The organism is Enteractinococcus coprophilus, assembly GCF_006716305.1.
Taxonomy (GTDB): Bacteria; Actinomycetota; Actinomycetes; order Actinomycetales; family Micrococcaceae; genus Yaniella; species Yaniella coprophila.
The window spans coordinates 288358-346028 of the sequence record NZ_VFOU01000003.1; the positions used below are offsets into that span (position 1 = coordinate 288358).

At 57.3% G+C, this 57671-nt stretch carries 52 protein-coding genes and 5 tRNA genes (2 of these 57 only partly in view); 31 read left to right on the top strand and 26 right to left on the bottom strand.

Annotated features, from left to right (window positions below; translation table 11 throughout):
• Both FB556_RS09355 and FB556_RS09360 read left to right on the top strand, forming a co-directional pair.
• Positions 1-710 carry the 3' end of an alpha/beta hydrolase gene (locus FB556_RS09355; protein WP_141867055.1) on the top strand. The gene continues 823 nt to the left of window position 1, outside the view, so only the last 710 of its 1533 coding nucleotides appear in the window; its start codon lies beyond the left edge, outside the window; the stop codon is at positions 708-710.
• A 75-nt stretch (positions 711-785) separates the two neighbouring features.
• Positions 786-858: transfer RNA gene (locus FB556_RS09360), tRNA-Thr, on the top strand.
• A 75-nt stretch (positions 859-933) separates the two neighbouring features.
• On the opposite strand, the gene FB556_RS09365 is transcribed toward FB556_RS09360, so the two are convergent.
• The 5 genes from FB556_RS09365 to FB556_RS09385 form a co-directional block, all read right to left on the bottom strand.
• Complete coding sequence (locus FB556_RS09365; protein ID WP_281280487.1) at positions 934-2454, bottom strand: MDR family MFS transporter; 1521 nt, start codon at positions 2452-2454, stop codon at positions 934-936.
• A gap of 59 nt (positions 2455-2513) precedes the next feature.
• Positions 2514-3146, bottom strand: a complete 633-nt coding sequence (locus tag FB556_RS09370; protein ID WP_141867059.1) for a TetR/AcrR family transcriptional regulator — start codon at positions 3144-3146, stop codon at positions 2514-2516.
• Positions 3147-3234: 88 nt separating this feature from the next.
• Entirely contained in the window at positions 3235-3963 is a 729-nt protein-coding gene (locus FB556_RS09375; RefSeq protein WP_141867061.1) for a TVP38/TMEM64 family protein, read from the bottom strand.
• 51 nt (positions 3964-4014) lie between these two features.
• Positions 4015-4470 (bottom strand): hypothetical protein, encoded by a 456-nt coding sequence (locus tag FB556_RS09380; protein ID WP_246057347.1) that lies wholly within the window; start codon positions 4468-4470, stop codon positions 4015-4017.
• A gap of 11 nt (positions 4471-4481) precedes the next feature.
• The gene (locus tag FB556_RS09385; RefSeq protein ID WP_246057349.1) at positions 4482-5498 is read right to left on the bottom strand and encodes an NAD(P)H-quinone oxidoreductase; all 1017 of its coding nucleotides are present in this window, start codon (positions 5496-5498) and stop codon (positions 4482-4484) included.
• 111 nt (positions 5499-5609) lie between these two features.
• On the opposite strand from FB556_RS09385, the gene FB556_RS09390 reads away from it, so the two are divergent.
• The 13 genes from FB556_RS09390 (at position 5610) to FB556_RS09450 (ending at position 19671) form a co-directional block, all read left to right on the top strand.
• Positions 5610-5697, top strand: a tRNA-Ser gene (locus tag FB556_RS09390).
• A gap of 911 nt (positions 5698-6608) precedes the next feature.
• Entirely contained in the window at positions 6609-7910 is a 1302-nt protein-coding gene (locus tag FB556_RS09395) for an MFS transporter (protein ID WP_281280488.1), read from the top strand.
• Between the two features lie 276 nt (positions 7911-8186).
• On the top strand, positions 8187-9845 hold the full coding sequence (locus FB556_RS09400) for an SLC13 family permease (RefSeq protein ID WP_246057351.1): 1659 nt from the start codon (positions 8187-8189) through the stop codon (positions 9843-9845).
• A gap of 171 nt (positions 9846-10016) precedes the next feature.
• Complete coding sequence (locus tag FB556_RS09405; protein WP_141867065.1) at positions 10017-10787, top strand: IclR family transcriptional regulator; 771 nt, start codon at positions 10017-10019, stop codon at positions 10785-10787.
• Positions 10788-10885: 98 nt separating this feature from the next.
• On the top strand, positions 10886-12076 hold the full coding sequence (locus tag FB556_RS09410; protein ID WP_141867067.1) for a 4-hydroxybenzoate 3-monooxygenase: 1191 nt from the start codon (positions 10886-10888) through the stop codon (positions 12074-12076).
• Between the two features lie 26 nt (positions 12077-12102).
• Positions 12103-12915 (top strand): protocatechuate 3,4-dioxygenase subunit beta, encoded by an 813-nt coding sequence (gene pcaH / locus FB556_RS09415; protein ID WP_246057353.1) that lies wholly within the window; start codon positions 12103-12105, stop codon positions 12913-12915.
• Positions 12905-13498, top strand: a complete 594-nt coding sequence (gene pcaG / locus FB556_RS09420; RefSeq protein WP_141867071.1) for a protocatechuate 3,4-dioxygenase subunit alpha — start codon at positions 12905-12907, stop codon at positions 13496-13498. The genes pcaH and pcaG overlap by 11 nt, the downstream gene beginning before the upstream one ends.
• Before the next feature lie 96 nt (positions 13499-13594).
• Positions 13595-14986, top strand: coding sequence for a lyase family protein (locus FB556_RS09425; RefSeq protein ID WP_170200433.1), 1392 nt, complete (start codon positions 13595-13597; stop codon positions 14984-14986).
• Positions 14983-16182 (top strand): bifunctional 3-oxoadipate enol-lactonase/4-carboxymuconolactone decarboxylase PcaDC, encoded by a 1200-nt coding sequence (gene pcaDC / locus FB556_RS13920; protein ID WP_141867075.1) that lies wholly within the window; start codon positions 14983-14985, stop codon positions 16180-16182. Before FB556_RS09425 ends, pcaDC begins: the two co-directional genes overlap by 4 nt.
• A 181-nt stretch (positions 16183-16363) precedes the next feature.
• A complete protein-coding gene (locus tag FB556_RS09435; RefSeq protein WP_141867076.1) occupies positions 16364-17557 on the top strand; it encodes a thiolase family protein in 1194 nt (397 codons plus the stop codon).
• A 9-nt stretch (positions 17558-17566) separates the two neighbouring features.
• On the top strand, positions 17567-18271 hold the full coding sequence (locus FB556_RS09440; RefSeq protein ID WP_141867078.1) for a 3-oxoacid CoA-transferase subunit A: 705 nt from the start codon (positions 17567-17569) through the stop codon (positions 18269-18271).
• 1 nt (position 18272) lies between these two features.
• The gene (locus FB556_RS09445) at positions 18273-18929 is read left to right on the top strand and encodes a 3-oxoacid CoA-transferase subunit B (RefSeq protein ID WP_141867080.1); all 657 of its coding nucleotides are present in this window, start codon (positions 18273-18275) and stop codon (positions 18927-18929) included.
• The gene (locus FB556_RS09450) at positions 18913-19671 is read left to right on the top strand and encodes an IclR family transcriptional regulator domain-containing protein (RefSeq protein ID WP_141867082.1); all 759 of its coding nucleotides are present in this window, start codon (positions 18913-18915) and stop codon (positions 19669-19671) included. Before FB556_RS09445 ends, FB556_RS09450 begins: the two co-directional genes overlap by 17 nt.
• Here the strand turns inward: FB556_RS09450 and FB556_RS09455 are convergent.
• Complete coding sequence (locus FB556_RS09455; protein ID WP_141867084.1) at positions 19668-21581, bottom strand: AMP-binding protein; 1914 nt, start codon at positions 21579-21581, stop codon at positions 19668-19670. The genes FB556_RS09450 and FB556_RS09455 overlap by 4 nt on opposite strands.
• 196 nt (positions 21582-21777) lie before the next feature.
• Between FB556_RS09455 and FB556_RS09460 the strand changes: the two genes are divergently transcribed.
• Both FB556_RS09460 and FB556_RS09465 read left to right on the top strand, forming a co-directional pair.
• Positions 21778-21865, top strand: a tRNA-Ser gene (locus FB556_RS09460).
• A gap of 361 nt (positions 21866-22226) precedes the next feature.
• On the top strand, positions 22227-22541 hold the full coding sequence (locus FB556_RS09465; protein WP_211344019.1) for an XRE family transcriptional regulator: 315 nt from the start codon (positions 22227-22229) through the stop codon (positions 22539-22541).
• A 75-nt stretch (positions 22542-22616) separates the two neighbouring features.
• Here FB556_RS09465 and FB556_RS09470 read toward each other — a convergent pair whose 3' ends face one another.
• Complete coding sequence (locus FB556_RS09470) at positions 22617-23324, bottom strand: hypothetical protein (protein WP_141867086.1); 708 nt, start codon at positions 23322-23324, stop codon at positions 22617-22619.
• Between the two features lie 24 nt (positions 23325-23348).
• Entirely contained in the window at positions 23349-24686 is a 1338-nt protein-coding gene (locus FB556_RS09475; protein WP_246057355.1) for an MFS transporter, read from the bottom strand.
• Between the two features lie 34 nt (positions 24687-24720).
• Between FB556_RS09475 and FB556_RS09480 the strand changes: the two genes are divergently transcribed.
• Positions 24721-26133, top strand: a complete 1413-nt coding sequence (locus tag FB556_RS09480) for a phosphomannomutase/phosphoglucomutase (protein WP_246057425.1) — start codon at positions 24721-24723, stop codon at positions 26131-26133.
• Here FB556_RS09480 and FB556_RS09485 read toward each other — a convergent pair.
• Together FB556_RS09485 and FB556_RS09490 are read right to left on the bottom strand one after the other, a co-directional pair.
• Positions 26130-28202 (bottom strand): RecQ family ATP-dependent DNA helicase, encoded by a 2073-nt coding sequence (locus FB556_RS09485; protein WP_141867088.1) that lies wholly within the window; start codon positions 28200-28202, stop codon positions 26130-26132. The two genes, FB556_RS09480 and FB556_RS09485, sit on opposite strands and share 4 nt — an antisense overlap.
• 62 nt (positions 28203-28264) lie before the next feature.
• The gene (locus FB556_RS09490; RefSeq protein WP_141867090.1) at positions 28265-30112 is read right to left on the bottom strand and encodes a phosphoenolpyruvate carboxykinase (GTP); all 1848 of its coding nucleotides are present in this window, start codon (positions 30110-30112) and stop codon (positions 28265-28267) included.
• Positions 30113-30497: 385 nt separating this feature from the next.
• Here FB556_RS09490 and FB556_RS09495 point away from each other — a divergent pair.
• A tRNA-Arg gene (locus FB556_RS09495) sits at positions 30498-30571 on the top strand.
• Positions 30572-30741: 170 nt separating this feature from the next.
• A complete protein-coding gene (locus FB556_RS13430; protein WP_170200434.1) occupies positions 30742-30903 on the top strand; it encodes a hypothetical protein in 162 nt (53 codons plus the stop codon).
• Here the strand turns inward: FB556_RS13430 and FB556_RS09500 are convergent.
• The 7 genes from FB556_RS09500 to upp all read right to left on the bottom strand — a co-directional run bounded on the left by FB556_RS09500 (position 30900) and on the right by upp (position 35461).
• Positions 30900-31424, bottom strand: coding sequence for a SixA phosphatase family protein (locus FB556_RS09500; RefSeq protein WP_141867092.1), 525 nt, complete (start codon positions 31422-31424; stop codon positions 30900-30902). The genes FB556_RS13430 and FB556_RS09500 overlap by 4 nt on opposite strands.
• Positions 31414-31743, bottom strand: coding sequence for a GNAT family N-acetyltransferase (locus FB556_RS09505; RefSeq protein ID WP_141867094.1), 330 nt, complete (start codon positions 31741-31743; stop codon positions 31414-31416). The genes FB556_RS09500 and FB556_RS09505 overlap by 11 nt, the downstream gene beginning before the upstream one ends.
• The gene (locus tag FB556_RS09510) at positions 31736-32095 is read right to left on the bottom strand and encodes a GNAT family N-acetyltransferase (RefSeq protein WP_141867096.1); all 360 of its coding nucleotides are present in this window, start codon (positions 32093-32095) and stop codon (positions 31736-31738) included. The genes FB556_RS09505 and FB556_RS09510 overlap by 8 nt, the downstream gene beginning before the upstream one ends.
• Positions 32092-33246: a pirin family protein gene (locus tag FB556_RS09515; protein ID WP_246057356.1), complete on the bottom strand. Its 1155-nt coding sequence runs from the start codon at positions 33244-33246 to the stop codon at positions 32092-32094. Before FB556_RS09515 ends, FB556_RS09510 begins: the two co-directional genes overlap by 4 nt.
• Positions 33243-33746, bottom strand: coding sequence for a carboxymuconolactone decarboxylase family protein (locus FB556_RS09520; RefSeq protein WP_141867098.1), 504 nt, complete (start codon positions 33744-33746; stop codon positions 33243-33245). The genes FB556_RS09515 and FB556_RS09520 overlap by 4 nt, the downstream gene beginning before the upstream one ends.
• A 90-nt stretch (positions 33747-33836) precedes the next feature.
• Positions 33837-34595: a winged helix-turn-helix domain-containing protein gene (locus FB556_RS09525; RefSeq protein ID WP_141867100.1), complete on the bottom strand. Its 759-nt coding sequence runs from the start codon at positions 34593-34595 to the stop codon at positions 33837-33839.
• A gap of 230 nt (positions 34596-34825) precedes the next feature.
• Positions 34826-35461, bottom strand: coding sequence for a uracil phosphoribosyltransferase (gene upp, locus FB556_RS09530; RefSeq protein WP_141867102.1), 636 nt, complete (start codon positions 35459-35461; stop codon positions 34826-34828).
• Between the two features lie 89 nt (positions 35462-35550).
• Between upp and tadA the strand changes: the two genes are divergently transcribed.
• A complete protein-coding gene (tadA, locus tag FB556_RS09535; protein WP_141867738.1) occupies positions 35551-35988 on the top strand; it encodes a tRNA adenosine(34) deaminase TadA in 438 nt (145 codons plus the stop codon).
• Positions 35989-36039: 51 nt separating this feature from the next.
• Positions 36040-36127, top strand: a tRNA-Ser gene (locus FB556_RS09540).
• Between the two features lie 467 nt (positions 36128-36594).
• Here FB556_RS09540 and FB556_RS13925 read toward each other — a convergent pair.
• The 6 genes from FB556_RS13925 to FB556_RS09565 form a co-directional block, all read right to left on the bottom strand.
• Positions 36595-36807 (bottom strand): avidin-fold protein, encoded by a 213-nt coding sequence (locus FB556_RS13925; RefSeq protein ID WP_484068182.1) that lies wholly within the window; start codon positions 36805-36807, stop codon positions 36595-36597.
• Complete coding sequence (locus FB556_RS09545) at positions 36804-37400, bottom strand: metallophosphoesterase (protein WP_141867104.1); 597 nt, start codon at positions 37398-37400, stop codon at positions 36804-36806. Before FB556_RS09545 ends, FB556_RS13925 begins: the two co-directional genes overlap by 4 nt.
• Before the next feature lie 454 nt (positions 37401-37854).
• The gene (locus tag FB556_RS09550; RefSeq protein ID WP_141867106.1) at positions 37855-38994 is read right to left on the bottom strand and encodes a bifunctional 2-methylcitrate synthase/citrate synthase; all 1140 of its coding nucleotides are present in this window, start codon (positions 38992-38994) and stop codon (positions 37855-37857) included.
• A 14-nt stretch (positions 38995-39008) separates the two neighbouring features.
• The gene (gene prpB, locus FB556_RS09555; protein WP_141867108.1) at positions 39009-39938 is read right to left on the bottom strand and encodes a methylisocitrate lyase; all 930 of its coding nucleotides are present in this window, start codon (positions 39936-39938) and stop codon (positions 39009-39011) included.
• Position 39939: 1 nt separating this feature from the next.
• On the bottom strand, positions 39940-41457 hold the full coding sequence (locus FB556_RS09560) for an MmgE/PrpD family protein (protein ID WP_141867110.1): 1518 nt from the start codon (positions 41455-41457) through the stop codon (positions 39940-39942).
• On the bottom strand, positions 41450-42103 hold the full coding sequence (locus FB556_RS09565) for a GntR family transcriptional regulator (protein WP_141867112.1): 654 nt from the start codon (positions 42101-42103) through the stop codon (positions 41450-41452). The genes FB556_RS09560 and FB556_RS09565 overlap by 8 nt, the downstream gene beginning before the upstream one ends.
• A gap of 168 nt (positions 42104-42271) precedes the next feature.
• On the opposite strand from FB556_RS09565, the gene FB556_RS09570 reads away from it, so the two are divergent.
• Positions 42272-43216, top strand: a complete 945-nt coding sequence (locus tag FB556_RS09570; RefSeq protein ID WP_246057358.1) for an NADP-dependent oxidoreductase — start codon at positions 42272-42274, stop codon at positions 43214-43216.
• Positions 43217-43248: 32 nt separating this feature from the next.
• Here FB556_RS09570 and FB556_RS09575 read toward each other — a convergent pair whose 3' ends face one another.
• On the bottom strand, positions 43249-44595 hold the full coding sequence (locus FB556_RS09575; RefSeq protein ID WP_141867114.1) for a sodium/glutamate symporter: 1347 nt from the start codon (positions 44593-44595) through the stop codon (positions 43249-43251).
• 36 nt (positions 44596-44631) lie between these two features.
• On the opposite strand from FB556_RS09575, the gene FB556_RS09580 reads away from it, so the two are divergent.
• The 4 genes from FB556_RS09580 to FB556_RS09595 all read left to right on the top strand — a co-directional run bounded on the left by FB556_RS09580 (position 44632) and on the right by FB556_RS09595 (position 52349).
• On the top strand, positions 44632-45114 hold the full coding sequence (locus FB556_RS09580) for a 23S rRNA (pseudouridine(1915)-N(3))-methyltransferase RlmH (protein WP_141867741.1): 483 nt from the start codon (positions 44632-44634) through the stop codon (positions 45112-45114).
• A gap of 20 nt (positions 45115-45134) precedes the next feature.
• The gene (locus tag FB556_RS09585) at positions 45135-49607 is read left to right on the top strand and encodes an Lhr family helicase (protein ID WP_141867116.1); all 4473 of its coding nucleotides are present in this window, start codon (positions 45135-45137) and stop codon (positions 49605-49607) included.
• A 9-nt stretch (positions 49608-49616) separates the two neighbouring features.
• Positions 49617-50621, top strand: a complete 1005-nt coding sequence (locus tag FB556_RS09590; RefSeq protein ID WP_141867118.1) for a pseudouridine synthase — start codon at positions 49617-49619, stop codon at positions 50619-50621.
• 117 nt (positions 50622-50738) lie between these two features.
• Positions 50739-52349, top strand: a complete 1611-nt coding sequence (locus FB556_RS09595) for a hypothetical protein (protein ID WP_141867120.1) — start codon at positions 50739-50741, stop codon at positions 52347-52349.
• On the opposite strand, the gene FB556_RS09600 is transcribed toward FB556_RS09595, so the two are convergent.
• Both FB556_RS09600 and FB556_RS09605 read right to left on the bottom strand, forming a co-directional pair.
• Positions 52334-54382 carry an HNH endonuclease signature motif containing protein gene (locus tag FB556_RS09600; protein ID WP_141867122.1) on the bottom strand — a complete coding sequence of 683 codons (2049 nt, stop codon included), beginning with the start codon at positions 54380-54382 and terminating at the stop codon, positions 52334-52336. The two genes, FB556_RS09595 and FB556_RS09600, sit on opposite strands and share 16 nt — an antisense overlap.
• A 450-nt stretch (positions 54383-54832) precedes the next feature.
• On the bottom strand, positions 54833-55120 hold the full coding sequence (locus tag FB556_RS09605; protein WP_141867124.1) for a hypothetical protein: 288 nt from the start codon (positions 55118-55120) through the stop codon (positions 54833-54835).
• 30 nt (positions 55121-55150) lie between these two features.
• Between FB556_RS09605 and FB556_RS09610 the strand changes: the two genes are divergently transcribed.
• The 4 genes in view from FB556_RS09610 to tgt are tightly spaced (at most 31 nt apart) and all read left to right on the top strand, a layout consistent with a single transcriptional unit that may run on beyond the window.
• The gene (locus FB556_RS09610) at positions 55151-55690 is read left to right on the top strand and encodes an NUDIX hydrolase family protein (RefSeq protein ID WP_141867126.1); all 540 of its coding nucleotides are present in this window, start codon (positions 55151-55153) and stop codon (positions 55688-55690) included.
• A 19-nt stretch (positions 55691-55709) separates the two neighbouring features.
• Positions 55710-56030 (top strand): non-heme iron oxygenase ferredoxin subunit, encoded by a 321-nt coding sequence (locus tag FB556_RS09615; RefSeq protein WP_211344021.1) that lies wholly within the window; start codon positions 55710-55712, stop codon positions 56028-56030.
• Complete coding sequence (locus FB556_RS09620) at positions 56030-57133, top strand: NAD(P)/FAD-dependent oxidoreductase (protein ID WP_141867131.1); 1104 nt, start codon at positions 56030-56032, stop codon at positions 57131-57133. Before FB556_RS09615 ends, FB556_RS09620 begins: the two co-directional genes overlap by 1 nt.
• Positions 57134-57164: 31 nt before the next feature.
• Positions 57165-57671 carry the 5' portion of a tRNA guanosine(34) transglycosylase Tgt gene (gene tgt, locus FB556_RS09625; protein ID WP_141867133.1) on the top strand. Its footprint extends 762 nt past the window's final position, so the window shows 507 of its 1269 coding nt (coding positions 1-507); it begins with the start codon at positions 57165-57167; its stop codon lies off the right edge, out of view.

The window sequence follows — 57671 nt, forward strand, 5'->3', positions numbered from 1 at the left end:
ATAGCGAATGCAACGTTGGTCAGCCAGGCGATGCTGAATCTGTCCTCACGGCGGTCAAGGATTTCATCGCCCAGGTGGAAGAACAACCACTGCAATACCCCAACGGTCGTATTCAACCGGCTTCAGATTTGTTCTTCGGGATTGTCACCCCCCTGTACTCCCGAGAGGGCTGGGACATGTTGGCTATGGCGTTTGAACAGGGCATCGAAAACGATTTCGCGAACTCGGATTACCAGCCGCTATTCTTATTCCTGGCTGACGCCTACCACGGTCGTGAACCTAACGGTGAATACTCCAACAACATGGATGCGTTTAACGCGATCAACTGCTTGGATTACACGGCCACCGAAAAGACCCTGGAGCAGGCATCTGTCGAAGCCGAAGAACTGGCCGAAAACGCGCCGATCTTCGGTCCGGTTATGTCGTATTCAACCGGCTGCAATGGGTGGCCTGTGGAACCCGCAGAACCAATCGGTTCCATCGTGGCTGAAGGCTCCGATCCGATTATCGTGGCCAGTCTGACATCCGATCCGGCCACCCCGATCCACTTTTCTCGTCAGTTAGCCGAAGAACTCGACAACAGCATTCACATCACCGTAGAGGGTGAAGGACACGGTGCCTACTCTCCGGATAATGATTGCATTGTCGAAGCAATCGATAACTACATCTTGGACGATGAGCTACCGGAAGATGGTCTGGTGTGCCAGTAATGTTTGGCGTATTTTGACCAACCGACCCCGAACTAGCTATGATCGCTTATCGGACGTTGTACCAACAGCGACCATGCCGACTTAGCTCAGCTGGTAGAGCAGCTCCCTCGTAAAGAGCAGGTCACCGGTTCAAATCCGGTAGTCGGCTCTGGTCCCTTGAAGAGGTAACCACCCCGGAACCCCAACGATTTTGTGGGTTCCGGGGTATTTTTCTGACCAGAAATTATTTTGACTCGCCCGTGCTAGTGGCGTCTTCGGGTGTTTGCGGCGCTACGGGGCGAGAACCTCGAATAAAGAACGCGCCGATGAATCCGATCGCTGCGACAACACCCGCCACGATGAATGCAATGTTGACGCCGTGCACAAGCCCTTCATTGCCATGTACCACAGGATCGAGGGCAGTGCCGGTCATGACCGTGACTAATACGGCGGTCCCGACCGAGGCAGCCACCTGACGCATCGTGTTATTGAGTGCGGTACCGTGCGGAATCATCCGCTGTGGCAGCTGGTTTAGGGCGGCAGTCGTTACCGGCATAATGACCATGGCGGTGCCAAACATGCGAACCGCATTGAATATTGCCAGGTAGGCAAATGATGTTTCAGGTGTCAGCGCAGTGAACATCAGCGTCGAGGAAGCCAGCAGCCCGAAACCGACAACGGCTAACCATTTGGCGCCGAAACGGTCGAAGACTCTACCGGTCAACGGCGACATCAATCCCATGATCACCGCACCCGGTAGCAACATCAAGCCTGACTCGGTGGCCGTAAACCCGGCCATATTCTGCATGTAGAGCGGCAGGATGATCATCCCACCAATCATGGCGATAAACACCGCCATGCCCAACAGCGTGTTGAGCGTAAACATCGGATTCTTCAGAATCCGGAGTTCCAACATTGGCTCGGGCAGGACCAATTGACGCCAGATAAATAGTCCGAGGCTAACAAACCCGATAATCAACGGTGCCAACACTTCGACACTGTCCCACCCAGTATTTCCTGCGTTACCAAATCCCAAGAGCATCCCGCCAAAGGCGAAGGTGGACAGCACGATAGACAAAACATCGAGCCGAGGGTTCGTTGATTCAGTGACGTTATCGAGAATGAAATAGGCAATGATCATGTCGATGATCGCAATAGGCAGCATGATCGCAAAGAGCGTCTGCCATGGGAAATGCTCAACGATCCAACCCGACATGGTCGGTCCTATGGCCGGCGCAAAGGAGATGACCAGCCCGAACGTACCCATTGCTTGGCCGCGCTTATCCATCGGGAAGATGGCAAACAAAATGGTTTGCATCAGAGGCATGATAATGCCACCACCGGCTGCCTGAATGAATCTTCCAGCTAACAAGACCGGATAGGTCGGTGACAGCATGGCTAATAACGTGCCCAGGGTAAACAGTCCCATGGCGGCGAAGAACAGGCTTCGTGTGGTGAACTTCTGAATCAGAAATGCGGTCACCGGAATCATGATCCCGTTGACCAGCATGAACATCGTGGTGACCCACTGAGCTGAATTGGCGGTGATGCCGAAGTCTTCCATCAACGCGGGCAACGCCGTGTTCATTAACGTCTGATTGAGAATGACCACGAATGCTCCAGAAACCAACGTGGCCAGGACAACATTGCGGTTCACCGGTTTTCGGCGGCGTGACTTGTCAGCTTTGACGTTGGTGTGTTCGTGCTGCGCCGTGTTATACCGTGCTTCCACGGTCGGAATAGATCCGGTGATTTCACTAGCCAATAGAGGGTCCTTCTCCTGAGAATTCTGCGATGTCGTGTTGTTATTTACCTGTTCCACCATTAACCGGCTGGCTCGGGGTGTTGGGTCGCAAGTCCAAGGTGTTCTAATTGTTTAAACGCCGTCTCGAGCAAGTCATACAGCGGCAGGTCACCTTTGTGAACCCACTGGCGAACCGCCACTCGAATGGCGCTCATCGCCACGGCGGCCAGCAATTGCGGCGTCATATCGCCCTCAGCATCCACACCCATACGTTCTGCGAGCGCGTCAGCAAACGTGCGCTCGACCATGGCGATCTTGCCTAGGTGATGTGCCATCAGTGACGGATGGCACTGGGTGAGTCGCTGTCGGGCCAGCACCCGTTCACGGTTCACCGGATCTGCGCCGAAATAGTTGCTGTATATCACCGCATTGCGAAACGCTTCCAGAGGCGGTTCGTCGCTGGGGCGCTCCAACAGCAACTTGCAGACCTGGTCTGCGCCTTCGGCAGCTTGCGTGACCAAAGCGTCTTCTTTGGAGGAAAAGTAGTTGAAAAATGTCCTCGACGAAACGCCTGCGGTTTGCGCAATGGCCTCAACCGTGAGGTTTTCGAGGCCATTTTCTAGCGCGAGGTCGAGTGCAGCGTCCCGGATAGCGCGACGAGTTTCGCGTTTTTTCTGTTGTCGACGTCCTAATCCTGCTGCATGCTCTGTCATAGATTTCAACGCTAAACAAAATCTTGCACACTCTGCAAGTTTTTATTCTGGATCGTCTCTCAGCATAGGCGCGACGCTATTCCAGCACCTAGTCGTTCGCGGGTTTCGGTGACTGGTCTTTGACAATCGTCCACCGTCGGTACGCCCACCATGTCATCACCAGCACAACCGCCCAGCCGATACCAACGACCACACCATTTGCCACGTTGGGGTTGGAGATGAAACTGCCAATGGCCACTAGTGAGACCTGGCCGGGAATGATCGCGAGCGCGCTTGCCAGCAGAAAATCGCGTTGACTCACCCCAAACGCTCCACTGCCATAGTTCACCGGCCAATATGGAAAGCCTGGTAACAGGCGCAGCATCACCACGGCTTGAAAGCCGGCCTGGTTCAAATGTCGTTCCGCCGTGCGGTAATGCGATCCCAGTAGTCGGGCGGTGGCTTGTTTCCCTAACCCCCGGGCAATCCAATAAGCGCCCCAGCAGCCAATAAAGACACCGATCATCGACAGGATGCTTCCTTCGAGGGTGCCAAATAGCAGACCACCGGTGACCGCCATAACCGTCACAGGGATGGGGGTGAGAGCCACGAGAGCATATGTTCCAATAAACACCAACCAGGCAGCCCAGCCCCAGGACGCGATCATCTGCTGCAGCGAATCGGCAGAGGGTAGGCGAACATTGAACGCCAACCACAATAGAACCAGCAGCACGATAATCAATGCAGTGTTGCGGATGATTGAGTCCCAGTGGATTCCACTGTCTTCGGCGGTACTATCCGTCTCCGGCTGCGTTCGCCCTTCATGTTCAGAAGCCATGATTTTACTGTAGTCCTGTCAGACCCGTGCCGCACATGGTCTCGCTTGGCTTCAGTCCTCGGGGTGGGTCACCTGTGCGGCGGCTCGCACTGAATCGAGAACCTTCTCGGCGCGGCGCCCAACCGTGTCGATGCTGGCTTGATCGCGTTTATACATCGCAGCTGCCTGGGCAGTGGCAGCCAAATCGTTTGCGGCTCGAGACAACAAGCGATGGATGTCATCTGCCCCGGCAGGGATATCTAGGTCGTGTTCACCATAGCGACGACGGGCTAGCATGCAGATCGTACGCACCGTGACCAATGCTTCGGTCAAGATGTTGCCGGCGTTGATGAGCCCGTTGAGTTCTTCTTGCGTGAGGCCCCCGGGACGATCAGGATCGATGACTTGCCAATACCGGTCCAGGGACCGGGCGAAACGATCATGAGCCTGGCGCCATAACTGGGTGCCAAGCTCCTTATCCAAGGTTTTCGCCTCGCGACGGCGTGCAAACGGACGGGGTCTCATCATGTATTAGTGTCTCACATTGTCAACACAATTTTCCCAACCCGGTCCGACTCGCTAAACCGCTCATATGCTGCAGCGGTCTCGGCCAGCGGGAAGCTTTGGGCAATGAGTGGATCGATGCTCCCGTCAGCTAATAGTGGCCAGATATGTTCGACGACGCCGGCCAGAATCTCACCTTTTTCCGCAGCGGTGCGCGGCCGCAGCAGATTGCCTGTCAGCACGGCTTGCTTTGCCATCATGCGCAGGAAGTTCACCTCACCCTTGATGCCGCCTTGGGTACCGATCACTACCCAGCGACCACGATGAGCCAGCACCTTCATATTATCGTCGGCATAGTGGCCAGCGATGATGTCCAGAATAATGTCGACGCCGTGTCCGTCGGTGATCTCGTGGACGCGATCGACAAAATTCTCGGTCCGATAATTAATCCCGTGGGCACCCAGAAATTCGGTGTACTCAACTTTGGCATCTGAGCCGGCAGTCGCAATGGGTTTGCCACCCATGGCTTTGACCATTTGAATCGCTGTTGTGCCAATACCGCCGGCGCCACCGTGAATGAGCACCCAGTCTCCAGGCTGAAACTGCGCGGTCATAAACACGTTGAACCACACCGTGGCAGCAGTCTCGACGATGCCGGCGGCTTCTGTCACATCGAGTTGTTCCGGAACTGGGACAACCTGTCGAGCATCGACTGCTACGTATTCGGCATAGCCGCCACCTGCGAGCAAGGCGCACACCCGATCATCTACGTCCCAAGCGGTAACACCTTCACCGAGTGCGGCAATTTTTCCTGCCACTTCAAGCCCAGGGATGTCGCTGGCGCCCTCAGGGACGTTGTACCCTCCACTGCGTTGGAGCAGATCGGCGTTGTTGATGCCCGCTGCTTCGACTTTGATGAGAACTTCACCGGCCAGCGGGGTGGGCACTTCGTGCTCCATCATCTGAATATCGGCTGGAGCGTCCTTCGTGGCTTTTTCGGTCCCTGCCTGAGGAATGAATCGGATGGCTTGCATCTGTGAAGGTAATGACATGCCTTTCATCTTGGCTACTATCTGACGCCCAGGTCAACAGGTGGTATATTGCGGCGCTGCAGGCGCGATTATGCTTCAACTACCGCAACCAGGTACAATAAATCCTCGTCTGGATGGTTGTCCGAGCGGCCGAAGGAACTGGTCTTGAAAACCAGAGGGCGGCGATCCCGTCCCGGGGGTTCAAATCCCCCACCATCCGCGGAATTTGGCTCCGGAATCTCAAGGATTCCGGAGCCAAGCTTTTATCAGCTGCGATTTCACGCCACCGAGAGCAGAGGTCGCATAGACCGCGACACGATGTTTCGCTTAAGTCGCGAGCAGTGCATCAGGCGCCGGCTGCATTTCGTCAGCTGTGAGCCGTCCTGCATCTTTTCAAGCTGGAGTACAGATCGTCATATCCCAAGCGGACACCACCTAGCTTGAAGCTGCATCATGTCGCGGATGTCGAATTTGCCGAGGCTATTTGAGCCCACAACCGACTGCTGCTGAAAAGCATCTGGGTCACATGAAGGGTACGTTTTGGACTCTCTAGATGAACGTTTCGGCGAATGTTACGAGAATTCAGCCCGCAATGAACCAGCTGAAAGATCTTAGCCAGGATGGACTAGGAGCACACTTTTCGCTGCAATCTCCAGCATTCTCATCCGCAACTTTCAGCGAGCTCTGAGGAATGCTAATGCCTAGTGGGCACTACCTTTCAGCGCATTACCAGAACTAGTCATCATGCGCATACTTGTGCCGCTTAGTGACCTGAGAGAACTCTTCTCGCAAATTGCAAGTTCATACCTCAAAACCGCCGGAAGTATGACCACCGAGTTTACAAATCGGTCTGAATCGCTATGGTTGAAAAGTGGGTCAAGCCACCTCGCTCACCGACAAATCCGATGCGAGTGGCAGTAATAAGCAGGCTGGGATGACACGCGTCATGGCGGGGGAAGAAGCCGCTTTGTAAGTTTCAACAACGAGACTTCGACCGCGTCAAGAAGCGCAATCTTGATGCGGTTATTTGTAATGCGCTTTTCGGCCCAGGCCGATTGAGTACGAAGGGAAGTACGCCAGCGACGATTCTGATCTGCGCCGATATTCACCCGACTTCTGGAGGATTATTTTTTGAAGACTGAAACGATAGTAAACACGGTAAACAAGAAGCCGAGGCGACGCACAGGTGGCATAGTCATCACAATCTCGACGCTCTTAGCATTCTCGTACGGGCTTCAGATGTATGCAGTGGTTCCTGCCTACTCCACTCTGACCGCCGAGTTTGGTTTGAGTTACTCCCAGGTCGGGCTGATGGTATCGCTGTGGTTCCTCGGCTATGCCTTGGCCCATATCCCGGCTGGGTTCGCTGCCGCCGCATGGGGCTTGAAACGAGTCGCAGTTTGGGGCGGTATCGTCACTGCGCTGTCGAGTGGACTCATCGCATTGTCAGGCTCTTACGGCTTCATGCTCACCTCCCGATTCATCGGCGGCGTCGGCATGTCATTCGTCGTCGCAGCGATCTTCCCGCTCGGTAATTACTGGTCGAAACCAGAAAACGGCAAACTTGTCGCAGGCATCCTCAACGGCCTTGGTCTAACGGGCGGCTCTGCAATCGGTTTGTACGTATGGACCCTACTTTTGGAGAGCATGGGCTGGAGAAGCAGCTTGTGGGTCGCGACAGCTATCGGCTTGATCATCGCTATCGCAGCCGCTGCGCTCATCGAAGTTCCATCTCATATGGACGAACTCGAAGGGGACGAATTTAGCTGGCGCTCCACCATGCAGGTCCTCAAATCCAAGACCATGTGGGGTATCGGGATTGTTTCCGTAGCCGCCTACGGCGCATTCTTCACCGTCTCGCAATTGGGCCCTGGCTTTGCCGAGTCCGAACACGGTTTCAGCCCGGCCAACGCAAGCCTCCTGGGTCTCGTCATGCTGCTCATTGGTATCCCTGGTTCAATCCTGGGTGGTATCTTTGCTGACCGCGCTCAGCGATTCCTCTCCACCCTGTGGATTCCTGCCGTCATTATCGTTGCACTGCTAGCACTGATCCCGCTGGTCAACAGCGTGATGCTATGGATCGTATTGTCGCTCATCGGTGTGTTTGGCATGATGTATCTCTCCCCTGCTAGTGTGTCACCTTCTGAATACCCTGAAGAGGTTTCTCGTCAGGATTTTGCAACCGCACTGGGGCTGGTTCTCACCCTTGGCAACCTGGGTGCTGTGGTCTTCCCATATGTTTACACTCTGGGCACCCAGCTGGGCAGCTCCGCACTGGGCTGGTGGTTGATCGCTGGCCTATCTGCTCTGAGTATCCTCGGGATCTTCATGGCTAAAGAATCTCGCATCCCACTCAAGACGCTTGCTCGTGCAAGAGAAGATGTGCTCGCCCAACGCGCACACTCGAAGAGAGATATGGTCAGTATCTCCTAACCACTGTCTCCAGAGGCCAAGGGCATGAGGCAATTTTTGTATCTTGCCCTTGGCATTTACTAACTGACTCAACGAAACGGCACCACATGACGTACTGGACACCCCGGATGAACCACCGAAGTTCCGAGCGTTCCCATCAGCGATATCCCAGGCGGCCGATCAGTTTCGCGCCGTGGCTTTGAGCCGTATCCTAGGCTCCCATAGTCTGGCTACCATGGATGTAGACCCAGTCGGTTAAGTCACCCGACTGCCACACCCAGTCTTGGAGGGACCACCGTGACCGACGACGAGCATTCAGACCAAGCCGCCACACGTGCCAATCACCACAGCCCAACTGAGCAAACAGCGACGGAACAAGAAACCTCCGAGGGGATGCGTGCCGAAGCTGTAGAGCGGCGAGAACATCGGCGTCGCATTATTGGTTTGATCGGTGGCGTGGTCGCGGCGGCGTTAATCTTCTTGATTATGCCAACCGAGCTGGCGGTTTGGCCCAGGCTCACAGCCGCTACGGCAGTGCTCATGGCGGTATGGTGGATGACCGAGGCCATCCCGATTCCCGCAACGGCATTGTTACCGCTCATTATCTTCCCATTGGCGGTCCCGACCGATGAATCCGACGGCGGTGTCACGGTCTCAGAGATCGGTGCCAACTACGGCAACGACGTGATCTTCTTATTTATGGGAGGTTTCTTACTTGCCTTAGGTATGCAACGGTGGAATCTACACCGACGTATCGCACTGCTGGTTTTACGCTGGATGGGCTCCAACACGAAAGCATTGATCGCCGGGTTTATGATTGCCACCGGATTTCTATCGATGTGGGTATCGAATACAGCGACCGCAGTGATGATGCTGCCCATTGGCATTTCGGTGCTGCTCTTGGTCAAGCGCATGGCCGATGGCGAGGACACCCAACAAGTTATTACTGCAGGCGCAGAGACCCATGCCACCGTGGAAGAGACTCAGCAAGTTGCAAAAACAAACTTCGGCACCGGTTTGATGCTTGCCATCGCTTACGCTGCATCCATCGGATCTCTCGGCACCATTATTGGTACCCCGCCGAACGCCCTGCTGGCAGCGCACATGGCCGCCAACCATGATCTGGAACTAGGATTTGGGCGCTGGATGCTGGTAGGTGTACCTTTATCGATCGTGCTGATGTTCGGTGCGTGGTTTATTTTGACAAAGATCATGTTTAAACCGGAACTCGATGAAATCCCCGGCGGCGCTGAACTCATTCGCAATGAGTTCAGAAAACTGGGGCCGATGTCTCGAGGCGAATTAACGGTGTTAATTGTCTTCATCATCGCGGCCATTTCCTGGGTGCTGATTCCGTTAATCTCCGAATACATCTTAGGCCTCGACAGGCCTCTGATCTCCGACGCCGGTATTGCCATGGTTGTTGGACTGGCAATGTTCTTGCTACCGGGCGGTGCAGCCAAAGGTGTTCGGCTGTTAAATTGGGATACTGCACTGAGTCTGCCTTGGGGTGTGCTGTTGCTGTTTGGCGGCGGTTTAGCACTATCGTCGCAGTTTTCTGATTCCGGGTTATCCGAATGGTTAGGGACACAAGTAGAAGGACTAGCTGGAGTGCCGGTCTGGGTGTTGGTTGCTTTGTGTGCTGTCGGGATCCTCCTCCTGACAGAAATGACTTCAAATACCGCGACCGCAGCGACGTTCTTGCCAGTGGCCTCCGGTATTGCATTAGGTACCGGTGTCGAGCCGTTGATGCTCACCGCACCGGTTGCCTTGGCAGCCACGTGTGCGTTCATGCTGCCGGTGGCGACCCCACCGAATGCGATCGCTTTCGGTTCGGGCTATGTCACAATTGGCCAGATGGTCAAAGGTGGGGCGCTGATTAATGTGGTCGCAGCCATCTTGATCACCATCACGGCTATGACCTTGTTGGTCTGGGTCTTCGGCATTGCCTATTAGATCAGACCAGACTGGCGATCCAACGTGCGAATAGCCTATGAGCGATACCGTTTGCCCCGCCTATCTACCGTGAAAACCAGCGATCGTGTTGGCGAGCCTCGACTCAGGGCGCCAACGCTCCTGAGCTGTAGAGTTTCTTATTATTCACGAAACATTACACTCAATGGACGAATGACTACACCCGATAAAGATACTGTGCTGGATCGCGTCTTAAGAATCCTGTCGGCTTTCGATGCCCGCCGCCCACAATTATCTGTGGCCGAATTATCCCGGCTGACTACTATCCCGCTGGCTTCGGCGTATCGGTTGGTTGGCCAATTGGCGCAAGAAGATATCCTGGCGCGTTATCCAGATGGCAGCATAGGACTAGGAATGCGGCTGTGGGAATTGGCTGCACGATCCTCCCCTGCCGTGAGCCTGCGAACTGCGGCTATGCCTTTTCTCGACGACGTCCAATCGATCTTCCGACAACACACCCAGCTATCGGTCCTCGACGACCTTGAGGTCCTGGTAGTTGAACGGCTATCGTCCCGCAACTCCGTGGTGAACCAGGCAACCGTGGCCACTCGTATGCCCATTCACACCGTATCGATGGGGCTGGCACAACTTGCTTTCCAACCAGACCACGTCGTCGAGGAGTACTTCGCTATGTATCCCGCCGCACGAGACATGACCTACTCCACTACCGGTAGTATCACCAACACTTTGGCGAAGATCCGACGTGACGGTTTCGTGATGCTTGAGGGCATGCTTGACGACGGCACAACCGGCGCCGCGGTGCCGGTATTCGATAAACCCTCAGGACGGCATCGCATAGCAATCGCTGCGATTTCCGTGGTGATCCCTAACGAATTTGAGCAGCGCTCCGCAGTCATTCCGGTATTAATGGCAGCCTCACGCGGACTGACCCGGGCACTGCAGCCTGTCACCAAAACCGAGTAATTCTCACCTCGTGAGAATGCAGTGGCGCGCACCACCTGCGATGTCGGACACTTGGATCAATGAGAAAACACCTTGAGGTTGAATCAACAGGAGTTTGAATGACCACACCAAGCGAAACCACACAGGTTGGCATTGTAGGCGGCGGCCCGGCTGGACTGATGCTGTCGCACTTGCTGGCCAGAGCTGGTATTGACAACATTGTGCTGGAAACCCGTGACCATGAGACGATCAAAAACACCCACCGCGCCGGGATTTTAGAAACTGGTGCGGTTGAAATGCTCACCGATTACGGTGTGGACTCCCGCATTAAAGACATCGGCTATGAGCATCACGGTATTGATCTACGGTTTAACGGCGAATCACACCGTATTGACTTCAAAGCCCTCGTCGATGCTTCCGTGTGGCTGTATCCGCAAAACGAGGTTTTTGTTGACCTAGCCGCAGCTCGTGCTCGAGACGGCGGCGACGTGCGCTACGAGCACACTGTGACCGGTATCGAAGACGCCGAAACCGATCAGCCCAAGATTCGTTACACTGACGCTCAAGGAAAAGACGGCGTTATCCAGGCGCGCATCATCGTCGGTACGGACGGATCGCGGTCGTTTTGTCGCCGTGTCATTCCATCGGACACCCGCCAAGAGCACAAGATCGAGTACCCCTTTGCCTGGTTTGGCATCCTCACTGAAGCCCCACCAAGCGCCGAAGAACTCATCTATGCGAACTCCCCTCGGGGCTTCGCCTTGATTTCCCAGCGTAACGAAACCGTCCAGCGCCACTACTTCCAGTGTGACCCGGATGAAAACCCCGATGATTGGACCGAAGATCAAATCTGGGAAGAGCTCCAGGCTCGGGTTGATGGCCCAGATGGCTTCCAACTCAAGCGCGGGCCGATCTTCGATAAGACTGTTTTAAAATTCCGTTCCTTCGTCGCCGAACCAATGCGCTGGGGTAACCTGTTCTTAGCTGGCGATGCTGGTCACACCGTCCCGCCCACCGGAGCAAAAGGACTCAACTTGGCGTTTGCTGACGTCAAAGTACTATTCAACGCTTTAGAGGAATTCTTCAAGTCGGGCGACACCACCGGAATTGATAGCTACTCCGAAACTGCGTTAAAACGTGTTTGGAAAGCCCAGAACTTCTCATACTGGATGACCAGCATGTTACACACCCGTAACGACGCCACCTCATTTGAAGCCCGTCGCGCCATCGGTGAACTCCAAACCGTGGTCGGTTCCAAATATGGCCGTCAATATCTAGCCGAATCATACTGCGGCTGGCCCCACGAATAACCCACCGATACGAAAGGATGTGCAAAGTGCCTGAACAAAATACGGCCCGCCTTGATCCGCAGGCTACAACAGACCCCCAAGAAACCATCGACGCCGAAATTGCCCAGATCCAAACGGACTACCGCGCAAGTGTCGAAGCTGATGCTTCCAAGGAGGAGACTCAGCCGCGCCTGAACTACCCACCGTACCGGTCCTCATTGCTGCGTCACCCAACCAAAGATTTACACCACACTGACCCGGAGACCATTGAGCTGCACTCCCCAGCTTTTGGTCACCGCGACGTACACATTTTGGAATCGGATCTGACCATCCAGCATAACGGCGAACCCATTGGTGAACGCATCAAAGTCCGTGGCAAGGTCATCGATGGCAATGGCCGTCCAGTCCGGAATCAGCTCATCGAAATCTGGCAGGCCAATGCTGCCGGTCGCTACATTCACAAACGCGATCAGCACCCGGCACCAATCGATCCGAACTTCTCCGGTGTCGGCCGTGCGATCACCGGTGAGGATGGCTCCTATGAATTCACCACGATCAAACCAGCCCCGTACCCGTGGAAGAACCACCATAACGCCTGGCGTCCTGCGCACATTCACTTCTCGTTATTCGGCACCGATTTCACCCAGCGGATGATCACACAAATGTATTTCCCGGGCGATCCATTGTTCTCGCTGGACCCGATCTACCAGGGCATCACCGATCAGAAAGCTCGTGATCGCCTGGTGGCAACCTATGACCACTCGGTTACCAGCCACGAATGGAACACCGGCTACACCTTTGACATCGTTTTGACCGGTTCGCAGCGTACCTGGATGGAGGACGAAGACCATGACCACTAATGACCTGACCCCAACCCCCGGCCAAACCATTGGCCCATTCTTTGGGTACTTCAACGCCGCCGAGAATGTCCACCTCCCGTTCGAAAACGGCCAGCACCTCGTACCTGCCAGCGATGAGCGAGCAATCCAACTGACCGGCACCGTTTACGACGGCGCAGGCGATCCCATCCCAGATGCGATGCTAGAAATCTGGCAAGCCGATGAAAACGGCAACATCCCCACCCAGGACGGTTCGCTGATCCGCGATCCCTTCGTGTTCACCGGCTGGGGCCGCGCCACGACCGACAACGTCGGCACGTACCGTTTCACCACCGTAGAGCCCGGTCCAACGGAGGACGGCAAAGCGCCGTTTATTCACGTTGTCGTCTTCGCCCGCGGGCTGCTGAATAAGCTGCACACCCGCGCCTATATTCCAGACACCGAGGGCTTAGAAAACGATCCAACGATTGCAGCTCTGGGGGACCGTGCAGAAACCGTGATCGCCAAGCGCGACGGCAAACGCCTGATCCTGGACATTCACATTCAGGGTGACAACGAAACCGTGTTCTTCCAGTTCCCTGGGATGACCTATCCGAAACCCTAGGTTTCACTGACTTGATACCCGCCCGTTCTACTGGGCGGGTATCGTTGTGTCCAGACCATTGTAAGAAAGGGATGCACCCACGTGTACGATTTCGGTTTGCTCAACCCAGTCTGGGCGGGCACCCGCGCGGCAGAACTTACCTCAGATACCGCTTTTGCCCAGGCGATGCTCGATGTCGAAGTGGGTTGGTGTGCAGCACAAGTAGAATTTGGTACGGCTCCTGAGTCCATCACCGGTGCGGTTGCGGCAGCAGCGGATATCGACGACTACGACCTGGTGGCCATTGCCAATGCCACCCCGGACGGCGCCAACGCCCTGATCCCCTTGTTATCTGCCATGCGGGACAAGGTCGCCGAAGCCGATCCGGATGCGGCCGTCTATGTCCATCGGGGCGCCACCTCCCAGGACATTATCGATACCGCGTTGATGCTGCTGGCAGCCCGAGTGGGGAATCATGCGCTGCAGCAACTGAAAACCTCTGTGCACCAGCTCATAAACCTTGCCGAACAGCATGCGACAACGGTGATGATCGGACGGTCGTTGGATCAGCACGCTCAGCCGATTAGTTTTGGCTACCGGGTCTCCCAGTGGGTTGAAGCATTGGGCAGCGCCGGCCAGCACTTGGAGACCGTATTGAACAACCTGCCCTTGCAGTGGGGCGGTGCTGTGGGAACTTCGACCTGGTGGGTGGATTATTTTCGTGCAGAACAACCCGAAACCGATCCGATGGCACTGGTGAACCACCAGCGCGACCTGTTGGCCGAGCAACTTGGCCTGGTCGCAGCCTCGGTGTGGCATGCCAACCGCATTCCAGTCACCACCGTTGCCCAATCGGCATTCCAGGTGGTTGCTGCGGCAGCCAAGTTGGCCAACGATGTCCTCACGGCAGTACAAGCGGAGCAGGCCGAACTGGCTGAACCCACCGCACCGGGCCGGGGTGGTTCGTCGGCGATGCCGCACAAAAACAACCCGGTGCTGTCCATCCGGCTGAAAACCGCAGCCCAGGTCGCAGCCGGGGATCTCAACACGCTCCACACCGGCATCATCGCCAATACCGCCGAGCGTGCCGACGGTGGCTGGCACACCGAGTGGGCTGCGTTTCGCGACCTGCTGCGCACCACCGGCGCCGTCACCGAGATTCTTGCCGAGCTGACCGCCGGGCTGGAAGTGTTCCCGGACGCCATGCGCGGGAACCTGGAGATTCACGGTAACTATCTGATGCTAGGACGAATCACCCAGTGGCTGGGTCCCGTGGTGGAGGCCCACGAGGATATCCCGCAGGGCACCGGCAAGCAACTCGTCCAAGAAACCTGCCAGCAGGCCATTGCCAATGGCGATGATTTGGCCGAAACGCTTGCGGCCAAGCTGCCCGAGGGTGTCGTCAGTGTCAGCGCCGTCAACAAAGTATTAGATCCTTCCGGATATATGGGAGGAGCCGCGTCCATCGTGGCAGAAGTCAATTCGCGTTATAGAAAGTGGAGTACATGAGTCAACCTACGATCTCCGGTATTCAGTTCACCGCACCAGATCCGGCCAAACCCCTGTTAGTCCTGGGTCCTGGCCTGGGCACTGCGGTCGAACCGCTATGGGGTAAGACCGCCCAGCTGCTCGCCGAGTATTACGAAATTGTGGGCTATGATCTGCCCGGTCACGGACGTTCCGAACCTTCGACCGAACAGTGGACACTGGATGGTCTGGCAGACGCCGTCGCCGAACTCGCCACAGAAGCACGTGGTGAAACCGACCGCCAGGTTTTCTTTGCGGGGGTATCACTGGGTGGCGCCGTTGCCCAACGCCTGGCACTGCGCCACGGTGACATCTTTGACCGTATCGCCATGGTTTGCTCCTCACCGAAATTCGGCACTGCGGATGCTTGGCTGGAGCGCGCTGAGTTCGTGGCCAAGGCCGGCACTCCCGCCATGGTGGAACGCTCCGCCAAAACCTGGTTTGCTGATGGGTTCATCGAACAAAACCCGACCGATTCAACGGCACTGCTGCACTCGCTGCAAAACGCCGACCGATTCTCTTATGCTCACGCCTCGGTCGCACTGTCAGAATTCGATATGTCCGAGGAGCTGGCCCAAGTGACCACTCCCCTGCTCGCGCTGGCCGGAGACCAAGATACCGTCTCCCCACCCGAGCATGCCCGCGCGGTGGCTTCGGCTGTGCAAAACGGTCAGGCAGCCGTCTTAGAAAACGTTGGCCACCAGGGCCCAACCGAAGACCCCCAGGCCACCGCAAGCATTTTGCACGCCTTCTTCTCGGGTCAGAATGTCGAGCAGACTCATCAGGACCAGACCATCGGGGAAATTTATGACGCCGGCATGGTCGTGCGTCGTGAAGTCCTCTCCGATGCACATGTGGATCGTGCCACCGCTACCGCCGATGAGTTCACTTCCGACTTCCAGGAAATGATCACCCGCTACGCGTGGGGCACCATCTGGACCCGCCCAGGCCTGGATCGTCGGATGCGCTCGGCGGTCACCATCACCGCGATGGTTGCTGGCAAGTACTGGGACGAACTGGCCATGCACGTCAAAGCAGCCCGCCGCAACGGCCTGACGGTTGATGAGATCAAAGAGATCCTGTTACAGACCGCGATCTATTGTTCGGTTCCGGCCGCAAATGTCGCTTTCTCTGTGGCTAAAGAAGCCCTCGCCGAATACGACGAACACGAAGGCTAACCAGCTGTTGTGAGCAAGCCCGGTCCAGGAATTGGACCGGGCTTTGTCGTTCGCGGGGTGACTAATTTCGCACCAGAACTTTCAATGTGTGATATCCACCGCTAGACTGGAAAAGTCACAGAACGAACTCATGTTCGCACAGCGAACGTGATGAACCTTTGCTTCAGGCTCGGAAGGAATCATGCAGCAGGTATATGTTTACGACGCAGTGCGCACGCCATTTGCAAAAATGGGCGGAGGCCTCGCCAAGGTCCGCCCAGACGATCTGGCCGCGACCGTCATCACCAAACTTTTAGAACGCTACCCAAATCTTGATCAGACCAAGATCGACGACGTCGTGTTTGGCAACGCTAACGGTGCCGGTGAAGAAAACCGCAACGTCGCTCGCATGGCCACCTTGCTTGCTGGGCTACCCGCCTCGATTCCGGGGGTCACCGTCAACCGACTGTGCGGCTCCTCACTGGACGCCGCATTCCACGCCAGCTACTCGATTGGTGCCGGCGACAATAACCTGGTGATCACCGGTGGCACCGAATCCATGTCACGCGCCCCGTACGTCGTGCCAAAACCTGAACGCGCCTACCCGGCCGGCAATAGCCAGATGGTCTCGACCACCCTGGGCTGGCGCCTGGTCAACCCGAAGATGCCAGCTGAATACACGGTTTCCCTGGGCGAGGCCACTGAACAGCTCGTGGACAAATACGATGTCTCCCGCGAACGCATGGACGAGTTCGCAGCGCTGTCGCACCAGCGTGCACATGCCGCTTGGGAAGCCGGCCACTATGACAACCTGGTGGTAGCAGTCGACGACGTCGCCCGCGATGAAACCATCCGTCCCGACAGCACCCCGGAAACCCTGTCAGGTTTGCGCACCGTCTTCCGGAAAGAAGACGGCACCGTGACCGCAGGCAACGCCTCACCGATGAATGATGGTGCCGGCGTCGTACTGATGGGTTCCGAAGCCGCCGCCGACACCCTGGGTGCTGATCCGCTGGTGCGCGTTGTCTCTCGTGGTGCAGCAGCCAATGAGCCACAGTACTTCGGTGAAGCCCCCGTGCCAGCCGCCAACCTCGCACTAGAACGGGCCGGTATTACCTGGGACCAGGTCGGGGCAATCGAACTCAACGAGGCCTTCGCGGCCCAAGTGCTTGTGAACCTCGATTCGTGGGGCATTGCCTTAGACGACGAGCGCGTCAACGCCTGGGGCGGCGCGATTGCTCTGGGCCACCCGCTGGGTGCTTCCGGTTCGCGTGTGTTGGGAACCCTGGCACGCCGTCTGAAAGCCGAAAACCGCCGTTGGGGTGTCGCCGCACTGTGTGTCGGTGTCGGCCAGGGAGTTGCCATGGTCGTTGAAAACGAAGACGCCACTGAGTAAAGGAACAATATGACCAAGATTGTAGAATCCGCTGCCGAAGCCGTTGCCAATATCGACGACGGTTCCACCATTTTGATCGGTGGTTTTGGGAACGCCGGTCAGCCAATGGAACTGATCGGCGCGCTGCTCGAGGGCGGCGCCAAGAACCTGACCATCGTCAATAATAACGCCGGTCAGGCCGATGAGGGGCTCGCGCTGCTCATCAAAGAACGCCGCGTAGATAAGATCATCTGTTCATTCCCCCGACAGTCCGACTCCTGGCATTTTGATGAGGCCTATCGGGCCGGGGAAATCGAGCTTGAGCTGGTACCACAGGGCAACCTCGCCGAGCGCCTGCGTGCTGCCGGTGCCGGAATTGGAGCGTTCTTCACCCCAACCGGTTATGGCACCATGCTGGCCGAGGGCAAAGAAACCCGGGAAATCAACGGCCGCAACTACGTGCTGGAATACCCGATTCACGGTGACGTCGCACTGATCAAGGCGTTCAAAGCCGACGAGAAGGGCAACCTGATCTACCGCAAGACTGCGCGAAACTTCGGTCCGATGATGGCTACCGCCGCCAAACAGACCATCGTGCAAGTCGAAGAGATCCTGCCGACCGGTTCCCTAGATCCCGAAAACATTGTGACCCCGTCGATCTACACCGACGTCATGGTGGCCATCGAAACCGAATCCACCGCCCTGGCCGCACGTGAACAAGGAGCGAAAAACTAACATGCTACGTGATGAACGCGTTGACCGTAATACCCTGGCCGAACTTGTTGCCAACGACATCGAATCCGGTTCGTTCGTCAACCTGGGCATCGGCCAACCGACCCTGGTATCGAACTATCTGACGGCAGAACACGACGTCACCCTGCACACCGAAAACGGAATGCTGGGCATGGGTCGTGCCGCCGAAGACGATGAGATCGACGGTGATCTGATCAACGCCGGCAAAATCCCGGTCACCGAAACCCCCGGCGCAGCCTTCTTCCACCAGGCTGACTCGTTTGCGATTATGCGCGGCGGTCACCTGGATGTCTGTGTGTTGGGTGCTATGCAGGTCTCTGCGAGCGGCGATCTAGCCAACTGGCACACCGGTGCACCAGATGCGATTCCAGCCGTTGGCGGCGCCATGGACCTAGCCATTGGCGCCAAGCAGGTTTATGTCATGATGAACCTGTTTACCCGTGAAGGCGAGATCAAGTTGCTGCCGAAGGCCACCTACCCGTTGACCGGCGTGGGCTGTGTGTCGCGGGTATATACCGATCACGGGATCTTTGAACTCTCAGAGTCCGGGACCGTTACCGTCAAAGCTCTCTTCGGGCTGACCTTTGAGGAACTGACCTCCAAATCCGACATCGAATTCGTTGATGCAACCGGCAACTAATTCCGCGCTGTTCGTCCAGTCGTTTGCCCGGGGCCTCGAGGTGATCGAGTCCTTCGGGCAAACGCCACGGATGACACTGACCGAGGTCGCAGAAGCCACCGGGCTGTCGCGGGCCACGGTACGCCGTTTTGTGCACACCTTAGTGAGTCTCGGCTACATGCGCGCTAACGATAAACACTTCGCGCTCACGCCCAAGGTCATGAATCTCGGCTTTGCTTATCTGGCCTCTCAGCCACTGGTCGAACTGGTCGATCCGGTGTTGGCGAACCTGTCTCAAGAGCTTGGCCAGTCGACATCCGTTTCGGTGCTGGACGGCACCGACGTCGTCTATATCGCCCGCCAGGAAACCACGTCGATTATGCGCATTAATATCACCGTGGGTACCCGATTTCCGGCCTATGCAACCTCGATGGGTCGGGTCTTACTGGCCGGACTCGAAGCCGAGAAGCTGGATGAGTATTTCGCGGCGGCCGACCTCACGGACGTGACCGATCGGACGCTGACCGACGAGGCAGCCTTGCGGTCTGAGCTCGGCCAGATTCGTAAACAAGGATATGCCGTAGTCAAAGAAGAGCTCGAAGTCGGGCTAGCTTCCGTAGCCGTGCCGATTCGCAACCGCGCCGGTGTCACGGTGGCAGCCATGAACACCTCAGTCGCGGTGACCTCCCAGGCCCCAGAGGACCTCACTGAACTGCTACCACCGCTGCAGGCGGCTGCCGATGAGGTCTCTAACGCTCTTTAGGCCTCCCAGCGGGTCGCTTGCGAAGCAAACGTGTCGAGTACTCCGGCGTCATCAATAGTCGCCGGGGCGGATACGTTCTCACCCTCCACGATCGAGCGCATCGTGCGGCGCAGAATCTTACCCGACCGTGTCTTGGGCAGTGCCGAAACAATGTCCACATCCCGAAATGCCGCTACGGCACCAAAATCGTGTCGCACCTTGGCCACCAGCTCTTTGACGAGCTGCTCTTGGGAGATATCGGCGTCTGCGGTTAACACCACATAGGCTACGGGTTTTTGCCCCTTGATCTCATCGGTCACCCCGATGACCGCGGTTTCCGCTACCGCCGGATGCTCAGCAATCACCGACTCCAATGTCCCCGTCGATAACCGGTGCCCAGCCACGTTAATAACATCATCGGAACGCCCGAGGACAAACACATAACCGTCGGCATCGATGTATCCGGTATCTCCGGTCTCGTAGTAGCCGGGAAACGCTGCCAAATACGAGGACTGGAACCGCTCTGGTTCACCATATAGCCCGACCATGGCACCCGGGGGTAGCGGCAGTTTGATCACAATATTGCCTTCCGTTCCCGGTTCGACGGGCTCCCCTAATGGGTTGACAACCCCGACGTCATATCCGGGCACCGGGACCGACGGCGAACCGGCCTTCAGGGGCATCGGATCCAGCCCCTGCAGATTCGCTACGATCGGCCACCCCGTTTCCGTCTGCCACCAGTGGTCCACCACGGGTTTACCCGTCACCGTCCCCAACCAGTGATACGTATCCTCGTCCAGGCGCTCACCGGCGGAGAAAATCGTGGCCAGGTTGGACAGGTCATAGCGTTTCCATTGCTCCCCCGACGGGTCAGCAGCTCGAATTGCCCGGTATGCGGTCGGGGCGGAGAAGATCATCTTGGCGTTGTGTTCGGAAGCTACCCGCCAGAAGGCTCCCGCATCCGGTGTGCCCACGGGTTTGCCTTCGTACACCACCGTGGTGGCTCCCGAAACCAGCGGCGCATAAACAATGTAGGTGTGGCCTACCACCCAGCCGACGTCAGAGGCCACAAACATGATCTCACCTGGGGCTACATCATAGATATTTGGCACGGACCAGGAGGCGGCCACCGCATAGCCCCCGTGATCCCGGATGACCGCCTTGGGCTTGGACGTCGTCCCGGAGGTATGCAATAAATACAACGGGTCGGTGGCAGCAACCGGTACCGCATCGACTGGTTCGTGACCCGACAACTGCATGTCAAAATCCAACCAGGTTTCATCGAAATCGGTGATCCTGTCGTCGATTTCAGGACGCTGTTTGATAATGACGACGTCGGGCGTATGCGTCGCTAAAGAAATCGCTTCGGCGACATTTGGTAAATACTGGACCGCGCGTTTCGGTTCTAACCCACCATTGGCCGCAATGATGGCTTTCGCTCGAGCATCGTCTAACCGAGTTGCGACTTCTTTGGGGGCGAATCCACCAAAGGTGACGACATGGATTGCGCCAAGTCGTGCCACCGCCAGCATGACAATCAGGGCTTCAGGAATCATCGGCATGTAGATCAAGACACGATCACCGCGTTCGATGCCTTGAGCCCGCAACGCACCGGCAAAACGTGCAACCTTGTCGAGCAGTTCCGCATAGGTGTATGTGATCTTTTGGTGTGTCATAGCCGAATCCCAAATGAGGGCGGGTTGCTCCCCGCGACCTTCAGCGACCCACCGGTCGAGGGCCTGGTAGGTGATGTTCAGCTGGCCATCCGGAAACCATTTCCATCGTGCTTTACCGTCGTAGTCGAGTGCAGTGGTGGGCGGCGTGTGCCAATCAAGCGCTGCAGCTTGTTCCAACCAAAACGCTTCGGGTTGTTCGCGGGCCTGCTCAAACGTTGCTCGGTATACCGTTCCTGGCTTTTGGCTTAGCACCATGTTGCGTCTCCGTTATCCATCTCAACCGTCTTGGTTGACTATGCATCCATTGCGTGGGTCACACAATACACTTTGGTGATGTGCCTTACACAACGCTGCGGTAGCTGCGACACGACGAACGGCTCGTTTTGCCGAAATCGATTCCATTCGCTATGGTAAAGGGGTTATTTGAACGCATTTTGTGCTTGAATAACCCGGAGGCGTGCCAGAGAGGCCGATTGGACTTCACTGCTAATGAAGGGTCTGTGTAACGCGGACCGGGGGTTCGAATCCCCCCGCCTCCGCCGCGAAAGCCCTGCGAACACTTCGGTGTTTGCGGGGCTTCATGCTTTTCCTCGCGTACTGTGGACCATCTTTGTATCTTGGCTGCTGCGTTTTGGCGTGGCCCGAGACGACGATGTCGGAGTTCTTCCGCTGCTTTGTACACACTTTTACTCGACCATTGCCGGTGCAAACCTCAGGGTGCTTGCTTTTGAAGCAGAATGGTCCCTGCTGTATGACAAAACTCTGGTGTCATCCCAAGTTGGGGCTACTATGGAAGGAGAGGAGAAAGTCATTCGTCCCTTGCACTCACCGCAGAGATAGGGCCACACTAAAGACAGCGAACGATTTACCTCGATCAGTAGATAGATGGGAACGAAGATTATGGCACAACACGATGTTTTCAATTCTGCACTCGCACGAGCTGGTCGGGCACTCGTCGGTATTTCAACTTGGTACATCGCAGACGAGACTGGGATTGATCGCAGCAGGATCCGAAAATTCGAACGCGGTATCCTCAATCTCCCGGATGACCAGAAGCTGGCTATCAAAGACGTGCTGATTCACCACGGTGCACTCTTTCTCCCCGACTCGGAGGCCGGCGGCTACGGAGTCCGCCTAAAACATTCATCGTCCAAGACCCGTCAGCTTGACCGCTGGGAGGCCGAAGGCGGCCCAGTAGCAGAAGACGACGTCTAAAGACTTTTTGATAGCAAAAAGCGCCTTGGGAAACAATTTTTCCAAGGCGCTTTTCGCTGTCTGTACTCTAAGCCTTTAGTCTTTGCCCTCTTCATCAGCAGCATGGATCTGCTGGGCGATTATTTTGATCAGGTCTTGAGCCTCTGTGAATTCCAAAGCAGTGTGTTCCGTCAGCGTTTCAGCTGCATCGTCGAAGCGCTCGTCACGAACCATGGCCTCAATCTGATCGCGGATCCAGGGTGCCAGATCTTCAGACGACATTGAAATGGTTTCATCGCCTCGATGGATTTGGATTTCAAACCGCTGCGGCTTTGGGAGCTCGGCGACCTCTTCTAACCACTCGGATGGAACCGTCAGATCGGTGACCTGCTGATCGGCTGCGTCGTCCTCAGGGATGAACGGATCAGTACCGGCCACATCCTCCAGTGGTGTTTCCACACCGTGTTCCTGAGGGAACTGATACAGCGCTTGCACATCAACGAAAGCTTCGATGCGGCCAACCCCGGTGGCTCGATGATAAATTTCGGCGGCCTGAGCTAATTGGCCCACAGCTAGATACCGGTACACCTTGTTGTGAGTGTCTTCATCAAGGCGCGCAGAAGCGGCTGCCGCACCTTCTTCTGACATCCGGTCAAACAGTGCCGGTGATTTGCCCCGGGGGCTCGCGGTTGACTTGGCTTTGGCGTCGCTGGTCTGCCCAGCGGATCGGCCCAGAATCGTGATAAGGCCCCACACCAAAAACGCTGAAACCACAAGCAACAGCAGTGGGATAATGAACTCCATGCCGCCCATTGTACTGTCAGATCCCTACGTGTGAGTGGAGTTCGGCTCTCGGGCCGCATTAATTCGCGGTCGGACAACAAAAACGTACAACAATGCCGTAGCCGCAAGCGCACATAGCGTGAGACCCACGGTCATCCAAACGGTGCCGGCCCAGCCGTAGCGGGTCAGAAAGATCCCGCCGAGCCAGCCGAAGATCGATGATCCTGCGTAATAACACAGGTTGTAGAGCGATGTGGACTGTGCGCGGCCGCCTTCGGCTGCAGCTCCCGCCCACCCTGAGGCCACCGAGTGCGCACCAAAGAACGCGCCGGTGAAGACCAGCACACCGGCTAACAACACCCAAAGGTTCGGCACTAACGTCAACAAGATAGCCACGATCATCGTGCCGCTCAGTGCCATCAGCACCCGGGAAGGTCGATATTTCGCAGCCATGCGTCCAGTCCACGGAGAGCTGACTGTGCCCATGAGGTACGCCAAGAACACTAAAGAGACCACTGTGACCGGCAAGTTGAACGGGTCGTCGAGGAGGTAGAAGCCCAAGAAGTTGTACACAGCCACAAACCCACCCATCAGCAACATGCCTTGCAGGTACATCACGACCAGCACCGGGGAACGTAGATTCGTGGTGATGGACGTAATGGCATGTCGCGCGGACGTCGTCGTGGGGGTAAATTTCTGCGCCCTAGGAGTCAATATGAGAAAACATACCGCTGAGGCAATGGCCAGGACGAGCACCACACCCATGCCGATGCGCCAGTGATACCACTCCCCGACAGGCGCTGCAACGATCCTGCCGAGTAGACCACCCAACACTGTTCCGGCAATAAACGTGCCCGCAGATTGCCCTGCTGCCGCCGGATGTACTTCTTCATTCAAATACGCCATGGCCAATGCTGGGACGCCACCGAGCGCGACGCCTTCAAGGATTCGGAAACCCAGGATCATGCCGAACGTGGGGGCCAACGTTGCGCCGAGCCCAAAGAGGCATGCAGCAACGATCGAGATTGTCATCGCTGGCTTACGGCCTAAACGATCCCCAACAAATGACCAAGGAATGACCGCTAGCGCAAGCCCGATGGTTGAGGCCGAAATGAGCAAGGCGGCCTGGTCAGCTGTGACGTGCAGGTCGGATGCGATCAACGGTAACAACCCTTGAGGTGAATACAGTTGTGCAAAGGTCGCAACACCGGCGAAGAACAATCCGGTCATCAAACGCCGAAATCCCGCAGTTTTTGGGACGTGGCCCGTCCAGAGCTGCCCCGTGTGCGCGTCGGGAATGATCGGCGGGTGCATAACTACCTTTCTTCGGCCTTCTTCATCATTGTCTACCATCCGCGGCATGCTCACGGGTTGCTCTGCCATGGGCCGTTTCGGGTTAGACTCAGCAATTGTGAAGATTGCTTTTGATCAGCCCGCACTGAACCTATCCGAAAGTTTCAAGGCCTACGACGTTCGAGGCATTGAACATACTACGATTAATGCCGATGTGGCTTTGGCCGTAGGCTTTGCCTTTGTCGAAGTCACGAGAGCAACCGAGGTTTTGGTTGGTGGTGACATGCGACCCTCATCAGAAGAGTACGTCACAGCCTTCACTCGCGGCGCTGCAGCAGCCGGTGCCGACGTCATACAACTGGGCCTGATTTCGACCGATATGTTGTATCACGCCTCGGGTGTATTGGACGCACCGGGAGTGGTCTTTACGGCGTCGCATAACCCGGCCGGGTACAACGGCATGAAAATGACGCGCGCCGGTGCCGTGCCGATTTCTTCCGACACCGGCCTAACCGACATTCAGCGGCTAGCCCAGGGACACCTGAACCTTGGCTTCATTGAAGCCACCGACCAGCCCGGTACTGTGCGACAGCGCGACACCCTGAAAGAATATGCCCACTACTTACGCTCTCTGGTCGATCTGTCCGCAATTCGGCCGTTGAAAATTGTGGTGGATGCCGGCAATGGCATGGCCGGTTACACGACTCCAGCGGTTCTGGGTGACCAGGTGCTCGAGTCCTTGCCCATCGAAATCATTCCGCTGTATTTCGAGCTCGATGGTACGTTCCCGAATCACCCAGCAAACCCCATCGAACCGGAGAACCTGCGTGATCTGCAATTAGCAGTCCAAGAACATGACGCTGATCTGGGCTTAGCTTTTGATGGCGACGCCGACCGATGCTTTGTAGTAGATGAGAGCGGGCAACCGATTTCTCCATCGGCCATTACTGCAATGGTGGCAGTTCGTGAAATCGCCCGCGCGAAGGCTGCCGGGGAGACCACACCGGTAATTATCTACAACCTGATCACTTCAAAGGTCGTCCCGGAAGCCGTAGCGGCCGCTGGTGGTCGTGCCATCAAAACCCGTGTCGGGCACTCGTTCATTAAGGCCTACATGGCCGAGCACGGCGCAGTGTTCGGTGGCGAACACTCGGCACATTATTACTTCCGTGATTTCTTCAATGCCGACACCGGCATGCTCGCGGCCATGCACGTGTTGGCGATGCTGGGCACTGAAGACGCACCAGCATCTGAACTGGCCCAGCAATATTCGCCCTACGTGGCCTCCGGGGAGATCAATTCCCAGGTGGTTGACCAGACCGCCACGATCGCGAAGGTGTTAGCCGAATTTGATCCCGGTGTGGAAGTCGAAATTTCTACCATGGACGGCACAACCGTCGCTGCCATCGATGGGTCGTGGTGGTTTAATATCCGCCCATCGAATACCGAACCGCTCTTGCGATTCAATGCAGAAGCCCCGGATACTGCGACCATGCAGTGGTTGCGCGATACCGTCTTAGGCATTATCCGCTCCTAGAGCGTCCCGAGGGTCAACGGCAGCACGCCGAGTGCGCCGGCTTCTCGAAGGCGGACTGTCGCTACGGTGAGCGACCATTTGGTGGTGGCAAAATCATCGACAAGTAACACCGGGCCGGGCTCGGGTGCCATTGCCAGCATCTGGCCAAGGGGTTCAGGCACGTGATAGCGATCGATGACCTGTGCCAGCCGGAAGGCACTGTTCGTCGCCGGGGTTTCAACGGGACCGTCCCAGGCCAATTGGCCAAGATAGGGCATTTGACCGATCTGCGCGATCGCTTGCGCGAGCGAGTTCACCAGCTGCGACCGGTGCGGCGAAGGCATAGAGACAACGGCAACCGGGCGCTGATCCCAGTCCCAGTCCGCAAGCACTTCCACGACCGCATTGACCAGCGCCTGGCTCACCGGCGCATCATCAGTGGCTGGGTCCTGCAGGGTGCGCAGCGTCCCGCCCCAACCCAGGTCGGTCAGTCGGGCGAGTGCTCGGCCTTCTTCGGCCTGCAGTTTAATTTTGCCTTTGAGTTCTATTCCAAGGTTGGGCATCCCGGTAGGCCACATGCGTCGCGGTGCAATCTCCACACCGGGGCGCGAGAGCACTCTGCTGGCTTGTGCTCGAGCGTCCTGGGAGATTTCCAGTTGATGCCAGGCGCCAACACAATTATCACAGCGCCCGCAGTCGGCCGCATAGGGATCATCGAGAGTTTCCGATAAGAAACGCATGCGGCACTGTTGAGTGCGCTGATACTCCAGCATCAGCTCCTGTTCAACCACGCGTTGCGTCGCGACGTTAGCATACCGCTGCGCATCGTAAACCCAGGGCTCACCGGTGGCCTGCCAGCCGCCTTTGACGCGCACCATGGCATCATCAACGGCCAAAATCTTCAACAACAGTTCAAGTCGCGAGGCTGACAGATCGATTTGAGCCGACAGTGCCGGAACAGATAGCGGTTCCGAGGCAACCTCAAGCACCCGGTGGGCGATGTCTTCATCCGGCATCGAAGCGGTTGCGAAGTACTCCCAGATCCGTTGGTCTTCATGACCGGGCAGCAGGACCGCTTCAGCATGCTCAGTGCCACGCCCTGCACGTCCAATGTGTTGATAATACGACACGGGTGACGACGGCGCCCCGAAGTGCACTACAAATCCGAGGTCCGGTTTGTCAAAGCCCATCCCCAGGGCTGAGGTCGCAACCAGGGCTTTGACCCGGTTTTCTTTGAGCGCAGCCTCCAGCTCGGTGCGTTCCTCGACGGCCGTGGCACCGGTGTAGGCTGCAACGTTGTGTCCTGCTGCGTTAAGGGCCTGGGCGATGTCTTCGGCAGCCGCAACGGTCAGGGTGTAGATAATGCCAGAAGATTCAAAGTCCTGCAGGTGATCAATCAGCCATCCGATGCGAGTGGCGGCATCGGCAACCGGCAGGACGGATAATCGTAGAGACGAACGGGCTAGCGGACCGCGGGTGACAAACACGTTATCGCCGAGTTGTTCGATGACGTCTTCGACCACGCGTTGGTTTGCGGTCGCCGTCGTGGCAAGAATTGGGGTATTGGGCAACTGGTCGATCACCGCACTAATGCGGCGGTAATCCGGGCGGAAGTCGTGACCCCAATCCGAAATACAGTGCGCCTCGTCGATAACTAACAGTCCCAGCTGATTTGTGAGATCCGGGAGTTGGGTATCACGAAAGACGGGGTTATTGAGTCGTTCAGGTGAAATGAGCAGGACATCGATCTCATTACGTGCCAACCGCTGGGAGATATCATCCCAGGCCGCCGCATTAGTGGAGTTGATGGACTCGGCGACAATGCCAGCTCGCTGAGCTGCACCAACCTGGTCCGCCATCAACGCCAACAGCGGGGAGATGATCAGTGTGGGACCGTGGCCTTGTTTGCGCAGTAGTGCGGTAGCCACGAAATACACGGCGGATTTTCCCCATCCGGTGCGTTGGACGACCAGTCCGCGGCGTCGATCAGCAACGATGGCCTCAATCGCTTCGTATTGTCCATCGTGGAAGGTTGCGGGTTTTCCGACAAGTTCGGATAGGACCTGAGTTGCGTCATCGTATAAAGCCATGTCTGTTAACCTAATCAACCGAGCCCGCAATTGCAGACCCGGTTGATTAGGTTGGGGAAATCTTAGCCGTTTAGACCAAGACGTTCCTTGAGACTTGTCAGTTCTTCGGTCATCGCAGCTGGCAGTTTGTCACCGAATTTGGCGAACCATTCTTCGATCATCGGGATCTCATTGTGCCATTCTTCTTCCGCGAACTGGATCGAATTGACCAGGTTGTCTTCAGAGATGTCCAGACCGGTCAGATCCAGGGCGTCTTCGGTTGGCACAACACCGATTGGGGTTTCGATGCCGTCACCTTTACCTTCGAGACGTTCCACGACCCATTTCAGGACGCGGGAGTTTTCGCTGAAGCCTGGCCAGGAGAATTTACCTTCGTTGTTACGACGGAACCAGTTGACCAAAAAGACCTTTGGCATGTTGTCTTCGCCGATTTTCTCGGCCATGTCCAACCAGTTTTGGACGTAGTCACCGGCCGCGTAGCCCATGAATGGCAGCATAGCCATGGGGTCACGACGGACGACGCCGACGGTGCCTTCTGCAGCAGCTGTCTGCGCGGATGACAGGGTGGCACCCTTGAAGACGCCGTCCTGCCAGGAGCGGGCTTCGGTGACCAGCGGGATGGCATTGTCACGACGACCACCAAACAGAATGGCATCGAGCTTAATGCCTTCTGGGTCGAAGTACTCTTCGGCCAGCATGTCGGTCTGGTCGATCGGGGTGCAGAACCGTGAGTTCGGGTGGGCTGCCGGGGTACCGGATTCTGGAGTCCACTCATTACCTAGCCAGTCGGTAAGTTTGGCTGGTTTTTCTTTGGTCATGCCTTCCCACCAGACGCCGCCTTCTGGGGTGAGCGCCACGTTGGTGAAAATGGTGTTGCCCTTAGCGATGGCGCGCATTGCGTTGGGGTTGGTGTGCCAGCCGGTTCCTGGTGCGACACCGAAGAAACCATACTCTGGGTTGACGACCCGCAGTTCATTGTTATCGTTTGGTGTGATCCAGGCAATGTCGTCGCCGAGTGTTTCAGCGGTCCAACCTTCAAGACTCGGATCGATCAGTGCCAGGTTGGTCTTTCCTGTGGCTGATGGGAATGCCCCGGTGATGGTGTATGACTTACCTTCTGGACTGGTGAGTTTGAGGATGAGCATGTGTTCTGCCATCCAGCCTTCGTCACGTGCCATGGCCGATGCGATGCGCAGCGAGTACGCCTTCTTGCCCAGCAGCGCGTTCCCGCCATAGCCGGAACCGTAAGACACAATGGAACGTTCTTCTGGGAAGTGCACGATCCATTTGGTTTCGTTGGACGGCCAGGTTACATCTTCTTGACCGTCTTCCAGTGGTGCACCCACGGAGTGTAGGGCTGGGACGAAAAACGCGTTCGTCTCTTCAATTTTCTGCAGGACGTCGCTACCGACGCGCGCCATGACGCGCATGGACAACACGACATATGGGCTGTCGGTGATTTCAACGCCAAATTTTGGATCTTTAGCATCCAGTGGGCCCATAACGAAGGGGACGACGTACATCGTGCGGCCGCGCATGGAGCCGGTGAATGCGTCTTTCAGGATGGCTTTCATTTCAGACGGGTCTTTCCAGTTATTGGTAAAACCAGCGTCTTCTTCTTGTTCAGAGCAGATAAACGTCCGCGACTCGACTCTCGCAACATCGGCGGGATCGGAGAAGGCCGCATAAGAGTTCGGAAACTGCGGGTCCGTGAGACGAACCAGTGAACCAGCATCGACCATTTCTTGTGCGATGCGATCGTATTCCTCTTGCGAACCGTTTACCCAATAGACAGAGTCCGGCTGGGTCAGCTCCGCTGTTTCTTTGACCCATTCCAAAAGTGGCTTGTGCTTGGTGGGTGCGGTGTCCTCGATCTGTGCAGCCAGATCAGAGGCGGCGTTTTCAACCATGTGGATCCTTTTTCGTATCGACTTACCAACCGCAGCATGACAATACCAGCACGTCGTCGTGCTGCGAACCGTTCCGGTCGGAACGAGAGTCTATGTCGCATACTTTAGCAGCCTGCCTCAGAAGCCCGGGCAAGATGATTCACCTAAAATTCGCCCAGAGACAATATTTGCTCCACCTTGATGGCGGAAAGTGATGAACGACACCTGATTTCGCGATAACTATGCTCCATTATGGCGGAATTCCGGGCTTTTTGGGACCCTTGGCGAGACTGGTGATGGCCTTTTTCACGTTACTTTACGACCGAAAAGCACGGTGTCTACGATGAGCTCCGATTCGATTTTGCATTTTTGAAAAGTCGGAGTATAGTTATATCTCGTTGCTTCAGCGCCCTTAGCTCAGCTGGATAGAGCGTCTGTCTACGGAACAGAAGGTCAGGGGTTCGAATCCCTTAGGGCGCGCTCACAACTTCCGCACAATCATGCGGATCTTGAGCCCTTGAGATTATTTGCAGAAAAAATCTCAGGGGCTTTTCGTTTCTCCAAACCGTCCTAACAGCTTGGTCGGTAGTTTCGAACCGCCGCGACTTGATCCATGGGTGAGACGTCGGTTGATTGTGGGAGGTTACATTATGGCTTGGCAACGTGTCTTGTTGGGGATCGCGATTCTTGCCATGTCTGCGACGATGTTTATCCCGTTACCTCTCTGGGCTGCGGCGGCATGCATTATTGTTGCAATGGTGGCCGCGGTTATCGTACTCGTGCACCTGGTTTTGCGTCGCACACCCCGTTAGCGCGGTACCACGAAGTGCGTCATCTTGGCGTCTCGGCCGTCGAGACTGGCCCACTCCCCCGGCACCTCAAACACCATAAGCCCTAACGTGGGATATCGTTCGGCCATTTCGATGACGGCGTCTTCATCTGAATCAACTGATGCCAGTCGCATTCCGAGGTCTTGCACCCACGGCATGTGGCCCACCAGCATGAGTGAGCGAACTTGTTCTTCAGTTTCGTTGATGACCGCTAGCACTCGAGACACCGGTGCCATATATAACCGCGAGTCCAGGTAGGGAGTTGGGGCTTTGTCACCGAGCTCACTGAGCACCCAGGTTGTGGTTTGGCGTGTTCTAACCGCATCGGAGGTGATGATGGCGTCCGGGTAGAAACCCTGCTCGACCAACCAACGCCCAGCCGCAGGAGCCTCTTGATTGCCGCGTTGTGCAAGAGGGCGCTCATGATCCGGTACGGGAGGGTAGGCGGCCTTACCGTGGCGCAAGACGATGAGGTGTTTGTGGTCGCTTCGATCAGTCAGCATGAAAGTCTTCTGTTCCTCGTTCGGCCCGGTATTTCAGGTATGCACCATCGTCGTATTCGCGCATCCACCGGGCGACATATGGGCAGACCGGCACGACGCGGTAGCCTTCGTCAATCGTGATATCTAGCGAATGTTTTGTCAGTCGTCCGGCAAGACCCTGGTGACGATGATCTGGACGGACATGGATGCTAGGAAAAACCCGGTGTTTGGTGCCGTCTACTTGTTCGACGTCTCGGTAGAAGTTCCGGGCGATTACGTCGCCGGTCTCGTTATATATGCCAAAGGATTCCTCATCCCGGAACCAGCGGGGTTCAGTCATCCTTGCCCCTTAGTGCAAAGTGTTCTGGTCGTGGTGTGTCACGAGCTTCCTCGTATCGAAGGTCATCTTGTTTCGCGATCCAAGATTTCACATACGGGCAGATCGCCACGATGCGAAACCCCTCGTCGAGGGCTTTCTCGAGCGTGTATTGCACGACCTTTCCGGCGAGCCCTTGGCCCCGATAGGCCTCTTCGGTGTGCGTGGAAAGAAACACGCGTTGATTGGTTCCATCAGCAGTGACATGATTGACGTGATATTCTTTCGCGGCAAGGGTGCCGGTGTCGTCAACAATCATGCCGGTGAAGCCAACTTTTTCGACAAATTCCGGGGTTTCTGCAGTAGGAGCTTTCACATGTCCTCCTGAGTTTTTCTGCGTGCAACGGTTGGTGGATTTTGACGGGGTTTCATCGGTAATGACGGCAGCGCGGGTGCCGGTAGTGGTGCCGGCTGATCGGGTGGGAATTCCCCATACTGTGGGAATTTCGTCCCGTCAGAATATGCGGTAGGGACGAGTGCATCGAGCAATGGACCGGCGATTGCTGTTTCGGTGTCGTGGCCGGCCAGCGGGGATTCTTCAGTAGCGGGTTCGAAACCCATTTCTGTCTGGTAGCGCTGCCGCCACGCAGCGATCTCGTCGTGCGATCGCCCCACAAAGTTCCACCACATCACGATGTCCTCGTTGAGCGGTTCGCCACCGATGAGCATGACCCTGATCGGGTGTTCGTCCGAGCTGAGCTGCAGCTGAGTGACGCCAGTGCCGAGATAGCCAAGATGGTTTTCTTCAATCAATGCACCATTAAAGTTCGCGGTACATTCCACAGCCAACAGCCCGTGTTCGTACTCCAGCGGCACGTCAATATTTAAGGTGGTGTGCGGTTCCAGCGCAATTTCGGCGGCTGATAACGGACTATAAGTCTGGATCGGCGACGTCGACCCCAGGAGCGAGCCGATCGCAACTTTTGCTTGCCAGCCGTCACCGGAAATGGTTTCCGGGCGGTACTGGTCCAGATGCGGTTCGACGAAACGATATTCTTTCGGGAATGCATACCACAGTTGCACGCCGTGCAGGACGGAGGTGTCGGCGGTGGAGTGCTCAGAGTGCGTGATACCAAACCCGGCACTCATCAGGTTGACTTCACCAGGGCGCACCAGGGCCCAGTTCCCAGCGGAATCGATATGGTCAACGCGTCCCTCAAATAACCACGAGACGGTGGCCAGCCCAGTGTGCGGGTGGCGAGCAACTTGCATCCCACCGGATTGTGCGACGTCATCGGGCCCGAAGTAATCTAAAAAGCACCAGGCACCGATCAGCGATCGTGCACGCTGGGGGATCGTACGTTGCACTGTCATGGCGCGCGGTCCGCCCAGGGGTACCGCGCGGGGTTCAAGGACCTCCACGATGAAGTCGGCCCCAGGCTTTTCCGTAAAGCCCGGCGCTAGCCCAGCGGCATGTTTTGGCAAGTTGTAGTCGATGAGTTCCGGGTTGGGATCGAGGTTCGTCACAGAGTCTCCTCCAGCGCTGACTGAGTCTCTTTCGATGGTTTCACCGGGTGGTGCGAGAGGATCGAGATCCGGTTGGTGAGGTTCATGGCCATGGCCAGCCACTGGACGGCAGCATATTGCGCTTCAGTCAGGTGCGCAGAAGAAACCAGCTGAGCTGCCTGCACCGAATCGATATCGCTAATCTGGGTGACTTGTTCGGCGAGTTGGAGGGCGGCCCTCTCGGTCTCGGTATACAGATTCCCGGCTTCCCACCATGCGGGCAGCGCACCGAGACGCTGGGACGAAATCCCTACTTTAAGTGCCGAACGGGTGTGCAACGCTAAACAGAATGCACACCCGTTGAGTTGAGAAACACGGAGATTGACGAGCTCAATGAGCTGCTCGGATAGCCCTGCCGCCCGCGCGTCTTCCCCCACTATTTTGACTAATCGAGTAACTGCTTTCCAGGCATCTGGATTCGATTTATCAAGATAGAACTGTAGGGGGTCGCGACTGGCCATGTGGCTACTCCTTCCAAAGCTTCTGGTATGCCAACTCTAGCCGTATCAGACTGGACTGGGCAGGGGGAACCCTGCGGAAGGGGTGGCTGGCTAGATGGAATATTCTGGTGCAGCCCAGACGACGACCTCTGGGTGCTCATAAAAGCGGTAGCCTTGGCCACGCACCGTACGAACAGTGCCTGACAGGCGGCCGAGCTTGGCACGCAGACGACGAATATGTACGTCGATGGTACGTTCGTTGGGGACTTCTTCGGTGTCATCCCACAAGGTTTCTAGCAATTCTTCACGGTTGACGGTACGACCACCGTTTTCAACCAGGTAGTTGAGCAATTCGAATTCTTTATAGGTCAGATTCAGCGGCTCACCGTCAAGCAGCACTTCACGCCGCGCCAGATCAATCAAGACACCCGGTTGACGGGTGGACACTGGAGTTGGGGCGGATGCCAGTTCAGGCGAGATCGCCTGCTGAATGGTGGGATCTGCGGTGACCTGACGAACGACGTCGAGATCCTCACCGGCAACATTCGCCGGGGCAATAGCCACTGCTGCATAAGAATCTGCACCGGGAACCAAGGTCTCAACATAGTGACGCAGTTCGTTGGCCAGTCGCGTCAGAGACGTCCCGGCAGCCAGTGCTGCTTGTTCATCCATTCCAACATAAAGCACGAAGCCGCGGGCTTCCGTCTCCATGTGCACCGGTGCAGCGACGCCGTTTTCTGCGGGTGTTTCCGAAGGAACGGCCTTTAGTCTGTTCTGATCCGCCTCCCGATAGGCTCGTACTCGTTCTGCTCGGCGTTGTGCATTACGAACCGAGATGTGAACGTAACCTTGCTGGGGCGCGCTTGTCATTGAGTCATTCCTTCAACAAACTAAACGGTGGTGGCCACCGATGACGCTCGAGCCTAACCTGACTCAAGCCGGTATCTGCTACCCCAACATTGACGCGTAACAGTCACGTAACGCAAACGCGCACCCCACATTCATCTCACCATGTGGACTTTTGCGGTTTATTTGTGACGAAACTCACTCGTAACATTCGAATTCTTAGCGTCAAGAATGCCAATACGCCTGTATAAGGACTACTCTGCAACCCCGTAGAGACGGTCCCCTGCATCGCCGAGACCCGGCACGATATAGGCGTTTTCGTCCAGATGATCATCGATTGCGGCAATGTAGAGATTCATGTCAATATCGCTGAGGTTCTCTTGCAGGTATTGCAGCCCCTCGGGTGCTGCCAGCAAACAGATCGCCGAGACCTGGCGTGCATTGCGCTTATACAAGAAGCGACAAGCCTCGGCCAGCGTTCCACCCGTTGCAAGCATCGGATCTAGTAAGAATACATGGCGGCCGGTGAGGTCTTTTGGCAGACGCTCGGCATACGTAACAATGTTCAACGTTTCGTCATCGCGGATCATTCCCAGGAAGCCAACCTCAGCGGTCGGAGCCATGCGTACCATGCCATCCAACATGCCCAATCCAGCGCGCAGGATTGGCACCACCAGCGGGCGTGGCTTGGCGAGTTCTGTCCCGATTGTGGTGGCCACAGGAGTTTCAACTTCAACGTCGACGACGGCTAAGTCACGGGTCGCCTCGTACGCCAATAACATGACGAGTTCTTCGGTGACCTGTCGGAAAATCATCGACGGTGTTTCGCGTTTCCGAAGGACGGTCAGTTTGTGTGCCAGCAGCGGGTGATCGATGTGGTGAACATGCATGCTGTCAGTTTAGCCTGATCGCATAGGCTGATTACGTGACGACTTCAAGTGCTACCTTGCTACCTGACGATGCCATTCTCATCTCCTGGATGCGTCAGGCACTTCGTACCGCTCAGACAGCGGCAGCCACCGATGACGTACCGATCGGAGCCGCTATCTTTTCGCCCGACGGTCAGCTTATTTCTACCGGGGTGAATGCGACCCGACAATCCGAGGATCCCACTAGGCACGCCGAGATGATCGCCATCTCCAACGCCGTGATCGCACTCGCGGACTCCGAATGGGAGCTCACCGACTGCACACTTGCCGTGACGATCGAGCCATGCTCTATGTGCGCCGGAGCAATCGTGTTGTCACGACTCCCTCGTGTCGTCTTTGGTGCCTGGGAACCGAAAACGGGAGCAGCTGGGTCTGTTCTAGACGTCTTGAGGGAACCCCGCCTCAATCATCAAGTAGAGGTGATTGCCGGGGTGTTAGCGGATGAGTGCGGTGAGCTCTTGCGTCGCTTCTTTGCCAACAAACGCTGATTTTGGGATTTCAAGATCCTATCGGGTATAGTTGTTCGGGTGTAAACACACGGTAGCGTGTCCGAGCGGCCGAAGGTGAAGCACTCGAAATGCTTTGTACGGCAACCCCGTACCGAGGGTTCAAATCCCTCCGCTACCGCTCTCTGGAAAACCCCACTTCGTTGCAATAGCACCGATGTGGGGTTTTCTTTTTTCTCAGATTCCTCTTTTGAGCACATTTTGAGCACATTCATCTGTGAAACGGCGTTATCTAAAGACTCCGCGACGGTGTCTAAATCGGCATCGAAGAGGCCGATAGCAGCGGGAAGTCGTAGTCTACATCGCGGACCGAGTCACGGGTCGACAAAGAAGTCGCAACGTTTGTCAACATCAGCGCGATGAAGGAATTCTATGGCCTGGTGATTCCTAAAGGTACCCGACACACCACGGTGCTCCGGTCCTGGTCCGGACGAAGCCCTACTTCGAGGACCCTGACATGGTTCGCGCAATCCAAGGCCATGCACAAGCCTGTCCCGTCTCCGTGAATTACCCAACACCACCGCCTGGCCCCCACATCCAACGGAGCTGCCGAGGGTGACAAGAAAGATGATGGGCTAAAGCACTGCATCAAGGATAAGATCCTGCAATGCTGCTGCCTGTTTCAGGCCGTGGTTCCCAAGCCCATGACTCATGCAAACGCACACTACCGTCGTCAAGAATCTCCACGGTTGATTCGCAAACTCCCGTGGACGTTTCTTTGCTGGTGCTCAGATGCGCATAGCGGACGTGTATTTTCTCACCGTTGCGGGTGGCGACCATTCCCTTGGGTTGCGCCGTCATGCACCACCGGGGTTGTCCGTCTCTAGTAGAGCCATCACTTCATGTAATCTGGCTGGCCTGCCCCAGGCATCCCAGGAAACGCACACCTGGTTTGGTCGAGTCGCCTCCGTCGGATCTGTCTGGTGGGTGTGCCCATGAATGAGTGAGAGCCCATAGTCTCGAAGTCGCCATTGATTAAAACGCTGCTCTACGGTGTGGTCGCCCTGGTATGGGAAGTGGGATAGCAAGATGTCGCCCCGGTTGTGCCGGATCTTGGCAAAAGGCTGCACCGAGGTAAAGACTCCGAAATATTTTGACTGTTCTTTGTGGGCATGCCGGTGCATAGGATGGCAGGTGTCATGATTACCTGGAACGAGATGCATGATAACCCCGGTCTCTGACTGAACGTGTTGCAACAAGAAAAGCGCATGGTCGCGAAGAGAGCTCCAGCCCATCAAGTCACCAAGAATCCACAGTGTGGAGTCTTCGGGCACGGTGCTGATCACAGTTTCCACGATCATCTCATCGTAGTCATTCACATTGCTGTAGCCTCGATGATCCGCTACAAGTTCATCCCCTAAATGTAGGTCAGCGGTGAAATACAATCTGCTCATGTGGTGATTCCTTCGCCACGATCGTGAGATACTTCTGGCACCACAGTACTAACTCTATTCTCCAGCATACTGTCAGGTACTTCTATACCAACAAACATTATTCACCGCAGCACACTTTCCACTCCTCATACGGGCCTGATTATCCTGGCGGAGCACCTCAGGATATATGCCACTGAAGTACGAGGATTCCGATGAAATAGGGTCCTGATTTTCGTAGACATGGCTAGCAGCGTGCGGTAGAATTATGAGTGAGGGAAAAGGAAATCAGAGGTGAAAATCAGATTGAGAATTCCCTCGCGATAACCCTAACGGGTAATCGGAAAGGCCAGCGGTCACCGGAAGAAAGAAATTTTTCCAAAGGTGACCGCTAGTTTTTGTCCAGGCCCTTTCAGGAAACCAAAAAGCCGCGACCCCCTGCTCGCAGGGGTTCGCGGCTTTCAGTGTGCCGGGGTGTTTAGATTTCGCGCTGGTCTGGTCCGTGGTAGGCAGACAGTGGACGAATCAGGGCGTTGTCGGCACGCTGTTCGATAATGTGAGCAGTCCATCCGGTGATGCGCGAGGCAATGAAAATCGGGGTAAACATTTCGGTGTCGAAGCCCATCAGGTGATAGGTCGGCCCGGCTGGGTAGTCGAGGTTTGGCAGAATGTTCTTGGCCTCAGTCATGGCGTTTTCCAGACCGTCGTAGAGGCCTAGGATCTCGTGGCGACCGTAGTAGTCGATCATCCGATCCAAAGCAGCCTTCATGGATGGCACACGTGAATCCCCTGACTTATAGACGCGGTGGCCAAAGCCCATGATCTTGCGCTTTTCGGCCAGGGCGGCTTCCATCCAGGCTTTAGCACGTTCGGCAGCTGATTCTCGGGACTCGTTTTCGTCGATTCCGATCTCATTGAAGGTATACATTACGGCTTCATTCGCGCCACCGTGCAGGTTGCCCTTCAGCGCACCGATCGCACCGGTGACCGCCGAGTGGAGATCCGATTCGGTTGAGGTGATCACACGTGCGGTGAAAGTCGAAGCGTTGAACGAGTGCTCGGCGTAGAGGACCATCGACACGCGGAATGCGTCCACGACTTCTTCGGCGGGTTCTTCCCCGAAGGTCATCCACAGAAAGTTTTGTGAATAATCCAGGTCATCACGTGGCTCAATAACGTCCATGCCACGACGGCGGCGCTGGTCATAGGCTACGACGGCTGGAAACGCGGCAAAGAGTTCTTTGGCTTTGCGCAACTCAACTGACGGGTCTGAGTTTTCGGCGTCGTCGTGACGCGCACCGATCACTGAAACGGCGGTGCGGGCAACGTCCATTGGGTGGGCGTCTTTTGGCAGCAGATCGATTGCAGCTTTGACTGCCGGATCCAGCGCGCGGTTAGCACGTTCGAGTTTGATGAAGTCATCCAGTTGGTCTTGGGTTGGCAGTTCGCCGGCCCACAGTAACAAGGCGACTTCTTCAAAGGATTTCTTGTCGGCCAGATCTTGTACCGGGTAACCGCGGTACAGCAACGAGTTGGTGTCTGGGTTGACTTTCGAAATGGCTGTGGAATCGGCGACAACGCCGACTAGGCCTTTTCTGATCTCTTCGGTCTTGGACATGGTTCTCCTCGGGATTAGAGGTTATCGGCGTTGGCTTCAATGTCAGCTCCGGGCACTTCGAAGTTGAAGATTCCGGAGTCAAATGCGTTGTAGTCCTCGTAGGCCACCAGTTCATACAGTCTCGCACGAGTCAGCATCTGATCGACATAGGCATCCTGGGTGCCGTCGGCGGTGATGGTATCCAATACGCGTTCGGCGGCTCCCATTGCACTGCGCAACAGCGTGACCGGGTAAATGATCATGGCCACGCCGACGTCGGCGAGTTGTTGGCGAGTGAACAGCTCGGATTTCCCAAACTCGGTCATATTGGCCAGCACTGGAACGTCGACGGCGTTGGTGATTGCTTCGAATTCGGACAGGTCCTTCATCGCTTCGGGGAAGATCGCATCTGCCCCGGCATCGACCATTGCTTTGACACGATCCACTGCAGCATCCAGCCCATCAATGCCGCGAATATCGGTGCGTGCCATGATCAAAAAGTTCTCATCAATACGCGCATCGGCTGCCGCAGCGATCCGCTGGGTCATGGTCGCGGTGTCGACGACAGTCTTGCCATCAAGGTGGCCACAGCGTTTCGGTAGGATCTGGTCTTCGATGTGCATCCCGGCCAGGCCAGCGTGTTCCAGTTCCTGGATGGTACGTGCCAGATTCATGGGTTCACCGAAACCGGTGTCGGCGTCAACCAGTGCGGGCAGATCCGTCATGCGGGCGATCTGTCCGGCGCGAGCTGCGACTTCCGGCAGGGTGGTCAAGCCGATGTCGGGCAGGCCGAGATCATTGGCGAGGACGGCACCGGAGATGTAAACGCCGTCGAAGTTTTTTTCTTCGATTAACCGGGCACTGAGCGGGTTAAATGCGCCCGGGAACTGGCGGGCAGCTCCGGGAGTGAGCATGTCACGCAAGGCGATCCGCTTATTGGCCGGGCTGACTTTGGAGTACAGCATCTTAGAAGAGCCCCTTCGGTGCATCGGCCGGGTTGATGTAGCCCGGTTTGGCAATCACGTTGAGCTGGTCGAGTTCACCAGCTTTGAGTTCATCCAGACGCGCCACAACATCAAGGAAGCGGGTGATTTCAGATTCTTCGACGATCCCCTGGGCCAGGGTGCGGAATTTGTTGATGTATTCATCGCGGCCAAATGGACGGGCGCCCAGTGGGTGGGCGTCGGCCACTGCAATGGCGTCAGTGATGACCGAACCGTCTTTCAGGGTGATCTCGACTGATCCGCCGAAGGCTTTTTCATTCAGATCCAGCGAGTGGTAGCGACGCGTCCATTCGGGGTCTTCGACCGTGGAGACCTTGTGCCACAGCTCAACCGTGTCTGGGCGCTGGGCGCGTTCCGGGGCGTAAGAGTCGACGTGGTGCCAGGCGCCGTCCTGGAGTGCCACCGCAAAAATGTACATGATCGAGTGGTCCAGGGTTTCGCGCGAGGCGGTCGGGTCCATCTTTTCTGGGTCATTGGCCCCGGTGCCGATCACGTAATGGGTGTGGTGCGAGGTCTTGATTAGGATTGATTCAACATTGGCCGGATCGGTGGCCTCTGGATGTTCCCTATTGAGTTTGCGAGCCAGGTCGATCCAGGCTTGTGCCTGGTATTCGGCCGAGTGTTCCTTGGTGTAGGTGTCCATGATCGCGCGTTTTGCTTCGCCTTGTTCTGGCAGCGGGACGCTGTAGCGAGCGTCAGGGCCGTCGAGCAGCCACGCGATGACACCGTCTTCACCTTCATAGATTGGGACCGGGGAGGTCTGGCCGCGCAGAGCACGGTCAATCGACTCGACAGCCATCTTGGCGGCAAACGCTGGCGCGTGGGCTTTCCACGTGGAAATCTCACCCTTGCGGGACTGCCGGGTCGCAGTGGTGGTGTGCAATGCTTGACCAACGGCTTGGAACGTGGTTTCGACATCGGCACCCAACAGAGTGCCAAGCCCTGCGGCCGCGGCGGGACCGAGGTGGGCGACGTGGTCAATCTTGTGCTCGTGCAAGCAGATCGCCTTGACCAGGTTCACATGGATTTCATATGCGGTAGCGATACCGCGGATCAAGTCATGACCGGATTTGCCGGCGTGCTCAGCTGCAGCCAGGACGGCTGGAATATTATCCCCGGGGTGAGAGTAGTCTGCAGCCAAAAACGTGTCGTGGTAGTCGAGTTCACGTACGGCCACACCGTTGGCCCAGGCGGCCCATTCCGGGGAGACTTTTTCTTCGATCCCAAACACTGAAGCGCCCGTGCCGTTGGCCGAGGGGGCATGGGTGGTGGCCTGTGCGCGGGCTGAGATGATGGGCTTACGGTTCAACGATGCCACCGCGACCGAGGCGTTATCGATGATGCGGTTAATGATCATCTCTTTGACTTCATTGGTGACTTCGACGTCATCGGCGGCGACTTTGGCAATCTTATACGCCAGCTGGTCTTCACGCGGGAGGTTCTCAGCGGATGGATAGACGCGGACTTCGTGGTTAATCATGGTGTCCTTTCGGGGTTTCAGCGTGTGTCAAAATATGGTCGAGCGAGGCCTGTAAATGCATGATCGTGGCCGCACTGGCAACCAGGGGGTCTCTATTGGCGATGGCTTCGGCTATCCGGGCGTGTTCAACAGCCGAGGCGGCTAGCCGTTGTGGGTTGTCTTTGGCCATGCGACGCACTCGGGTCAGGTGGACTCGCAGGTTCGAAAGCGCCCCGGACAGATAGCTGTTACCGGCCGCAGCATCGATGAGCTCGTCCATGGTGGTAATCAGCTGGTAGTAGGTTCCGGGATCCTCTAACACCTGCAAGTTGTGGCTGATGTCGCGAAACTTTCGCGCCAACGGTCCAAACTGTTCGGTGTGATCGCTGGTTGCCGCGAGCTTGGCCGATTCAGTTTCTAACACCCGACGCAGCACGAACATATCGGCTAAATCATCAAGTGAAACATCAGATACTACGGTGCCGCGGCCTCTTTGGGCTTCGGCTAAACCGTCAGCCACCAGTTTTGCTACGGCTTCGCGAACGGGAGTTCTTGAAACGCCAAGGCGTTCAGACAATTCCACCTCAGCAAGCACAGAGCCGGGTGGCAACTCCCAATTCAGGATGTCTCGCCGAAGCGCTTGATAGGCACGTTCACTTGCTCGCATGCCCTCAGTGTATACATAGACCTCTAGTCTTGACCAGTCCTGTCGATTCTTGTGCAGAAATCTCCCAACCCTGTATACACTCAGGTGCTCTGTGTGGTCGTCTTCACGTTCCCATTCACCAGCACCGGGTGCTTGTTGCGCGTTCATTGCCGTGCCAGGATGGCAGATATGACTGATTCCATGCTGGCCATTCAACAACACGCCTTCGGCGATCCTGGCGTCTTAGAGACAGTGCGGCTGCCCGTACCTGAACCAGGGATCAGCCAGATCCTGATACGCGTCCATGCCACAAGTATCAATCCCACCGACTGGAAGAATCGCGCGGGCAAAGCCTTTGTTCGCAACCTGCCGATGATCCTGGGCTGGGATGTCTCTGGTGTGGTCGAATCAGTCGGGCTGGGGGTGACGCTGTATAAACCCGGGGATGAAGTCTTCGGGATGCTGCCCTACCCTTACGGCGTGGGCGCCCACGCGCAATATGCGGTTGGTCCTACCCGAGCATTTGTTCCCAAACCGTCCAACCTGTCGCATGTTCAGGCCGCGGCGCTGCCGTTGGCCGGTTTGACGGCGTGGCAATCACTGGTGGATACCGCTCGCATCGATGAAGGCGACCGGGTGCTGATCCACGCCGCCTCGGGTGGGGTAGGTCATCTTGCTGTTCAGATTGCCAAAGCCCACGGCGCGCATGTCATTGGAACTGCCAGTGCTAAGAATCACGCATTCTTGGCCCGCATAGGTGCCGATGAAGCGATCGATTATCGCACCGTGGATTTTGCCAACGTCGTGCGCGATGTCGATATTGTCTTAGACACGATCGGTGGAGACTACCAGCTGCGCTCGCTACGGACGCTGCGTCCCGGTGGAGTCATGGTGTCCACGATCCCGCGTGCTACTGACGGGCTGTGTGAAGAGACCCAGCGGCTCGGAGTGCACGCTGAGCTGATCCTGGTCGAAGCCGACCGTACTGGCATGCAGGCTATCGCAGACCTGGCAGCTGCGGGCACACTTGTGCCCACGATTGCCCGGACCTTCCCGCTGCGTGAGGCGGCCAAAGCGCATCAGGCTGGCGAGACCGGGCGTACCGTAGGCAAGATGGTGCTGGAGACGATCTAGCCGTCCGGCCAATACGCCGGGCGATGGCGTCTTTATGAGGTGATGCCTTGAGCGGCGCGTTGATTGGCTCGGGCAATGAATAGCCCGACGATGACCGCACCCACCGCGATCGCACCCCAGATACCAACGACGGCCCAGGCCGCCCCGGCGATCACCAATGCCGGCACGAATGTGACGGCGGTGATTTCGACGGGTGTGACGGGAAGATACGCCAGACCGAAGTCTTCTAAGGTGCCGGATTTGAGTTTCGGGTCGACCACACGCAGCATGGCGATACCGGTAGCCACCGCACCGGTGGACCAGCCCCAGGTAAAGATTGAACGTTCAAACCATCCGTCATGCATGAGCCGCGGGGCGACCCACATGCCCAGGAACAGTGTTAGCGCCAGGCCGAAGACGAACATAATGATCAACTCGATGCCGAAGTCGGCAACGATTTGCGGTTGGATCGAGGCGATACCGGCCACGATCAGAATGTCGGTTCCGGTTCCCGAAATAGACTGCAGGGTGGGCTTGTCGATGTATGGCGACACGTTAATCTTAGTCATCATCGCGCGCACCACCAGGCCTAGAAGAAAGGCCAGGACGAAGACCGGCACGGCCAGGTCTGGCCAAATGCTGCCGATCCACAGTGAAAGACCGTAACCTGCGGCGGCAATCATGATGACGACCGAGGCTTGGAAGCCTAAGGATTCAATTGAGGACCCGGTAAAGGTGTGCTGGCCGATCGATGGGCGTTTATTGACTTGACGAATCAGGCCGGTGCGCTCTTCTTCAGGGAGGGAACTCATTGACCCATAGGCTTGCACGTGTCCACGTTTCGCCGCGTACCGAGCTTGGAGTAACCCGCCAACGATCCCGATAAGCATTCCGACTGTTGCGGAGGTGAACCCTAACGAGCTGATCTCTGGGGCGGTGGCAGAAAACGCATCCCCCATGGCCGCCGCGGTGCCATAACCACCAGCCCAGCCGGCAAACAGCACCACGCCCAGAGCATCCGGGGCGCCGAAGAGGGGTTGCAGTACCAGCAGCACGAGCCCCATGCCCAGAGCAACCTGCAGAGCGTACATCAATACCCCGTGGGCTGCGAAGCCACCAACGTTGCGGTTGAGTTTACGAATATCGAAATCATCGGTCATGGCCACTGCGGCGAAGACCACCGCGATGAGGACAGAAGAATAGGTTGACAGTTGATCCGAAAAGGGCAGCCATCCCAATACCTGCGGGCCAAGCAGTAGACCCAGCAGACCCGCAAGCACCGAGGCAGGAATCATCAGTGCTTGCAACGGCCGGATGAGGGCACGCAATCCGGCGCCAATAATCAACAGGATTCCGATCAGACCGGCATCGATCAGAAACGTCCAGGGGGTAAAGTCCATGAGAGAAAAGCTACAATGCGTAGTGATGAAAGACAAATGCGTAGTGCGGGGTCGGTAGTCTTGGCAATTCGAGTCATCACGGTGGGTAAGCGCCACGAGGCCTGGGTTTCCGAAGGTATCGAACGGTTCCTCAAACGCCTCAAAAAGCCCTATGACACGCAGTTTGTCTTCGTCCCGCATGCCACCGCGACCGAGCAGCGCTCTCGACAAGAAGAGTCCGCGGCCATCGAAAAACAGCTCCGCCCGTCTGATTACGTCATCTTGCTAGACGAGCGCGGCAAAGACTTCACATCGCCGCAGCTGGCCCGCCACCTGCAGCAACTGTTTGACACCGCGCGTCATCCGACCTTTATTATCGGTGGGGCATATGGTGTCAACGATCAGCTGCGAGCGCGAGCAAACACCGTGTGGTCGTTATCGAATCTGGTCTTTCCGCACCAGCTGGTTCGGTTGTTGGTTGTGGAACAGGTATATCGCGCTCAGGAAATTTCTGCAGGTCGGCCGTACCATCACCAGTAGTGGCTCGGTAGTCTAAGCACATGACCGACGCTGTGCTTGATGAGTTTTCCGCCGCGACCCGTTCGTGGTTCAAGGCATCCTTTGCCGCACCCACCCGGGCTCAGATCGGGGCGTGGGAAACCATCAACTCTGGTCAACATGCTTTGGTGATTGCCCCGACCGGATCGGGCAAAACGTTGGCGGCCTTTCTGTCGGCTATCGACAAACTCATCACCGCGGATCGCGACGATGACGCTGGGGCCAAAAAGCGCACCAGAGTCCTCTATATTTCCCCGCTGAAGGCCCTGGGCGTTGACGTTGAGCGCAACCTGACCGCCCCGCTGGTCGGTATCACCCAAACCGCTCGCGGGATGGGACATGAGGTGCCCGAGGTGCGCACCGGTGTGCGTTCGGGTGATACATCGGCGCGGGATCGGCGTCGTTTGGTCACTGACCCGCCCGATATTCTCATCACGACCCCCGAGTCGCTGTATTTGATGTTGACGTCCAAGGCGCGTGAAACCTTGGCCGGGGTGGAAACCGTCATTGTCGATGAGGTCCATGCGCTAGCCGGTAATAAGCGTGGAGCCCACCTGGCGGTATCGCTTGAGCGATTGGATGCGCTCTTAGACAAGCCCGCCCAGCGCATTGGGCTCTCCGCCACGGTGCGCCCAGCCGAAGAAGTGGCCCGGTTTTTAGGTGGCGTCCAACCGGTGACCATTGTTGACGGCGCTGAGGCCAAGCGCTGGGACATTACGGTGGCGGTGCCGGTGGTCGATATGACGCAGCCCGATACGGGGGCCTCGCCAGAAGAAAACGTGTCGATGTGGCCCCATGTTGAGGCTCGGATCATGGAGCTGACCGATGACTACCGGTCGATGATCGTGTTTGTGAACTCGCGGCGTTCGGCGGAGCGGTTGACTGAGTCGCTCAATGAACTGTGGGAAGAGCGCGAAGACACTGACGGTGAAGAGTTTGCTCGCACCCACCACGGGTCGATGTCGGCCACCGCTCGTGCCGAGGTCGAAGAAGGCCTCAAGTCCGGGACGCTGCGATGCGTCGTCGCGACGTCGTCGTTAGAACTTGGGATCGATATGGGTGTAGTCGATGCGGTCGTGCACCTGCAGTCGGCCCCGACCGTGGCTGCGGGCTTGCAGCGCGTCGGGCGTGCTGGACACCAGGTGGGTGAGGTGTCGGTGGGCTGGTTCTTCCCGCTGCACCGGGCCGATGTGGTCGACGCGGCAGTCGTGACCGAACGAATGCTGAGCGGGGCGATCGAGGCGATTTCGATTCCGGCCAACCCGCTGGATATTTTGGCCCAGCACACGATCGCAGCCGCCGCGATGGACGACCTGGTCGATGAGGCCTGGTTGGAACTCGTTCGCCGGGCCGCCCCGTTTACCACGCTGTCGCTGGATGTGTACGCCTCAGTGCTGGATCTGCTGGCTGGCAAATACGTTTCCGATGAATTCGCCCAGCTCAAACCCCGCGTCGTGTGGGATCGTGAAGCCGGCACGATCACCGCCCGTCCCGGGGCGCAACGCCTGGCCGTCACCTCGGGTGGCACAATTGCCGACCGCGGGCTGTTCGGCGTGTATTTGGCCACCGAGACCGACGCCGCCAAACGTGTGGGCGAACTCGATGAAGAAATGGTCTACGAATCCCGGGTCGGCGAGACAATCATCCTGGGGGCCACCACTTGGCAGATCGAAGAGATCACCCACGACCGGGTCCTGGTCACCCCGGCTTTTGGGCGCCCGGGGCGATTGCCTTTCTGGCGCGGAGATCAACCCGGCCGACCGTTGGAACTGGGCCGGGCCACCGGGGCATTTCGCCGCGAAGCGCTCGCCGACCCTAAGATCGACGACCGCTTACAAGCCGCCGGACTAGACGAGAACGCCCGGGCCAATCTGCTGAACTACCTGACCGAACAGCGCGAGGCCACCGGGCATCTGCCCACCGATACCACGATCCTGGTCGAACGCTTCCGCGATGAGCTAGGCGACTGGCGTGTCATTTTACACTCACCCTTTGGCAAAGCCATCCATGCGCCCTGGGCGCTGGTGATTTCTGAACGGGTCAAGGCCACTTACGGGTTTGATGCCAACGCGATGGCCGGCGACGACGGGATTATCGTGCGCATCCCGGCCACCGATGGCGAGCCCCCGTCGACCGAAATCTTTTGGTTCGACCCCGAAGACTTACGCGATCAGCTCCGCCAACACGTCGGCTCCTCAGCACTCTTTGCCGCGCACTTTCGCGAAAACGCCGCCCGCGCCCTGCTGCTCCCCCGGCGTGATCCGACCAAACGCACCCCGCTGTGGCAACAACGCCAGCGTGCCGCCCAACTGCTAGCCGTGGCTTCAAAATACCCGCAGTTTCCGATCATCTTAGAAACCGTGCGCGAGGTGCTCCAGGATGTCTACGACGTCGACGGGCTGCTAGAGGTCCTGGAGAATATCCGCACCCGGGTGCTGCGCGTCGTAGAAGTCCAGACCCCGCAGGCCTCCCCCTTTGCCCAAACCCTGCTGTTTGGTTATACCGCGCAGTTCATGTACGAAACCGACGCGCCGCTGGCCGAACGTCGCGCCGCCGCCTTATCCCTGGACCCCGGTCTGCTCGCGCAGCTGCTGGGTCAGGACATGCTGCGTGAGCTCCTCGACGACGACGTCATCGCCCAGGTGCAAGCCGATCTGCAACACACCTCCGTCTCGCGGCGTCTGGCAGGAGTCGAGGGGGCAGCGGATCTCTTGCGGTTGTTGGGCCCGCTGACCACCGATGAACTCGCCGCCCGCCTGCGCGATCCCGACGATGCAGACGAACCCGCCGAGATTGCCACCGCCCGCGCCTGGGTCGACCAGCTGGTGGATGATAAACGCGCCATCCAAGTGCGCATCGGCGCCCAACAGTATTGGACGGCGATCGAAGATGCGCCGCGGTTGCGCGATGGACTGGGCATTCCGCTGCCGATCGGGGTGCCAGCGGCCTTTGCCGAATCGGTGACCGATCCTCTTGGTGACCTGGTGGCCCGGTATGCCCGCACGCACGGGCCCTTCACCGCCCCCGAGGTGGCTCAGCGGTTAGGCATCGGCCCGGTGATCGCCCACCAGGTGCTGCAACGCTTGGCCTCGCAACAGCGCGTCACCTTTGGCGCCTATCTGTCGACTCCACCCCCCGGGGACGGTCCGGTGGCCACGGATGAGTGGTGTGACGTCGAGGTGCTGGCCCGCATTCGTCGTCGCTCACTGGCGCAGCTGCGTGCTGAAGTTGAACCGGTTGAACACGCAGCCTACGCCCGCTACCTGTTACAGGCCCACCAGGTCACGCCCACACCCCAAGAACGCGGCGTTGATGGTTTGGCCATTGTGCTGGATCAGCTCACCGGTTTCACCGCACCCGCTCAGGTGTGGGAGACGGCGATCCTGCCGGCACGCGTCGCCGATTACCGACCGGCTATGCTGGATGAACTGTTGGCTACCGGACAATTCGTAATGGCAGGCGACGCGGACCAATCGGTGGCTTTCCACCACGTGGAGACGATCGATCTGACGCTGCCCATTCGCACCACCGATGATCGCACGGCCGTGCACGATGACATCATCGAGGCGCTGACCGGGACCGGTGGCTGGTTCTATGCGGCGTTGAATGCCCAGCTGGCAGACCACTCGGGTGCCGATATTCTAGCCGCCCTGTGGGATTTGTTCTGGGCCGGGGTGGTCACCAACGACACGTTCACCGCGGTGCGAGCCACCTATACCTCCACCCCGCGGCGAGCGCCCGCCCAGCGCGGCTCCCCGCGGCGCACCGCACGGTTACGCCGCTTGAACCGGTTAGCTCCGGACACCGCGATCGCCCGGCAGCCCGACCCACCGACCGCGGTGGGCCGCTGGTCGCTGTTACCCGAACGCACCAACGACAACACGACTGCCCTGCATGCCCAAGCCGAATACTTACTGGACCGCTACGGCGTCATCACGCGCGGTGCGGTCAATGCCGAGGCACTACCCGGTGGGTTCTCGGCCTATTACCGCCTGTTATCGAAAATGGAAGAGTCCGGGCACATCCGTCGCGGGTACTTCATCGATGGTCTGGGCGCCGCCCAATTCTCCACCGCCGCGACCGTGGATGCCCTGCGCGCTTTCGATCAAGACCCCACCCACCCACAAGCCGTAGCGTTAGCCGCAACCGATCCGGCCAACCCGTATGGCGCGACCCTGGATTGGCCAGATACCGAAGGCCATCGCCCCGGCCGCAAAGCCGGCGCCTACGTGGTGTTAGTCAACGGCAAGCTCGCGTTGTATCTGGAACGCGGCGGCAAAACGCTGCTGCAGTTTTCCGATGACCACCTGGGTCCGGCCGCGACCGCGCTGGAAATCGCGCTTCGTCGCGCCGGTACCGACAAGCTAGCCATCCAAACCGTCAACGGCGACCCGCTGGTGGGCACCGAGCTGGCCGGCCACCTGGTCGAAGCCGGGTTCTACACGGCACCCAATGCCGTGCGCTTCCGGGCCTAAGCTAGGACCATGCCCAAGTTACCCCCACTGCCCGTGCGCAAGGGCGTCGGTCCCACCCGCCTGCGCATTCCCGCAGCGACCCGCGGCACCATCATCGAGCATCTGCGCGCCAGGTTTGGCCATCTGCCCGATGATGCCCTGACCCAACGCCTGGCCGACGGCGAGATCGTGGACCATGCTGGTGCCCCTATCACCGCGACCACCCCTGCTGCCGATCATGAGTTCATCTGGTACTACCGTTCGGTGCCTAACGAAACGCATATTCCGTTTGACATCACCGTCTTACATGCCGATGAGCACCTAGTCGTTGCCGATAAACCTCATTTTTTACCCACCACCCCCGGTGGCCAATTCGTCCAGGAAACCGCACTGGTCCGATTGCGTAATCAACTGGATATCCCCGAGCTGGTCCCGCTGCACCGGCTGGATCGGGCCACCGCCGGGATCCTGTTATTTTCGCCGAATCCCGAAACCCGCGGGGCGTATCAGCAACTATTTGAACACCGCCAGGTCACCCGTCGGTACCAAGCCGTCGTGCGCATCCCGTCGCCCGCCCAGCTGTACCTGGACCGTTTCCCCCTGACGTTTCGCAACCGCATCATCAAAACCAAAGGCATTATCACCGCCGAAGTTGAGGCCTATGCAACCGCCGACTCGGGCCGCATCGAGGCGCCCCGGGTGGGGAAACGTCGTCGCAGCCATGACCCGACGACCGGACCCAACGCCAGCACCGAAATCGCCTTAGTCAAGCATAGAATTGCCGACGACGGCGGGGCGCTTGCCCACGTGGCACTCTCCCCCAAGACCGGGCGTACTCACCAATTGCGGATCCACCTGGCCTCATTAGGCCACGGAATTTTACATGACCGGTTCTATCCCGAACTACTCGATCACGCCCCGGATGACTATGCCGCGCCGTTGCAACTTTTAGCTAGCGGCCTGGGCTTTACTGACCCGCTCACCGGGCAGCCTCGTGAATTTACGTCGACGCGCACCTTAGACTTTGCTCCCTGAGCCTGCCACGCGCACCCTGATAGAACGCCTTCGGGGCGCGTGTCACGCCGTAGAATAGGGTGTTGGAACGTAAAATAGCTGGACTCAGCACAAGATTATTCGGTGGGAGGAGTGCACGTGGCCAAAAAGCCATCAGAGTCGTCAGAGGCGCTGGCTCGGCTCAGGAAGTCTCAACTATCTGATGACCCTGGCATGGCGGCCGAACACTTCGGTTCTTCCACGACATCATCCAGTGATGGCGCCGGGAACAACACCACAGCGGCAAAACAGGCCGCTGCACGTTCCACTACGGGTGAGAAGTTGACCATGCGTGACCGACTCAATGCTTGGTTGGATTCGTTTCGTGGCCCGACCCAAGAAGATATTGAACGCGCCATTGCCGAAACGCCGGACCGCCTCCAGGCGCGCTGGGAGAAACTGCAGGATGATCGCAGGAAAGCTCGCGAAGAAGAAGCGCGATTGCAACAGCTGGCACTGGATATTCAAGAGGCCAAAGAAGCCCTAGAAACTCAGCGTGAGCGCGAAGCTGCGCGCATGGCGCGATTGGAACGTGAACAGGCCGCGCTTGCTCGTCGTCGTCAACAAGAACGCGAAACCGAAGCGCTGCTCACGGCCGCTCGGGAGCTGGAGTCAGATGATATCCCGGCTGTCGAGAACCGTCCGATGTTGCAGCGTGAAGGCGAATACCTCAGCGATGAGGAATTGCTTCAACGGGCTCGACAGAATCTTCCTGAATGGCAACGCTTGGAACGCATCGTCACCAAGGCCCGTGCGATTGAGGCACAAACGCCCCCGTCGCCCCCTGACGAGACACTGGCAGAAGATGCCGATGATGAAGAAGTGATCCTACCGTTTCCTGAGCCGGTCACCGATGACCCGGAACCTGAACATCTGGATGGTTTTCGTCGGGTGACACTTAGCATCAGCTGGGTGTTATTTGTTGTCGTTGGGTTATTTGCGCTGGGTTGGCTGGGTCCGTGGCCGTCTATTCTTGATGCCCACGGTGGGTTGTACCAGGGCTCCACGTCTCTGATGTCGATGGCTGCCTGGCACGTGGTGGCCTGGCCGCTCCTGTGGGGCGTGATGTTGGTGTACACGCTGTATCAGTGGACACCTTCACAGTATTCGGCAATGCGCAACCGGGCGACGGCTTGGTATGTAGCCAATGCGATGCTGTTGGCTTCGGGCACGATACTGTTGACACACTTTCAGGATTATGGCCTGGAGATTATTACATCCTGTAGTGCGGTCGCATTGTTGTATCGCGCGGTCAACAACCTCAATGTATATACGGAACGAACGAGCAAGGAACGGTTCTTGGTGGATGTGCCTATCGGAGCGTTTACCGGGTGGATGCTCATCTTCTCGGCTACTACCGTATTTACGGCAATGGCCGCTTGGAATCTTTCTGATCTGCTGTTCATCCCCGAAATCGTTTGGGCGATTATTGCAACGCTGATCTTGCTCGTGCTGCTGTCGCAGCTGTCACTCACGGGGCGTGGTCGCCAGTCAGTGGTGCTAGGTTTTACCTTCGGTATGTCCGCGGTCGTTGGATCCCGACTCTTTGGAGAAAATACGTCATTCCTGTTGGTGGGTATTGCTCTGCTCGGCCTTTTTGTGATCTTGGCAGCAACAGAGAACCGACGTTATCAAATTTCAGTTGCTGAAAAACGAGCGATGGAACACCTGGCCTATATCGATTCAGACGAGAACTATAACGCCCAGTAAAGATTTCGCAATAGTGGTTGGGCCGGGTCCAACCAGTGGGCCGGTTGGAAGAAGTGAGCGCCGTTGATCGTATGGATGGTCCATTTGCCATTGTGAACTGCACCATGGTGGTGGGCGCACAGGGTAATGGCGTTCTCGATGTCGGTGTTGCCGCCGTGTTCCCAGGCTTTCAGGTGGTGGATCTGACACCAGGCTGCGATGATGGTGCAGCCCGGAGCTTGGCATCCGCGGTCACGGGCCAGGATGGCGCGGCGTTGGGCTCGGTTGAAGGCGCGTAGGGCGCGGTGTTGGTTCAAGATGCTGTGGTGTTTGTTCCAGATTTGGCCCACGAGTTGGCTATCGCAGGCCAGTTTTTCGGCATCCTTCGGGTGCATGGCGCCAATATTTAATGCTTCGGAGATATAGCTGGTCCACGGTCGGGGGTTGGTTCCCGACAGATGATCCGGATCGCGACACAGGCTCTTGGGATCATCAGGATTCTCTCGCTTCACCACCGTGGGCACAAACGCATCGGGACTCCGGGGTCGTCGGACTGCTTCTGGCAGTGCCCCAATGTCCAGGGTTTTATAGGCAGTTTCAATATCTTGAATGACTGTGAGCGTTGATGCAGCTCCGTGAGATTTTTTCAGTCTGAGCTCGTCCGGATCCATACTCAGGACGGTCTTGAAGATACCGATGATAAGTGTGCCGAGAATTTGTCCGGGTGTTAGCGATTCCAGCAGATCAACTTCTTGCTGTGTGACCGGTTTTCCTTCATCGTCTTCAGCAACCAGAGCGTCTGGATCCCGATCAATTGTGAGATCATCCAAGGTTGCTGATGATTCGGGGCTTTGTGGCTCTTCATCGAGGAGTTTTTCGTGGCTATCGCCGTCGCGGGAAGTGCTTGCAGTTCGTCCATCTTCTTCTGGCGATGCATCAGTGTGATCGTCTGCTGGGGTATCTGGATCATTTGGCTCATCATCTTCGACGGATAGGAATTCCGCTAGGGCATCATCGAGTTTGACCGGTGCCCCGTTCTGGTTGAGCTGGTTGACCGCGAAGTTCTTGAATTCCGCGTACACCTCAGGAGTAGCATGCATCGAAATCCTGCCGGATCCATCGCTATAGTCCTGAGTCTTCAATGCGTTATCGGGCTGCTTGCGCAGCGTGTCGACGATCGGTGGGCCATCCGGGTCGATGTGGTGGGCGATCCGATTTGCCCACCGGCCTCGTGCTGCGGTGAAAGCATCCGGAGTCGAGGACTCGGCGGCTTCGATGAGCGTGGATTCGAATTCTCGCATAATGGCGTCTTTATATTCGGGATCTTTGCGAACCTTCCGCACATATTTGGTCAGTTGCTGGTCCAATGCCACTATTCGATCGAGGTTCTCTGCCGGGATGGTGCCCTGTGTGAAAGCTTCAGCAAGTTTCGGCAGTTTCGGTTGGTGTATCCCCATCGTCGGATCCTGTCCAGGATTCCAGGTCACATATGGCATCCGTTCGTGAATCTTCTTAGTGGTTTGCCAAGAAAAACGCAAAACCTCTTTGAAATACGCGGTGCTGTCTTTGAACGCGTTAATGCCTTCTGGAGTGCCGAAATATTCCGGTTGTGAGGTGAACATTGGTTGGAGCTGCCGCGCAAAGCTGGTCATCGTGGCATCGTGAAGGTGCTGGGAGCGGCGCAGCATCTCGGCAATCATTGGCACCGTGTCATAGGGACATTCCGGTGGTGTTGGCAGTGGCCGGGGTGGAACGACCGGGGTGCCATCCGCATGCGTGGGCTCGTTTTCGCCTGCATCGTGTGACATTGCAGGCGAAGGAAGCTCTGGGTCCGCAATCTGGGGCTCATGTCCTGTCCAGTCAGCTCCTGATACCCGGGTGAATTGGGCGAACGTCGTAGCAGGATCAGACATCCGCTGGGACATTTCAGTGTTAACCACCAGTTTGAGATATGCCAATTGTCCAGGACTGAGATCCTTGACTGCGTCGAGATTGAGGTCTTCTGGCATCGGCACTTCAATACCCAGATCAGATAATGCATCGGTGTTAGCCATCAACGCCTCCTTCTCTGCAGCCGACGTGAAAAGTGTTCTTGGATAGCAAGAAGCCTCATGAGATGTATGAGGTAAGAGAAAAAATCTGGAAGTAAGTACACGAATCGTAAGGAACTGATTAACCCTATTTTACCGCAGGGGAAACTCTTAAGCAATAGATTTAATGGCCGTTTAAGCATTTTTAACCATGTAATGGTGTATATATCCTAGTTACTCACTTTTAGGATGCTGTGTTGGTATTATTGTGGATAATATTCTGAATGCTGCAGAGTTTTCCACAAAAGTTCCGACACGCTTGCCTAACGCGGTTCTCCGTGAATGAGTAACGCCCGCCTGATGTTCCTGCACTGTTTGGGCCAGAGTCGGGCCTGAGTCTTGGGCACAAGAATGACCCTGCTCGGGCAACGAAGCAGGGTCAGAGTTAGTGCAGCAGCTACAACGCTCTTGAAATTAGCGCGGCACCCACCGACCGCCACGGCGCAAGAGCAACCGGCCGGCCCCGGTGGTCGCGATGCGGGAAACGGCGTCATCCATGGCATCAGCGACCATATGGGCATCGCCGTCGTCGTCGAGGGAAAAACGGACCACAATTTGGGGCACGTTGGACAGAATTTGAATATCGGTGTGCTCGACGGTGGCGATAGCTGACACGGCGGCCACGGCAGTATCCATGACTTCTTCGGGGCTGTGGCCGGGGTGTAAGTCCCCGATGGGTAGTATCGCGCGGTATGAGGGCATATAGGTAATTGTAGTTGTAGAGTGGGACACATGACGGTTCGAACTCCAGACCCAAATCCCGGTTGGCTATCCGACACTGAACTGACTTCGGCCCGCGCGCGGCTGCCGATGGTCTATGTTGAAGCAATCCCTGTCCGACTTGATGGTCACGGCCGCGTGGTGGAAGTCGGTCTGCTGTACCGAGCAGATACCTCCGGCAATTTCCGCTACACCTTTGTGTCGGGGCGCGTGCTGTATATGCAGTCGATCCGCGACACGCTCATGACGCACCTGGAAAAAGATCTCGGTACACTGGCGATGCCACAGCTGCCGATGACTCTGCAACCCTTTACGGTGGCTGAGTACTTCCCATATGCCTCAAGTTCTGGGCTCACAGATGACCGCCAGCATGCGGTGGCCCTGTGTTATGTGGTGCCGGTGCGCGGGGATACCCAACCTCGCCAGGATGCGCTGGATGTCGCCTGGATGACCCCGGAGCAGGCCATGTCCCCGGAGATCACCAATGAATTTGAAGGTGGCCGTGGCAAACTTGTGACCCAGGCGATGGCGTGGGCGAACTGGGGCTTCTAGGCTAGAGCTGGAGGATGTTATGACACGTATTGATATTGGTGCCGAAGAAGACTTTCCCCTCGAGGAAGGTGTCTACATTGGCCACGAGAAAACCGGTGGTGAACCCATTGCGGTCTTCCGCACCGACGAGGGTATTTACGCACTGAATGACCGGTGCACACACGGCAACTATTCGCTGTCGGAAGGCTGGGTGGAGGACGGCACGGTCGAATGCCCGAAACACGCGTCATCGTTTTGCTTGGCCAACGGCAAGGTCTTGAATCTGCCGGCCACCGAAGACGCACCGACCCACACGGTTGAAGTGGTTGATGGACGCGTACTGTTGACGCCGCAGTTTTAATGTCGGGCGTTATTATTGCCGGCGGTTCGGTCGCCGGGTTCTCGGTGGCCGCCGGACTGCGTGACGCTGGGTTCTCAGGTCCGATCACGATCATCGATCCGCACCACACCGCCCTGGATCGGCCCCCGCTATCCACCGAGTATTTGGTTGGCGACGTCGAGCTGGCCTTGGCCCCGACCGAGTGGTTCTCAGACCATGACGTCACCTGGGTGCAGGACACCGCGGTACGCCTGGGACAGGGGTTCGTGGAAACTGCCACCCAACGTTTCGCAGCCGACCACATTGTCATTGCCACCGGAGCCGTGCCCAAAACGCTTCAGCTCGACAAACCCGTCTATACCCTGCGAAATATCGCCGACGCCGATGCCCTACGCCAAGCACTGTCCCCCGGCGTGAACGTGGCAATTGCCGGCGGTGGCCTACTGGCACCAGAATTGGCGACCTCGGCCAAGGCGCTCGGCGCGAATGTCACCGTGTTTACCCCGCAGGTCCCGGCCGCAGAAATCTTCGGCGAACTGGCCGAAACACTCTATGCCACCATGACCGAACAGGTCGAGGTCATCGAACGCCGGTTGACCGTGGAAGAAAACCTGGACCGTTTCGATCTGGTCATCGCAGCCGTCGGTGTCGAACCCAATGTGGCTATCGCGCAAGGCTCCAAGCTCACCATTGATGACGGCATCGTGGTCGACGAGGCCTACCGCACCAACGTCGAGGGGATCTATGCGATCGGCGATGTGTGCCGAATCCGCAACCAACCCCGCCAGGACCACTGGGACCACGGCCGCGCCTCGGCGGCACGCGTCGTCCACACGATCATGGGCACCGAACCCGCGGCCCCGACCCCGGCCTGGGTGTGGTCAGACCAATTCGGCCACGATGCCCAAGCTATCGGCCGGGTCGTCCCGCAGGCTCACGAACGCCTGGTCCGGCGCGGAGACAATGTAATCTTCGTCCTCGACGGGGAGAAACTCATCGGGTCTGCCGCGCTCGACGAACAGCTGATCATCCGGGCGGCAACCCGCATCATGACCCGGGATATTGCGGTGGATCCCGCCCAGCTGGCCGATCCGGACATCCCCATCCGACGCCTCACGCGCTAACCGTGCTCCGCGGGCGGCTACACTAAAACCCATGGCAGAACCCAGCGATTTTTCTTTCACCCTTGGCGCACGCATGGACGGCGCACACGGCCGCACCGGCACCATCCACACCCCGCACGGCGATATTCAAACACCCGCGTATATTCCGGTTGGCACGAAGGCCACGGTCAAAGCCGTGCTGCCCGAGGTAGTCAAAGACCTCGGCGCCCAAGCCGTCCTCTCCAACGCGTATCACCTCTACCTGCAGCCCGGACCTGAATTGCTGGACCTGCACGGCGGCCTGGGCAAATTCATGAACTGGGATGGCCCAACCTTCACCGACTCCGGCGGCTTCCAGGTCATGTCGTTGGGCTCAGGGTTCAAAAAAGTCATCGACATGACCGGCCCGGAAGCCCAAGGAAAAGTCGGTTCCGACGACGCTGTAGCTCCCGGCAAAGAACGGTTAGCTAATGTCGACGACGACGGCGTCTGGTTCACCTCCCACATCAACGGGGACCGCCTCAGGTTCACCCCCGAGGTGTCCATGACCATTCAGCAC

Coding starts and splice junctions, on each gene's coding strand:
- FB556_RS09370 (WP_141867059.1), bottom strand. CDS start 3,146: ATGACAGAGCATGCAGCAGGATTAGGACGTCGACAACAGAAAAAACGC.
- FB556_RS09375 (WP_141867061.1), bottom strand. CDS start 3,963: ATGGCTTCTGAACATGAAGGGCGAACGCAGCCGGAGACGGATAGTACC.
- FB556_RS09380 (WP_246057347.1), bottom strand. CDS start 4,470: ATGATGAGACCCCGTCCGTTTGCACGCCGTCGCGAGGCGAAAACCTTG.
- FB556_RS09385 (WP_246057349.1), bottom strand. CDS start 5,498: ATGTCATTACCTTCACAGATGCAAGCCATCCGATTCATTCCTCAGGCA.
- FB556_RS09405 (WP_141867065.1), top strand. CDS start 10,017: ATGACTACACCCGATAAAGATACTGTGCTGGATCGCGTCTTAAGAATC.
- FB556_RS09410 (WP_141867067.1), top strand. CDS start 10,886: ATGACCACACCAAGCGAAACCACACAGGTTGGCATTGTAGGCGGCGGC.
- pcaG (WP_141867071.1), top strand. CDS start 12,905: ATGACCACTAATGACCTGACCCCAACCCCCGGCCAAACCATTGGCCCA.
- pcaDC (WP_141867075.1), top strand. CDS start 14,983: ATGAGTCAACCTACGATCTCCGGTATTCAGTTCACCGCACCAGATCCG.
- FB556_RS09435 (WP_141867076.1), top strand. CDS start 16,364: ATGCAGCAGGTATATGTTTACGACGCAGTGCGCACGCCATTTGCAAAA.
- FB556_RS09440 (WP_141867078.1), top strand. CDS start 17,567: ATGACCAAGATTGTAGAATCCGCTGCCGAAGCCGTTGCCAATATCGAC.
- FB556_RS09445 (WP_141867080.1), top strand. CDS start 18,273: ATGCTACGTGATGAACGCGTTGACCGTAATACCCTGGCCGAACTTGTT.
- FB556_RS09450 (WP_141867082.1), top strand. CDS start 18,913: ATGCAACCGGCAACTAATTCCGCGCTGTTCGTCCAGTCGTTTGCCCGG.
- FB556_RS09455 (WP_141867084.1), bottom strand. CDS start 21,581: ATGGTGCTAAGCCAAAAGCCAGGAACGGTATACCGAGCAACGTTTGAG.
- FB556_RS09465 (WP_211344019.1), top strand. CDS start 22,227: ATGGCACAACACGATGTTTTCAATTCTGCACTCGCACGAGCTGGTCGG.
- FB556_RS09470 (WP_141867086.1), bottom strand. CDS start 23,324: ATGGAGTTCATTATCCCACTGCTGTTGCTTGTGGTTTCAGCGTTTTTG.
- FB556_RS09475 (WP_246057355.1), bottom strand. CDS start 24,686: ATGGCAGAGCAACCCGTGAGCATGCCGCGGATGGTAGACAATGATGAA.
- FB556_RS09485 (WP_141867088.1), bottom strand. CDS start 28,202: ATGGCTTTATACGATGACGCAACTCAGGTCCTATCCGAACTTGTCGGA.
- FB556_RS09490 (WP_141867090.1), bottom strand. CDS start 30,112: ATGGTTGAAAACGCCGCCTCTGATCTGGCTGCACAGATCGAGGACACC.
- FB556_RS13430 (WP_170200434.1), top strand. CDS start 30,742: ATGGCTTGGCAACGTGTCTTGTTGGGGATCGCGATTCTTGCCATGTCT.
- FB556_RS09500 (WP_141867092.1), bottom strand. CDS start 31,424: ATGCTGACTGATCGAAGCGACCACAAACACCTCATCGTCTTGCGCCAC.
- FB556_RS09505 (WP_141867094.1), bottom strand. CDS start 31,743: ATGACTGAACCCCGCTGGTTCCGGGATGAGGAATCCTTTGGCATATAT.
- FB556_RS09520 (WP_141867098.1), bottom strand. CDS start 33,746: ATGGCCAGTCGCGACCCCCTACAGTTCTATCTTGATAAATCGAATCCA.
- FB556_RS09525 (WP_141867100.1), bottom strand. CDS start 34,595: ATGACAAGCGCGCCCCAGCAAGGTTACGTTCACATCTCGGTTCGTAAT.
- upp (WP_141867102.1), bottom strand. CDS start 35,461: ATGCATGTTCACCACATCGATCACCCGCTGCTGGCACACAAACTGACC.
- tadA (WP_141867738.1), top strand. CDS start 35,551: ATGCGTCAGGCACTTCGTACCGCTCAGACAGCGGCAGCCACCGATGAC.
- FB556_RS13925 (WP_484068182.1), bottom strand. CDS start 36,807: ATGACGGCGCAACCCAAGGGAATGGTCGCCACCCGCAACGGTGAGAAA.
- FB556_RS09545 (WP_141867104.1), bottom strand. CDS start 37,400: ATGAGCAGATTGTATTTCACCGCTGACCTACATTTAGGGGATGAACTT.
- FB556_RS09550 (WP_141867106.1), bottom strand. CDS start 38,994: ATGTCCAAGACCGAAGAGATCAGAAAAGGCCTAGTCGGCGTTGTCGCC.
- prpB (WP_141867108.1), bottom strand. CDS start 39,938: ATGCTGTACTCCAAAGTCAGCCCGGCCAATAAGCGGATCGCCTTGCGT.
- FB556_RS09560 (WP_141867110.1), bottom strand. CDS start 41,457: ATGATTAACCACGAAGTCCGCGTCTATCCATCCGCTGAGAACCTCCCG.
- FB556_RS09565 (WP_141867112.1), bottom strand. CDS start 42,103: ATGCGAGCAAGTGAACGTGCCTATCAAGCGCTTCGGCGAGACATCCTG.
- FB556_RS09570 (WP_246057358.1), top strand. CDS start 42,272: ATGACTGATTCCATGCTGGCCATTCAACAACACGCCTTCGGCGATCCT.
- FB556_RS09575 (WP_141867114.1), bottom strand. CDS start 44,595: ATGGACTTTACCCCCTGGACGTTTCTGATCGATGCCGGTCTGATCGGA.
- FB556_RS09580 (WP_141867741.1), top strand. CDS start 44,632: ATGCGTAGTGCGGGGTCGGTAGTCTTGGCAATTCGAGTCATCACGGTG.
- FB556_RS09585 (WP_141867116.1), top strand. CDS start 45,135: ATGACCGACGCTGTGCTTGATGAGTTTTCCGCCGCGACCCGTTCGTGG.
- FB556_RS09590 (WP_141867118.1), top strand. CDS start 49,617: ATGCCCAAGTTACCCCCACTGCCCGTGCGCAAGGGCGTCGGTCCCACC.
- FB556_RS09600 (WP_141867122.1), bottom strand. CDS start 54,382: ATGGCTAACACCGATGCATTATCTGATCTGGGTATTGAAGTGCCGATG.
- FB556_RS09605 (WP_141867124.1), bottom strand. CDS start 55,120: ATGCCCTCATACCGCGCGATACTACCCATCGGGGACTTACACCCCGGC.
- FB556_RS09610 (WP_141867126.1), top strand. CDS start 55,151: ATGACGGTTCGAACTCCAGACCCAAATCCCGGTTGGCTATCCGACACT.
- FB556_RS09615 (WP_211344021.1), top strand. CDS start 55,710: ATGACACGTATTGATATTGGTGCCGAAGAAGACTTTCCCCTCGAGGAA.
- FB556_RS09620 (WP_141867131.1), top strand. CDS start 56,030: ATGTCGGGCGTTATTATTGCCGGCGGTTCGGTCGCCGGGTTCTCGGTG.